This window comes from Nocardia glycosmidis (assembly GCF_052545115.1).
Genome location: NZ_JBQWRH010000023.1, coordinates 1 through 57671, shown reverse-complemented (window position 1 = coordinate 57671; position 57671 = coordinate 1). Strand labels below are relative to the sequence as shown.

General features: G+C 68.0%; 57 protein-coding genes (1 of these 57 running past the window's edge). 30 read left to right on the top strand and 27 right to left on the bottom strand.

What is annotated here, in order from left to right:
• From ACT86A_RS24320 to ACT86A_RS24310, 3 genes are all read right to left on the bottom strand, one after another.
• A protein-coding gene (locus ACT86A_RS24320) for a DHA2 family efflux MFS transporter permease subunit (protein WP_445094519.1) crosses the window boundary here: on the bottom strand, positions 1-103 show its beginning. Its footprint begins 1382 nt before the window's first position; only the first 103 of its 1485 coding nucleotides appear in the window; its start codon is at positions 101-103; the stop codon falls past the left edge of the window.
• Positions 104-114: 11 nt separating this feature from the next.
• Positions 115-813: a PadR family transcriptional regulator gene (locus tag ACT86A_RS24315; protein ID WP_445094518.1), complete on the bottom strand. Its 699-nt coding sequence runs from the start codon at positions 811-813 to the stop codon at positions 115-117.
• Between the two features lie 513 nt (positions 814-1326).
• Entirely contained in the window at positions 1327-2220 is an 894-nt protein-coding gene (locus ACT86A_RS24310; protein ID WP_445094517.1) for an ABC transporter substrate-binding protein, read from the bottom strand.
• Positions 2221-2416: 196 nt separating this feature from the next.
• Here ACT86A_RS24310 and ACT86A_RS24305 point away from each other — a divergent pair, with 196 nt between their 5' ends.
• From ACT86A_RS24305 to ACT86A_RS24290, 4 genes are read left to right on the top strand one after another with little or no spacing between them, the layout of a single operon-like run.
• A complete protein-coding gene (locus tag ACT86A_RS24305) occupies positions 2417-3349 on the top strand; it encodes an ABC transporter substrate-binding protein (protein ID WP_445094534.1) in 933 nt (310 codons plus the stop codon).
• Positions 3350-3381: 32 nt separating this feature from the next.
• Positions 3382-4530, top strand: a complete 1149-nt coding sequence (locus ACT86A_RS24300) for an ABC transporter ATP-binding protein (protein WP_445094516.1) — start codon at positions 3382-3384, stop codon at positions 4528-4530.
• A 13-nt stretch (positions 4531-4543) separates the two neighbouring features.
• The gene (locus ACT86A_RS24295) at positions 4544-5212 is read left to right on the top strand and encodes an ABC transporter permease (RefSeq protein ID WP_445094515.1); all 669 of its coding nucleotides are present in this window, start codon (positions 4544-4546) and stop codon (positions 5210-5212) included.
• Positions 5209-5925: an ABC transporter permease gene (locus ACT86A_RS24290; RefSeq protein ID WP_445094514.1), complete on the top strand. Its 717-nt coding sequence runs from the start codon at positions 5209-5211 to the stop codon at positions 5923-5925. Before ACT86A_RS24295 ends, ACT86A_RS24290 begins: the two co-directional genes overlap by 4 nt.
• Positions 5926-6197: 272 nt before the next feature.
• Here ACT86A_RS24290 and ACT86A_RS24285 read toward each other — a convergent pair whose 3' ends face one another.
• The 3 genes from ACT86A_RS24285 to ACT86A_RS24275 all read right to left on the bottom strand — a co-directional run bounded on the left by ACT86A_RS24285 (position 6198) and on the right by ACT86A_RS24275 (position 9006).
• Entirely contained in the window at positions 6198-7394 is a 1197-nt protein-coding gene (locus tag ACT86A_RS24285; protein WP_445094513.1) for an NAD(P)-dependent malic enzyme, read from the bottom strand.
• 494 nt (positions 7395-7888) lie between these two features.
• Positions 7889-8155, bottom strand: coding sequence for a hypothetical protein (locus tag ACT86A_RS24280; RefSeq protein ID WP_445094512.1), 267 nt, complete (start codon positions 8153-8155; stop codon positions 7889-7891).
• Positions 8152-9006, bottom strand: a complete 855-nt coding sequence (locus ACT86A_RS24275; RefSeq protein ID WP_445094511.1) for a PHP domain-containing protein — start codon at positions 9004-9006, stop codon at positions 8152-8154. The genes ACT86A_RS24280 and ACT86A_RS24275 overlap by 4 nt, the downstream gene beginning before the upstream one ends.
• 53 nt (positions 9007-9059) lie before the next feature.
• On the opposite strand from ACT86A_RS24275, the gene ACT86A_RS24270 reads away from it, so the two are divergent.
• Entirely contained in the window at positions 9060-10142 is a 1083-nt protein-coding gene (locus ACT86A_RS24270; protein WP_445094533.1) for a magnesium and cobalt transport protein CorA, read from the top strand.
• A 35-nt stretch (positions 10143-10177) separates the two neighbouring features.
• Here the strand turns inward: ACT86A_RS24270 and ACT86A_RS24265 are convergent, their stop codons facing one another.
• From ACT86A_RS24265 to ACT86A_RS24255, 3 genes are read right to left on the bottom strand one after another with little or no spacing between them, the layout of a single operon-like run.
• The gene (locus ACT86A_RS24265) at positions 10178-10759 is read right to left on the bottom strand and encodes a suppressor of fused domain protein (RefSeq protein WP_445094510.1); all 582 of its coding nucleotides are present in this window, start codon (positions 10757-10759) and stop codon (positions 10178-10180) included.
• A 4-nt stretch (positions 10760-10763) separates the two neighbouring features.
• Positions 10764-11255 carry a YflT domain-containing protein gene (locus tag ACT86A_RS24260; protein WP_445094509.1) on the bottom strand — a complete coding sequence of 164 codons (492 nt, stop codon included), beginning with the start codon at positions 11253-11255 and terminating at the stop codon, positions 10764-10766.
• Positions 11256-11267: 12 nt separating this feature from the next.
• A complete protein-coding gene (locus ACT86A_RS24255) occupies positions 11268-12224 on the bottom strand; it encodes an HpcH/HpaI aldolase/citrate lyase family protein (protein ID WP_445094508.1) in 957 nt (318 codons plus the stop codon).
• 58 nt (positions 12225-12282) lie between these two features.
• Between ACT86A_RS24255 and ACT86A_RS24250 the strand changes: the two genes are divergently transcribed.
• The 9 genes from ACT86A_RS24250 to ACT86A_RS24210 all read left to right on the top strand — a co-directional run bounded on the left by ACT86A_RS24250 (position 12283) and on the right by ACT86A_RS24210 (position 20326).
• Positions 12283-13566 carry a magnesium transporter MgtE N-terminal domain-containing protein gene (locus tag ACT86A_RS24250; protein WP_445094507.1) on the top strand — a complete coding sequence of 428 codons (1284 nt, stop codon included), beginning with the start codon at positions 12283-12285 and terminating at the stop codon, positions 13564-13566.
• Between the two features lie 283 nt (positions 13567-13849).
• Positions 13850-14500, top strand: a complete 651-nt coding sequence (locus tag ACT86A_RS24245) for a DUF1003 domain-containing protein (RefSeq protein WP_445094506.1) — start codon at positions 13850-13852, stop codon at positions 14498-14500.
• 84 nt (positions 14501-14584) lie between these two features.
• Positions 14585-16042 carry a lytic transglycosylase domain-containing protein gene (locus ACT86A_RS24240; protein WP_445094505.1) on the top strand — a complete coding sequence of 486 codons (1458 nt, stop codon included), beginning with the start codon at positions 14585-14587 and terminating at the stop codon, positions 16040-16042.
• A 132-nt stretch (positions 16043-16174) separates the two neighbouring features.
• A complete protein-coding gene (locus tag ACT86A_RS24235; protein ID WP_445094504.1) occupies positions 16175-17038 on the top strand; it encodes a lytic transglycosylase domain-containing protein in 864 nt (287 codons plus the stop codon).
• Positions 17039-17057: 19 nt separating this feature from the next.
• Positions 17058-18185, top strand: coding sequence for an Mrp/NBP35 family ATP-binding protein (locus ACT86A_RS24230; protein WP_445094503.1), 1128 nt, complete (start codon positions 17058-17060; stop codon positions 18183-18185).
• Between the two features lie 44 nt (positions 18186-18229).
• Positions 18230-18550, top strand: a complete 321-nt coding sequence (locus ACT86A_RS24225) for a DivIVA domain-containing protein (RefSeq protein WP_445094502.1) — start codon at positions 18230-18232, stop codon at positions 18548-18550.
• A complete protein-coding gene (locus ACT86A_RS24220; RefSeq protein ID WP_445094501.1) occupies positions 18547-19140 on the top strand; it encodes a DNA-3-methyladenine glycosylase I in 594 nt (197 codons plus the stop codon). Before ACT86A_RS24225 ends, ACT86A_RS24220 begins: the two co-directional genes overlap by 4 nt.
• 142 nt (positions 19141-19282) lie before the next feature.
• Positions 19283-19450, top strand: a complete 168-nt coding sequence (locus ACT86A_RS24215) for a DUF3117 domain-containing protein (RefSeq protein WP_011211259.1) — start codon at positions 19283-19285, stop codon at positions 19448-19450.
• Positions 19451-20326 carry a methyltransferase domain-containing protein gene (locus ACT86A_RS24210; RefSeq protein ID WP_445094500.1) on the top strand — a complete coding sequence of 292 codons (876 nt, stop codon included), beginning with the start codon at positions 19451-19453 and terminating at the stop codon, positions 20324-20326.
• Between the two features lie 18 nt (positions 20327-20344).
• Here ACT86A_RS24210 and glgA read toward each other — a convergent pair whose 3' ends face one another.
• Entirely contained in the window at positions 20345-21502 is a 1158-nt protein-coding gene (glgA, locus tag ACT86A_RS24205) for a glycogen synthase (RefSeq protein ID WP_445094532.1), read from the bottom strand.
• 137 nt (positions 21503-21639) lie between these two features.
• Between glgA and glgC the strand changes: the two genes are divergently transcribed.
• Entirely contained in the window at positions 21640-22854 is a 1215-nt protein-coding gene (glgC, locus tag ACT86A_RS24200; protein WP_445094499.1) for a glucose-1-phosphate adenylyltransferase, read from the top strand.
• A 702-nt stretch (positions 22855-23556) separates the two neighbouring features.
• On the opposite strand, the gene ACT86A_RS24195 is transcribed toward glgC, so the two are convergent.
• Positions 23557-24192 carry an O-methyltransferase gene (locus ACT86A_RS24195; RefSeq protein ID WP_445094498.1) on the bottom strand — a complete coding sequence of 212 codons (636 nt, stop codon included), beginning with the start codon at positions 24190-24192 and terminating at the stop codon, positions 23557-23559.
• Between the two features lie 286 nt (positions 24193-24478).
• Here ACT86A_RS24195 and sigE point away from each other — a divergent pair, with 286 nt between their 5' ends.
• The 8 genes from sigE (at position 24479) to ACT86A_RS24155 (ending at position 31159) form a co-directional block, all read left to right on the top strand.
• Positions 24479-25126: an RNA polymerase sigma factor SigE gene (gene sigE / locus ACT86A_RS24190; protein WP_445094497.1), complete on the top strand. Its 648-nt coding sequence runs from the start codon at positions 24479-24481 to the stop codon at positions 25124-25126.
• 61 nt (positions 25127-25187) lie between these two features.
• Entirely contained in the window at positions 25188-25586 is a 399-nt protein-coding gene (locus tag ACT86A_RS24185; RefSeq protein WP_445094496.1) for a hypothetical protein, read from the top strand.
• Positions 25587-25596: 10 nt separating this feature from the next.
• On the top strand, positions 25597-27132 hold the full coding sequence (locus ACT86A_RS24180) for a S1C family serine protease (protein ID WP_445094495.1): 1536 nt from the start codon (positions 25597-25599) through the stop codon (positions 27130-27132).
• Positions 27133-27165: 33 nt separating this feature from the next.
• A complete protein-coding gene (tatB, locus tag ACT86A_RS24175; RefSeq protein WP_445094494.1) occupies positions 27166-27582 on the top strand; it encodes a Sec-independent protein translocase protein TatB in 417 nt (138 codons plus the stop codon).
• Between the two features lie 51 nt (positions 27583-27633).
• Entirely contained in the window at positions 27634-28491 is an 858-nt protein-coding gene (locus ACT86A_RS24170) for a hypothetical protein (protein WP_445094493.1), read from the top strand.
• A gap of 600 nt (positions 28492-29091) precedes the next feature.
• On the top strand, positions 29092-29448 hold the full coding sequence (locus ACT86A_RS24165) for a hypothetical protein (protein ID WP_445094492.1): 357 nt from the start codon (positions 29092-29094) through the stop codon (positions 29446-29448).
• 81 nt (positions 29449-29529) lie between these two features.
• Complete coding sequence (locus ACT86A_RS24160) at positions 29530-30606, top strand: XdhC family protein (protein WP_445094491.1); 1077 nt, start codon at positions 29530-29532, stop codon at positions 30604-30606.
• A 220-nt stretch (positions 30607-30826) separates the two neighbouring features.
• Positions 30827-31159, top strand: coding sequence for a hypothetical protein (locus ACT86A_RS24155; protein WP_445094490.1), 333 nt, complete (start codon positions 30827-30829; stop codon positions 31157-31159).
• A gap of 9 nt (positions 31160-31168) precedes the next feature.
• Here the strand turns inward: ACT86A_RS24155 and ACT86A_RS24150 are convergent, their stop codons facing one another.
• The 4 genes from ACT86A_RS24150 to ACT86A_RS24135 form a co-directional block, all read right to left on the bottom strand.
• The gene (locus ACT86A_RS24150; RefSeq protein WP_445094489.1) at positions 31169-32107 is read right to left on the bottom strand and encodes a glucosyl-3-phosphoglycerate synthase; all 939 of its coding nucleotides are present in this window, start codon (positions 32105-32107) and stop codon (positions 31169-31171) included.
• On the bottom strand, positions 32104-32988 hold the full coding sequence (gene folP / locus ACT86A_RS24145) for a dihydropteroate synthase (protein WP_445094488.1): 885 nt from the start codon (positions 32986-32988) through the stop codon (positions 32104-32106). The genes ACT86A_RS24150 and folP overlap by 4 nt, the downstream gene beginning before the upstream one ends.
• 185 nt (positions 32989-33173) lie before the next feature.
• Positions 33174-33734, bottom strand: a complete 561-nt coding sequence (locus ACT86A_RS24140) for an LOG family protein (RefSeq protein WP_445094487.1) — start codon at positions 33732-33734, stop codon at positions 33174-33176.
• Entirely contained in the window at positions 33728-34537 is an 810-nt protein-coding gene (locus tag ACT86A_RS24135) for an LOG family protein (protein WP_445094486.1), read from the bottom strand. The genes ACT86A_RS24140 and ACT86A_RS24135 overlap by 7 nt, the downstream gene beginning before the upstream one ends.
• A gap of 339 nt (positions 34538-34876) precedes the next feature.
• Between ACT86A_RS24135 and ACT86A_RS24130 the strand changes: the two genes are divergently transcribed.
• A complete protein-coding gene (locus tag ACT86A_RS24130) occupies positions 34877-35674 on the top strand; it encodes an LppU/SCO3897 family protein (RefSeq protein ID WP_445094485.1) in 798 nt (265 codons plus the stop codon).
• A 376-nt stretch (positions 35675-36050) separates the two neighbouring features.
• Positions 36051-36374 (top strand): DUF3761 domain-containing protein, encoded by a 324-nt coding sequence (locus ACT86A_RS24125; RefSeq protein ID WP_445094484.1) that lies wholly within the window; start codon positions 36051-36053, stop codon positions 36372-36374.
• A gap of 36 nt (positions 36375-36410) precedes the next feature.
• On the opposite strand, the gene ACT86A_RS24120 is transcribed toward ACT86A_RS24125, so the two are convergent.
• Both ACT86A_RS24120 and dapE read right to left on the bottom strand, forming a co-directional pair.
• The gene (locus ACT86A_RS24120) at positions 36411-36830 is read right to left on the bottom strand and encodes a DUF1003 domain-containing protein (protein ID WP_445094483.1); all 420 of its coding nucleotides are present in this window, start codon (positions 36828-36830) and stop codon (positions 36411-36413) included.
• Between the two features lie 210 nt (positions 36831-37040).
• Positions 37041-38144, bottom strand: a complete 1104-nt coding sequence (gene dapE / locus ACT86A_RS24115; RefSeq protein ID WP_445094482.1) for a succinyl-diaminopimelate desuccinylase — start codon at positions 38142-38144, stop codon at positions 37041-37043.
• 346 nt (positions 38145-38490) lie between these two features.
• On the opposite strand from dapE, the gene dapD reads away from it, so the two are divergent.
• Positions 38491-39438, top strand: coding sequence for a 2,3,4,5-tetrahydropyridine-2,6-dicarboxylate N-succinyltransferase (dapD, locus tag ACT86A_RS24110; protein WP_445094481.1), 948 nt, complete (start codon positions 38491-38493; stop codon positions 39436-39438).
• Between the two features lie 170 nt (positions 39439-39608).
• Here the strand turns inward: dapD and ACT86A_RS24105 are convergent, their stop codons facing one another.
• A complete protein-coding gene (locus ACT86A_RS24105) occupies positions 39609-40757 on the bottom strand; it encodes a helix-turn-helix domain-containing protein (RefSeq protein WP_445094480.1) in 1149 nt (382 codons plus the stop codon).
• 675 nt (positions 40758-41432) lie between these two features.
• Positions 41433-42851, bottom strand: a complete 1419-nt coding sequence (locus ACT86A_RS24100) for an acyl-CoA synthetase (RefSeq protein WP_445094479.1) — start codon at positions 42849-42851, stop codon at positions 41433-41435.
• A 134-nt stretch (positions 42852-42985) separates the two neighbouring features.
• Between ACT86A_RS24100 and ACT86A_RS24095 the strand changes: the two genes are divergently transcribed.
• The gene (locus tag ACT86A_RS24095; protein ID WP_445094478.1) at positions 42986-43837 is read left to right on the top strand and encodes an oxygenase MpaB family protein; all 852 of its coding nucleotides are present in this window, start codon (positions 42986-42988) and stop codon (positions 43835-43837) included.
• 160 nt (positions 43838-43997) lie between these two features.
• On the opposite strand, the gene pruA is transcribed toward ACT86A_RS24095, so the two are convergent.
• From pruA to ACT86A_RS24075, 4 genes are all read right to left on the bottom strand, one after another.
• Positions 43998-45632, bottom strand: coding sequence for an L-glutamate gamma-semialdehyde dehydrogenase (gene pruA, locus ACT86A_RS24090; RefSeq protein ID WP_445094477.1), 1635 nt, complete (start codon positions 45630-45632; stop codon positions 43998-44000).
• A gap of 138 nt (positions 45633-45770) precedes the next feature.
• Positions 45771-46880: a succinyldiaminopimelate transaminase gene (dapC, locus tag ACT86A_RS24085; protein ID WP_445094476.1), complete on the bottom strand. Its 1110-nt coding sequence runs from the start codon at positions 46878-46880 to the stop codon at positions 45771-45773.
• 8 nt (positions 46881-46888) lie between these two features.
• Complete coding sequence (gene fdxA / locus ACT86A_RS24080) at positions 46889-47212, bottom strand: ferredoxin (protein WP_159927474.1); 324 nt, start codon at positions 47210-47212, stop codon at positions 46889-46891.
• A 441-nt stretch (positions 47213-47653) separates the two neighbouring features.
• Positions 47654-50254: a bifunctional FO biosynthesis protein CofGH gene (locus ACT86A_RS24075; RefSeq protein ID WP_445094475.1), complete on the bottom strand. Its 2601-nt coding sequence runs from the start codon at positions 50252-50254 to the stop codon at positions 47654-47656.
• A 435-nt stretch (positions 50255-50689) separates the two neighbouring features.
• On the opposite strand from ACT86A_RS24075, the gene ACT86A_RS24070 reads away from it, so the two are divergent.
• Positions 50690-51187, top strand: coding sequence for a PH domain-containing protein (locus tag ACT86A_RS24070; RefSeq protein WP_445094474.1), 498 nt, complete (start codon positions 50690-50692; stop codon positions 51185-51187).
• Positions 51188-51262: 75 nt separating this feature from the next.
• Complete coding sequence (locus ACT86A_RS24065) at positions 51263-52858, top strand: PH domain-containing protein (protein WP_445094473.1); 1596 nt, start codon at positions 51263-51265, stop codon at positions 52856-52858.
• A 277-nt stretch (positions 52859-53135) separates the two neighbouring features.
• Here ACT86A_RS24065 and ACT86A_RS24060 read toward each other — a convergent pair whose 3' ends face one another.
• From ACT86A_RS24060 to ACT86A_RS24045, 4 genes are all read right to left on the bottom strand, one after another.
• Positions 53136-53576, bottom strand: a complete 441-nt coding sequence (locus ACT86A_RS24060; RefSeq protein WP_445094472.1) for a hypothetical protein — start codon at positions 53574-53576, stop codon at positions 53136-53138.
• Positions 53573-53731 (bottom strand): hypothetical protein, encoded by a 159-nt coding sequence (locus ACT86A_RS24055; protein WP_445094471.1) that lies wholly within the window; start codon positions 53729-53731, stop codon positions 53573-53575. Before ACT86A_RS24055 ends, ACT86A_RS24060 begins: the two co-directional genes overlap by 4 nt.
• A gap of 368 nt (positions 53732-54099) precedes the next feature.
• Entirely contained in the window at positions 54100-54984 is an 885-nt protein-coding gene (gene mshB / locus ACT86A_RS24050; RefSeq protein WP_445094531.1) for an N-acetyl-1-D-myo-inositol-2-amino-2-deoxy-alpha-D-glucopyranoside deacetylase, read from the bottom strand.
• Complete coding sequence (locus ACT86A_RS24045; protein WP_445094530.1) at positions 54984-56795, bottom strand: ABC transporter family substrate-binding protein; 1812 nt, start codon at positions 56793-56795, stop codon at positions 54984-54986. The genes mshB and ACT86A_RS24045 overlap by 1 nt, the downstream gene beginning before the upstream one ends.
• Positions 56796-57463: 668 nt before the next feature.
• Here ACT86A_RS24045 and ACT86A_RS24040 point away from each other — a divergent pair.
• On the top strand, positions 57464-57671 hold a 208-nt coding region (locus ACT86A_RS24040), incomplete at its 3' end, for a hypothetical protein (RefSeq protein WP_445094470.1).

The following is a 57671-nucleotide window of genomic DNA, read 5'->3' as shown; positions in this document are numbered from 1 at the left end:
TCGCTGGATTGGCGACCGCGACGATCGTCATGTCGAGCAGGATCATGAAGACGCCGGCGACCAACGCGAGCAGCGCCGGCCACGGATTGCGTTCGGTGGGCATGTATTTCGTTCCTAACTCGAATCATTCGACAAGCTCGGGGCGTTCGCCACGGCGCCGCCCGGCACCGGCAGCCGCTCGGCGCTACCGAAGGCGGCGGATGCCCCGCTCGGCCGGGCGCGCGCGCCGGTAGTGGGATCGATGTCCTCCCATTCGAGCGCGCCGCTGTCCAATTCGGCGGCGAACTCCCGGACCCAGGCTGTTTCGGCGGCGAGTGTGGCCCGCACGAATGGCAGGGCAATCCAGTAGCGGCGGGGGATCTCGCGCTCCTCGGCCCACGCGATCAGCATGTCCGCCTCGGCGAGTTGTGTTTCCAGCTCACCGATTCGTTCGCGCAGCAGTGCGAGCACTTCCGGCTTGGACAGGTTGTGCAGCTCCCCCAGCGCCACGGGAAAGACCGGATATTCCGAAATCGGTCGCCGTACGATCTCGGCGATGCGATCGCGTAGTGCGCCGCTGCCGCGCGCGGTGATCCGGTAGGTGGTGCGCTCGGGCCGGTTACCCGCCCGGTCGACGCCCTCGGCACGGACCAATTCCTGCTCGGCCAGCCGGGACACGGTGTGGTACAGCGAGCCGGGCCGCACTTTGACCAGCCTGTCCTCCCGCCGGGCGATCAGCGTCTGATACATCTCGTACGGATGCATGGGCCGTTCCTCGAGCAGCGCGAGCACGGCGATCGCCAACGGCGTCAGCTGTGAATGCGCCCGTCCCATGCTTGGTTGCCTCCTGGATCAGTGATCTCCGCCGTTCGGCGATCTCGGCCCGTCGGCCGCCGGCGAACTGGATCCGAGCCGCACGACACCGGGTATGCTCGGCGTCGTATATTCCGTGTGGAATATACGACGCGGAGTAGAAGGATGCAACCGAACAGCAACCGGGCCGGCAAATCGGCGACACCGCTCCGGTCCGGACCCGCGAAACCACCCCGCTATCAGCCCGCACGACGAGAGGCCACCGAGATGAACTCTCGATGGCCTCTCGATCCAGCCCGTTGCGGAGCCGACCGCACCGGCCGGCTCCCACCAGCGCCGTTGCTGGTGCGGAACTGATATACACGTGGCTTTATACCGGCCCTGTGCGGACCGTGACACGAAGCCTAGGTCGAGCGTAACCGGGAGGGACAGTGTCGGATGCGACAACTATCGCACTATTTCCGACATCAATTGGTATGACCGCCCATCCGACCGACCAAATCATGGGTGCAATAGAGTCCTACAGCGAGAGTCCTACAGCGCGTGCGCGTCCAACCAATCACGGGCCACGTCGCCCGGCACGACGCCGTCATCCCGGACCCGCCGGATCATGGCGGCCAGATCGCCGGTGGTCAGTTCACCCGCGACGTAGTTCAACTTCTTGATCTGCCGCTGGTCGAGCACGCCTTTCCGAAACAGCGGCAGCACGTTCTCCGCGCGCACGGCATAGTCGTCGTCGGACAGCTCGGTCAGCCCATCCGTCGCGTCCGGCGCGAGCTCGGGCGGGCCGGTCAGCAGGCCCGCCTGGATCTGCCCGTCCAGCAATGCCTTTCGCAGCGCGGCCGGATCCGGGAAAGTCATCGTGGACGCGAAGTCGCACCCGGCGACCCGATCGAGCGCCGCCGGACGCGGCAGCAAACCCGGCGCCGGCGCAACGCCTGCGGTCAGGCCCGCGCAACGAGGTGCGAGATCGCCCACGGACCGGAGATCGCCGCGTGCGGCCGCCGCCGCGGTGAGCACCACCCGCGGCCGTAGATCTGCGCCGTCGGCGATGTCGGAGACCACCAGCCCCTCGGGCAGCGCGGCGCTCAACGTCTGCGCCACCTTCGCCGGCGGGCGGGCGGTCGCGTGTTCGTCGAGATGGGCCAGCAACGCGCCGGTGTGCTCGCCGACCACCTGGACCCGATCGGCGTCGAGCGCGGCGAGGTAGTCCGCCCGGCCGCCCAGACGCGTCACGACCGCGGTACGCGCACCGGTACGCGCCAGCGCGCCCGCATAAATTTCGGCGAGCACCACCGACTCCGCCGAATCGCCGGCCCCTACCGTGATCGACCTCCCGGACTCGTCGTTCCCGCAGGATACGACAAGCGCGACGGACGCAAGGACCAGAAATCGAGCCAGCACCCGCTGTGACGCGGCCAACACCATCCGGCGACACCAACTCTCCGACGAATTCGACACAGTCAACGAAAAAACCCGGAAGCGGGCAGTATGGACACCCAGAATGTACCGGCGGCCGCTCGGCACCGAGACCGCGCACCGCCGTCAGGTCGGAAGGACTCCCGTGAAAACCACCCGCGCCCTCGATGCTGTCGGGCATCAGCGCCCCACGCTGCGCCTGGCGCTGCGTGCCGCCCGCGTCCTCGCCGCCGCCGCGGCCCTCGCCGCCGCGATGGTCCTGTCCGCGTGTGGCAATTCCGATCCGCTGGCCACCAGCGGCAGCTGTGCGGGAGATGGCCTGATCGTGGGCTCGGCGAACTTCCCGGAGTCCGAAACCGTCGCCAATGTGTACGCGGAGGTGTTGCGCGTCAACGGGTTCGCGGTCGACACCAAGCTCAATATCGGCAGTCGCGAAGCCTACATCCCGGCGGTGCGGCAGTGCGCCATCTCGGTGATTCCCGAGTACACCGGCAATCTGCTGCAGTACCTGGACAAGAACGCCACCGCCACCAGCGCCGCCGACGTCGACAGCGCGCTCGGCGCGGCGCTCGGCTCCGGCCTGGTCATCGGAAAGCCCGCACCCGGCGAGGATTCCGACGCCGTGGTGGTCACCCGGGCCACCGCCGAACGCTGGAACCTGCGCACCATCGGCGACCTGGCCGCGCACTCGGCCGAGGTGAAGTTCGGCGCGCCCGCCGAATTCCAGGAGCGTCCGGGCGGTCTGCCCGGCCTGAGGAAGAACTACAACCTCGACATCGCCGCGAACAATTTCGTGCCGATCGCCGACGGCGGCGGGCCCGCCACGGTGCGTGCGCTGGTCGAGGGGCAGGTGACCGCGGCCAACATCTTCACCACCTCGCCCGCCATCGCGCAGCACAATCTGGTGGTGCTGGAAGACCCGAAGCACAATTTCCCCGCCCAGAATGTTGTTCCGCTGCTCAACGCGGCGAAGAAGTCGGACAAGGCGCTGGCCGCGCTGAACGCGGTGTCGGCCAAGCTCACCACCGCGGAGCTGATCAAGCTGAACGAGGCCGTCTCGGGCGCGAGCAAGACCGAGCCGAAAGCCGCGGCCGCGGCCTGGGTCGCCGCCCAGGGGTTGAACAAGCCGATCGGCTAGGGAGGGAAAATCGGCTAGGGAGGGAAACAGCATTGTCCGATATCGAGTTCACCGGTATCAGCAAGACCTATCCGGACGGCACCCACGCGGTCACCGATCTCGACCTGCGCATCGAATCCGGTTCGTTCACCGTTTTCGTCGGTCCTTCCGGCTGCGGTAAGACGACTTCGATGCGGATGATCAACCGCATGATCGTCCCCAGCTCCGGCACGATCACCATTGCCGGTCAGGATATTTCGACCGTCGATCCGGTGCGTCTGCGGCTCGGCATCGGGTACGTCATCCAGAGCGGTGGCCTGCTGCCGAACCGGACGGTCGTCGACAACGTGGCGACCGTCCCGGTGCTGCGTGGTGACTCGCGCCGCGCCGCCCGAGCCGCCGCGCTGGAGGTGCTGGACCGGGTCGGGCTGGATCGGTCGCTGGCCGGACGCTACCCGGCGCAACTATCGGGCGGGCAGCAGCAGCGCGTCGGTGTGGCCCGCGCGCTGGCCGCGGACCCGCCGATTCTGCTGATGGACGAGCCGTTCAGCGCTGTCGACCCGGTAGTGCGCGCCGATTTGCAGATCGAAATGCAAAGACTGCAGGCCGAATTGCACAAGACCATCGTGTTCGTCACCCACGACATCGACGAAGCGATCACCCTCGGCGATCGAGTCGCGGTGTTCGGCCGTGGCGGCGTGTTGCAGCAATACGACCCGCCGCGCCATCTGCTCGCTCAGCCCGCCACCGATTTCGTCGCCGATTTCGTCGGCCGCGACCGCGGGTATCGCGGGCTGTCCTTCCGCACCGCGAAGAACGTTGCGCTGCACGAGATCCGGACGGCGGTCGCGGGCGACGCGACCGCGCTGCGGCTGGACGCGGGCGAGTGGGTGCTGATCGTCGACGCGGCGGGTAAGCCACTCGGCTGGGTAGACGTGACCGGCGTCGAGGGCCTGCGCGCAGGGCACCCGCTGACCGACAGCATGTCGGCGGGCGGTTCGTTGTTCACCCCGTCCGGTGACCTGCGCCAGGCACTGGACGCCGCGATCTCCTCGCCGTCCGGAATAGGTGTCGCCGTGGACGATTCCGGCGCGGTGCGCGGCGGCGTGCTGGCCACCGAGGTACTCGAGCAGCTGGCCGGCCAGCGTGCGCACGAGGACGCCGAACGCAACCGGCACTTCTTCGAACAGCACGTGCCGTAAGGGCGACCGCGATATGACATACCTTGTCGAGAATTTCCCGGAGATCATGGGGTTCACCGCGACCCATCTCTACCTTGCGCTGATGCCGCTGCTCCTGGCGCTGGTGATCGCGGTTCCGGTCGGCGCGCTGGTGCGGCGGGTGGCGTGGCTGCGGCGGGTCACGGTGACCACGGCGAGCCTGGTCTATACGATTCCGTCACTGGCGTTGTTCGTGATCATTCCACCGCTGCTGGGGATTTCGGCCATCGATCCGCTGAACGTGATCATCGCGCTGACCCTGTACTCCACCGCGCTGCTGATCATCGCGGTTCCCGCAGCCCTGGATTCGGTGCCCGCCACCGTGCTCGACGCGGCCGACGCGGTCGGCTACGGTCCGCTGCGCCGCACGCTCACCGTGGACATGCCGCTGGCCGTCCCGGTCTTCGTGTCCAGTCTGCGGGTGGTGGTGGTGACGAATATCGCGATGGTGTCGGTCGGCGCGCTGATCGGCGTCGGCGGCCTCGGCAAGCTGTTCACCCAGGGCTATCAGCGTGACTATCCGGACGAGGTCGTCGCGGGCATCATCGTGACGCTGGCGCTCGCGGTGGTCGCCGACCGCGTGGTGTACGCCCTCGGCCGCTGGTCGACACCGTGGGTACGCGCGGATGCCGGGGGCGGGAAAGCGAAAGGCGGTGCCGCATGAACCTTTTCATCGACGCCTGGCACTACTTCACCGATGGCGCCAACTGGGGCGGACCATCGGGTATCGAAACCCGCATCCTCCAGCACCTGTGGTACAGCTTCCTGACCATCGCCGTCTCGGCGGCGATCGCGGTGCCGCTCGGCCTGGTCGTCGGCCACACCCGGCGCGGGGCGGCCACGGTGGTCGGCTTCGCCAACGCGATGCGTGCGCTGCCGACGCTCGGCCTGCTGACGTTCGTGGTGCTGCTGCTCGGACTCGGCCTGATTCCCCCCTTGCTGGCGCTGGTCACGGTCGGCATCCCGCCACTGCTGGCGGGCGCGTACGCCGGAATCGCCAACGTCCCGGCCGATGTCGTCGACGCCTCGCGCGCCATGGGCATGACCGAACGGCAGATCCTGTTCCGGGTGGAAGTGCCCAATGCGCTGCCCATCCTGCTCACCGGCCTGCGGGGCGCCACACTCCAAGTGGTGGCCACCGCGACCATCGCCGCCTACGTCAACCTGGGTGGACTGGGCCGCTACATTTTCGACGGCATCAGCCTCTACCGCTATGACCGAGTATTGGTGGGCGCACTGCTGGTCGCGGTCCTCGCGATGTTGCTGGACGGTCTGCTGGCGTTCATAGTATGGGTGAGCACACCGGGAACCGCCCGTTTGCGCGGCACGAAGCCCGTCACGCAGTCATCGGCGGCTCCAGCGCTGCTCCCGGACTGATCCGCCGTGGCAGCCGGGACGATTTCGAATGGGGCGGTTCGATAATCGACGACACGAAGCGCCACAACAATGTCCGGCACCGTCATGTCGGCGGCCGCGAGTTCATCCAGCAGATCGAACGCCTGTGTCGCGGTGCGGGCAGGCCGTTTCCGGTGGCAGCGCAACATCACCCGGGCGGCTGTCCATCCGGTTCTCTTGCCTCGGTACACGGTAGGCAAAAGGGCGCCCGTTCATGTCAACGGGCGCCCTTCGGCTGATCAGTGCACAGCGCGCTACGCGACGCCCTCGGCGCGAGCCGCGGCCGCGACCGCCTCGGCCACGGCCGGAGCGACCCGCGGGTCCAGCGGGCTGGGGACGATCTTATCCGGGCCCAACTCGTCGAGGACGACGCTGAGAATCGCATCGGCCGCGGCGATCTTCATGCCCTCGGTGATCCGGCGCGCACCCGCGTCCAACGCACCCTTGAAGACGCCCGGGAAGGCCAGCACATTGTTGATCTGGTTCGGGAAGTCGCTGCGGCCGGTGGCCACGATCGCCGCGTGCTTGCGGGCCACCGCGGGGTGGATCTCCGGGTCCGGGTTGGACATCGCGAACACGATCGACTCCGGCGCCATCGACGCGATCAGTTCCTCGGCGATCAAACCGGCGGACAGTCCGAGGAATACGTCGGCACCCGCCAGCGCCTCGGCCGCGCCGCCGACGAGGCCGCGCGGATTGGTGCGCGTGGCCAGTTCGGTCTTCACCTCGTTGAGGTCGCTGCGGTCACGGCTCACGACGCCCTTGGAATCGAGCACGGTCACGTCCCGGACACCCGCGGCGAGCAGGATGTTCGTGCACGCGACACCGGCGGCGCCCGCGCCGGACACCACCACCTTCAGTTCCTCGGTGCCGCGGCCCTGCACCTTGGCCGCACCGTTGAGGGCGGCGAGCACCACGATGGCGGTGCCGTGCTGGTCGTCGTGCATCACGGGGCAATCCAGCGCCTCGATGACCCGCTTTTCGAGCTCGAAGCAACGGGGTGCGGAGATGTCCTCCAGATTCACCGCGCCGAAGCTCGGGCGCAGGCGGATCAGCGTCTCGACGATCTCGTCGACGTCCTTGGTGTCCAGCACGATCGGGATCGAGTTCAGCCCGGCGAACTTCTTGAACAGCGCGGACTTGCCCTCCATCACCGGCAGCGCGGCACGCGGGCCGATGTCACCGAGGCCGAGCACGGCGGTGCCATCGCTGACCACCGCCACGAGCCGGTCGGTCCAGGTGTAGCGCTTGGCCAGCGTCACGTCCTCCGCGATCGCCCGGCTGACCTGCGCAACGCCCGGAGTGTAGGCGATCGAGAGGTCGCGCTGAGTCTCCAAGGGCGCGCTCAGTTCGACCGAGAGTTTGCCGTCGAGATGTCCAGCGAAAATTTCGTCGTTGGTGATTTCGGAAACGCTGGCGGTGGCATTCGGTGCGTCAGTCACAGGTGACACGATTTCACTCCTGCACGGGTCGGGCTAAACCGGGGGACGGTTACCACCCGGTAATGGGTACAAGACGTTCACTACGCTCATCGAGTGCGGTGACCAGGATCTTTCGATATGGCTGCGAGCAAGCGAACACAGGCTTGCCGAAATCTCGACGGCAGGGCGCGGAACTTGTCGCGAAGCAAGAACCGAACGGGTGCGTCCGGACAGCACATGCGGGTGATCCGCTGCCCGCGGCGGTACGTCGCGAGGCGGAGATCTCCGTAACTTCCCGACCCAGCGGTGGCGTAGGCAGGGAATCCGACACATTCTGCCAGTCCGGTCGGTGGATTGCCAAGCAAATTCCCTCCGTGCTGTGTCGCGTCCTGGTTGCACGATAGCGCGGGGGAATTACGGCGAGGTAAGCGAAAACTCGGACGTCACGGCTACGACGGTGTGAGTTGTCGCACCGTTGCGCGCCCGGCCGATGTGAGACCGGTTCCGCCACCGAAACAGATGGTTCAGCTCCACCATTGCGTCCACAGCAAGAGCCCGGCAGCGAGGAAAACCACCGCCGATCCGGCCAAGCAGGCAGCGCCCCGATGCCGGTCGGCATAGATCTGCGCCGCTAGCGCCACGGCAGCGGCCGCCAGATGCCAGGCGACGGACTCGCCGCCAGGCCCGGGAAACCCACGCCCGTCCGCGATCCCGGCGGTGCCGACCACGACGAGCGCGCCGACGCATATGCCGGCGGCGACGAGGCCGCTGAGCCCCCGCACCAGTCTCACGGGGCGATCACCGGAACTCCGGTGGCCTTGCTCACGAGCTTCTCGAATTGCACTGGATCGGTGCTGAATTCGCCGAGCCGGATGGTTTTGTTCGCGCCGTGGTAGTCGGACGAACCGGTCGTGAGCAGACCGAGCTCGGCGGCCAGGTCGGTCAGCAGGGCACGGTCGGCCGCGGCATGGTCGGGGTGCGCGATCTCCAGGCCGCCGAGTCCGTGCCCGGCAAGCTCGCGGATTTCGTCCAGCGCGAGCAACCGGCCCCGCTTACGCGCCCTCGTGTGCGCCAGGACGCTGACTCCACCCGCGCTCGCGACCATTTCGACCGCACGGCGCAGCGGGGTGTCGGCCTTCTCGGCGTAGTAGCGGCCGTGCGGGGCGAGCAGCTCGAGGAATGCCGCGTCCACGCTCGGCACCACACCCGCTTCGACCAGCGCCCGCGCCAAATGCGGGCGTCCTGCCGACGGCCCGGCCGAGGCGAGCACGGCGTCCGGATCGATGGGCAGTCCGTCGGACGCCATCCGCTCGGCCATCGCCCGCAGCCGCGCCACCCGCTCGGCGCGCAGGCGCTCGCGCTCGTCGGCGAAGCAGCGATCGGCCGGGTCGAACAGATACGCCAGCAGATGCACGGGAACCGGCCAGCCGTCCGCCCCCAAACCGACACAGGACATCTCCATGCCGCGGACCAACGTGACGCCCTTCGGCAGCGCGTCGACCGCCTCCGCCCATCCCGCCGTGGTGTCGTGATCGGTGATCGCGACCACGTCCAGGCCCGCCGCGGCGGCGTTGCGCACCAGCTCGGCTGGAGTGTCGGTACCGTCGGAGGCGGTCGAATGGGTATGCAGGTCGATGCGCACGCCCTCAGTCTTACCGTGCGCGGCCCCTTCGGCGCACCCGCGAGCGACGTAGCATCGTCACCGTGCCGTCGTTTTCCCCGCTCTCCCCGTTTCGCGGATCCGGTCGTACCCCGCAACAGCGGTTCATCCCGGTGCCTACCGAACGGGCCATCGTCGACTGCGCGGTGTATGTGGAGGGCAAGCGTCTACCCGGCCGGTTCACGCACAAGCAGGCCCTCGCGCGAGTGCGCGACGAGGCAACCGGATTCGTCTGGGTGGGCCTGCACGATCCGGACCCGGCGCAGATGGCCGACGTCGCGGCTACATTCGGGCTGCACCAGCTGGCCGTGGAGAACGCGTTGCACAAGCATCAGCGGCCCAAGCTGGAACGCTACGACGACATGCTGCTGCTGGTGCTGCGCACGGTCAGTTACGTCGAGCACGAACTGAACAGCGTCAGCGAGATCGTGGAGACCGGTGAGATCGTCGTGTTCACCGCCCGCGATTTCGTCGTAGCGGTGCGGCACGGCGAGCACTCCGGGCTCGCCGAAGTGCGACGGGCGTTGGAGCAGGACCCCGCCCAGCTGTCACTCGGACCGGGTGCCGTGCTGCACGCGATCACCAACCGGATGGTCGACTCCTACATCGAGGTTGCCCAGTCGGTCGAGAACGACATCGACGAGATGGAAGAGCAGACGTTCAGCCCGCGCAGCGTCATCACTGTCGAATCCATCTATCAGCTCAAGCGCGAGGTGGTGGAACTGCGGCGCGCGGTGAATCCGCTCGCCGCGCCGTTGGAACTGCTCGGCCGCAGTCCGGACCTGCCGATGCCCAAGGAGGTCCGGCGCTATCTGCGCGACGTCACCGAACGTCACGCCGGCGTCGCGGAGCGGATCAACGACTTCGACGAGGCGCTCAGCGAGCTGATCAACGCCGCACTGGCCAAAGTCACCGTGCAGCAGAACACCGACATGCGAAAGATCTCGGCGTGGGTCGCGATCGCGGCCGTGCCGACCATGATCGCGGGTATCTACGGGATGAACTTCGATTACATGCCCGAGTTGCACCAGGCCTGGGGTTATCCGGCGGTGTGGCTGGTCATTCTCGTTGTCTGCTCGGGCTTGCTGATCACGTTCCGTCGCAACAAGTGGTTGTAGCCGCGACGCGGCTCCCAGGCCAGCCGCGACGCGGCTCACAGACCGGCGGCGCCGCGTCCCGGATCGCGCACGTCGATCCCCGCCTCCCGCCACGCCTCTCGCAACGCCTGCGCGCCGCGGACCCGCACCCACGCCGCCTCGGTCGCCGTCACCGGCGTCACCGCGAAGTACCGCACCTGCTCGGCCGGCTCGGGCAGCACGACATCGGGAATCTCGCTGTCGCCGAGCAGCACCGCGGTGAACGGCGCGTCGCGCCACATCGGCTCACCCAGGTCCATCAGCGCATCCGCTTGCAGCACAACACCTTCCACGACGGGCGCGGCGGCGAGCACGCCGAGCGACTTGGCCAGCCCCGAACTCGCTCCCACCCCGGACCGCAGCGTGAGCACCAGCTCCGCGCGCGGCCCACGCAGCGGATCCACGTGCGGCGCGGCGGGATCGCCCATCGGGTGCCTCGACCCGCCCACTGTCGCGTAGTGCACCATCTCCCCGGCGACGATGCGCAGGATCTCGATCGGCTCCAAGCCGAGGAACGTCACCGACGCCGTGTCCACGTTGGCGGCAGCCACGCCGAAATGGCCCAGCACCGCGGTGCGGACCGTCTGCACCACTTCCATTCGGTCAGATCGCCAACCGCGCAAGCATGTCACGCGCCTGCTCGGCCGATTTCGGGTCGCACAGCACGTCGTAACGGCCGGCCACCAGCTGCATGGTGGACGCGAAATCGCGTTGGCCTCTGGTCGCCGCGTACGGGATCGAGGTCGAGATGACGCCGAAGATGATGCCGCCGACCAGGCCGACGAGCAGCGGCCCCAACGCGCCGCTGGTGGTGAACAGGCTCAGCAGCAGACCGAGGAACAGGCCGAGCCAGGCGCCCGAAACCACGCCGCCGCCGATGACCTTGCCCCAGGTCAGCCGATAGAGGACCCGCTCGACCTGCATCAGGTCGACGCCGACGATGGTCACGTCCTGCACCGGGAACTGGCTGTCGGCCAGATAGTCGACCGCCTTCTGCGCCTCGGCGTAGGTCGGGTAGGAGCCGACCGGCCAGCCCGACGGCGGCGTCGGAAGGCCCTGCCGCGCGCGGTTGGAGTTCCCCAAGGGATTCGTCATGTCTCTATTCTGCTATCGCGACCGATTCGGCGGTGGGGTGAAACGCGTGGTGCGCGTCATGCCGGCGGCTCGGCCCTTCTCCGCGATCACCTGGGCCATCTTGGCGCTCGCCTCATCGATCATCTCGTCGCCGAGCATGACCGCTCCGCGGGCGCCGCCGTCGGCCGAGGTGTGGAAGGAGTACGCGTCCAGGATCTCTTCGGCGCGGTCATAGTCGGACTGGCGCGGGCTGAAGATCTCGTTCGCCGCCTCGATCTGGCCGGGGTGCAGCACCCATTTGCCGTCGAACCCGAGCGCCGCGGTGCGCGCGGCCGCCCGCCGGAAGCCTTCGACATCCCGAATCTGCAGGTACGGGCCGTCGATCGCCTGAAGTCCGTGCGCGCGGGCGGCGAGCAGGATGGTCATCAGAATGTGGTGGTAGGCGTCGCCGGTGTCATAGCCCTGCGGCTGTTCACCGACCACCAGCGTGCGCATGTTGATACTGGCCATGAAGTCGGCCGGACCGAAGACCAGGGTCTGCACCCGTGGACTCGCGGTGGCGATCGCATCGATATTGCGCAGTCCCAGCGCGTTCTCGATCTGCGGCTCGATGCCGATCCGGCCCACGTCCAGGCCGCAGGCCTTCTCCAGCTGGGTCAGCAGCAGGTCGAGGGCGCGTACCTGACCGGCGTCGCTCACTTTGGGCAGCAGGATCGCGTCCAGCGCCGCGCCCGCGCCCTCGACCACGGATATGACGTCGGAGTAGGTCCATTCGGTGCTCCAGTCGTTCACCCGGACTACCCGCAGCTGCGAGCCCCAGCCGGAGTCGTTCAGCGCTGCCACGATATTCGCGCGCGCCTGCGCCTTCGCGACCGGCGCGACGGCGTCCTCCAGATCGAGGAAGACCTCGTCGACCGGCAACGTCTTGGCTTTTTCGATCATCTTCGTGCTGCTGCCGGGGCAGGCGAGCACCGAACGGCGCGGCTTCATGATCACTCCCATCGATGGTGGCGCAGGCGGCCCGCCGGCGAACCTCTAGCCTGGCAGCATGGCAGCAACCAGGGTGTACGTCGCCAGGCTGGCCGGCCTGGTGGTGCTGGGACCGGACGGCGAGTCTATCGGCCGGATCCGGGACGTCGTCGTGGCCATCCGCTACGACCGCCAGCAACCGCGCGTGCACGGACTCGTCGTCGAACTGCCCACCCGGCGGCGCATTTTCGTGCCGATCCTGCGGGTCACCGCGATCGAACCCGGCGTGGTCACGCTGAACACCGGGACGGTCAGCCTGCGGCGTTTCACACAGCGACCTGGGGAAATGCTCGCTCTGGCGCAGATCGTGGATTCGGTGGTGCGGGTGGAGGACCCGGACCTGCCGGATCTGGCCGGCGTCGACGTGCACGTGGTCGACCTCGGTATCGAGCAGGCGCGCAGCCGGGACTGGCTGGTCGCGCGGGTCGCGGTGCGCGGACACCGCAGGCTCGGGCGCCGGCGCACCGTGCACGTGATCGACTGGACCATGGTCTCCGGCCTGACCCCCTATGAGATCGGCAGGCCCGGACAGGACGTCACCCAGCTGCTGGAACAGTTCGAGGGGATGCGTGCGCCCGACGTCGCGCAGCTGCTGCGCGAGTTGCCGGAGAAGCGGCGCGTCGAAGTGGCCGTGGCACTGGACGACGAACGCCTCGCCGACGTGGTGCAGGAACTGCCCGACGACGAGCAGGTCGAGCTGCTCAGTCATCTGGAGGTGCGCAGGGCCGCCGACCTGCTGGAGGCGATGGATCCCGACGACGCCGCCGACCTGCTGGGCGAACTGCCCGAGGGCGAGGCCGAATCATTGCTTGCCCTGATGGACCCACAGGAGTCCGAGCCGGTCCGCAGGCTGCTCGAGCACTCCCCCTACAGCGCGGGCGGTTTGATGACGCCGAAGCCGGTCGTCCTGACGCCGTCCACGACGGTGGCCGAAGCGCTGGCGCGAGTGCGTAACCCCGATCTGACCCCGGCACTGGCCTCGATGGTGTTCGTGGTCCGTCCACCGACCGCGACCCCGACCGGTCGCTACCTCGGTTCGGTGCACATCCAGCAATTGCTGCGCGAGCCGCCCGCCCATCTCGTCGGCGGCATTGTCGACACCGACCTCTCGCCGCTGCGTCCCGAACTCCCGCTGGCCGCGGTGACCCGCTACTTCGCGACCTACAACCTGGTCTGCGGGCCAGTGGTGGACGCCGAGAATCACCTGCTCGGCGCGGTCACCGTCGACGACGTGCTCGACCACCTGCTGCCCGAGGACTGGCGTGACCGGGAAACCAACGACGAGCGCGCCGCCCAGGCATGAGCGGTCAGGCCCGGAGGCGGCAGCGCAGCATCACCACGCAGGGCCCCGCCCATGCCGACAAACAACACAGCATGAGCGGTCAGGCCCGGAGGCGGCAGCGCAGCATCACCACGCAGGGCCCCGCCCATGCCGACAAACAACACGGCATGAGCGGTCAGGCCCGGAGGCGGCAGCGCAGTGTGACCACGCAGGGCCCCGCCCATGCCGACAGACAAACACAGCATGAGCGGCGGGCATGCCAACGGAGATACCGCATGAGCGAGCATGTGGGAAAGGACACAGTATGACCGACAGCGACGCCGGCGCGCGGCTCGGCCACAGCAGGGCACGGCAGCGCCTGGAGACGCCGGTCGACGGTCGGTTCCGGTTGGAGTGGGACCCCGAAGCGATGGCCCGCAGCAGCGAGCAGGTGGCGCGGTTCCTGGGCACGGGGCGATATCTGGTGTTCCAGACGCTCGTGGTGGCGGTCTGGATTCTCATGAACGTCTTCGTGGTCACGCTGCGCTGGGACCCGTATCCGTTCATTCTGCTGAATCTGGCCTTCTCCACCCAGGCCGCGTACGCCGCGCCACTGATCCTGCTCGCGCAGAACCGGCAGGACAACCGGGACCGGGTCGCGTTGGAGGAGGACCGGATGCGGGCCGCTCAGACCAAGGCGGACACCGAGTTCCTGGCCCGGGAACTCGCGGCGTTGCGCCTGGCTGTCGGCGAGGTGGCCACCCGCGATTACCTGCGCCGTGAATTGGAAGAAATGAAAGGAATTCTGGATCGGATCGAGTCCTCGGAATCCCTGCAACGCGAGATTCACACGGGAGGAAGCGGAAAGGCCGGCCGCAAGAAAAGGTCCGGCCGAAAGTCTGCTCCGGCACCGGTTTCACCGCTGGTAACCGAGGATGAACCGGAAATACCCGACAACGACCTGCCCGATAGGTAGCCTGGACGACGTTGTCCCGAGCGACCCGGGCAGGGCTGTCCCGGACAACCGCTCCCGTGACGTCGACGGATTGGGTGTGGCCGGATGCGTGTATCTGCTCCTGTGACGGTCTCGGCTTTGGTGGTCGCCGGCGTAGTGGTGAGTGGTTCGGGGGTGGATTCGGGGCCGGTCGTGCGGACGCCGGGTGTGTTGGCGGCGGCGCCAGGGGCGGGTGCGGTCGGGGTGTCGTCGTCGGGAGTAGTGGGGTTGTTGCCGGTGTCGGCGGAGGGTCCGCGGCGGTTGCGGGCGGTGACGCCGGGGCCGGGTCGGCCGACGCCGGGGATTGGGGGGCAGGATTTTTCGTTGCCCGCGGCCGCGGGTGTGTTGGGTATTCCGGAGGTGGTGTTGGCGGCCTATCGGAATGCGGAGTTGGCGTTGGAGTCGTCGATGCCGGGGTGCGGGTTGTCGTGGAGTTTGCTGGCGGGGATCGGGCGGGTGGAATCGGGGCATGCGCGGGGTGGCCGTACAGATGCGGCGGGTACGACGGTGGCGCCGATCTTTGGTCCGGCATTGGATGGGACTCTGCCGGGTAACGAGGTGTTGCGGGGCGCGGACGGGAAGTTCGTGCGGGCGCTGGGCCCGATGCAGTTCTTGCCGGGGACGTGGGCGACGTATGCCGCGGACGGGAACGGCGACGGGGTGGCCGATCCGAATAACGTGTTCGATGCGGCGTTGGCGGCGGGAAAGTATTTGTGTTCGGGGGGTGCGGATCTGCGGGATCCGGCCCAGGAGTTGCGGGCGGTCTTGCGGTACAACCATTCACTAGCCTATGCGGGCAATGTGTTGAGCTGGTCGACGGCTTACCGCAATGGCGGTGCGCCGACGCAGGTACAGATCTCCCCGGATTTGATCCCACCGGGAATCTCGACGATGGTGCCGCCGTCATCGGAGATGGCCACGATCACCACGCCCGCGGTGCCGGATCCGGGGCGGGCGCCGAGCCCGGCCTCGCCGCCGCGTCCGGTTCCTCCGCCGCCGCCGGCGCAGGTGATGATCACCATTCCGGGGTTGCCGCCGATTCCGTGTGGCATCTTCTGCCCCGCCCCGCCGGCGCCGCCGGTGGATGCGTGTGTGCGGCAGCCGATTCCCGCGCCGATGCCACGGGTGGGTCGGCCGGCGCCGGCGCCGCTTCCGCTGGCACCGGCCGAACCCTACGGCCCGGCCCCCGGGCAGCTACCCGACCCGGCCGCCGCCCGCCCCGGCGACCCGGGCGAAGCCGCGACGGCCGGGCAACCCGCCCTCTCCGACCCGCCGGCCGCCGGATGCCCCGCACCCGGTACCGGACCGGCCGACACCGCTCCTGGGCGCGCCGCCGACCCCGGCGTATCCAGGCATGACACCGCACCGCACGCTCCCGCCAACGACGCGGCGCCCCACAACAACCCAGAACCCAGCACGACCACCGAACCCGAACCTGCCCAAGCCGCACCGATCCCGCAGCCCGGCATCACCCTCCCGTTCGGCATCGTGATCCCTTTCCCGGAAACACCCACGTCCCCGTAAAACCCACGCCCCAACAGTGATTCAAACCGGCTATCAGATCACGAAGCAGTAACAAAAAGATCTCGGATGCGGTAACCTTCCTTCCATCCATAACGAAAGGCTCACAGCGAGCCATGGGAGGGTCACCACACCGTGGGGCGTCACCGAAAACAATCGCCGGCGACAGTACGGCGAAGCTCAGTTATCGCATTGACCGGACTGGTTCCCGCGGGGCTCGTCACCGTCGCGTCCGCCTCCGAGGGGGGCGACGCCGCTCCCCTGGCGGTCGCGGTCCAGACACCGGAGAACGAGCAGGACGCGTACGGCGCCAGACCGCAATCCGCCGACCCGCTCGCGGCCACCGAATTCGTCGCGCACGCGATGGCGAAGGCCGCGCCCACCGCGGCACCGGTAGTGAAAACCGTTGCGTTGCCGAATGATCGGCAACGCGCCGAGTTGCCGGCGGGACCGATGGGCGTCCCCGGCATCTCCATGGCGGCTTACCAGAACGCGGAACGCATTCTGGCCGCGGAGAATCCGGTGTGCGGCATGCCGTGGTCCCTGTTGGCGGGCATCGGCCGGGTCGAGTCCACGCACGCGTTCGGCGGCAAGGCCGACGCCGACGGCAACCCCCTGAGCCCGGTCTACGGCCCGGTCCTCGACGGTTCGCTGTCGGGGAACCAGGTTGTCGGCGACTCCGACGACGGCGCGCTGGACGGCCTGGCAGGTTACGACCGCGCGATCGGTCCGATGCAGTTCCTGCCGCAAACCTGGAAGCACTACGCGGCCGATGGCAATGGTGACGGCATCGCCGACCCGCAGAACCTCTTCGACGCCGCCCTGACCACCGGCCGCTACCTGTGTGACGGCGGTTTGAACATGCGTGATCCGGCTCAGCGGACGAAGGCGATCCTCCGCTACAACCACTCCATGGCCTACGTCGCGAACGTCATGTCCTGGGCGACCTCCTACAGCACAGGGGCCGCACCCTGGGCCGGAGACACGCCGAAAATCTGACGCGCCTAAAATTCCGGCCATGGCAGTGGTTACGGAATCGGATGTACGGGGCGCCCTCGCGAAGGTCGACGATCCGGAGATCCGCAAGCCGATCACCGAGCTCGGCATGGTGAAGAGTGTCGTGATCGGCGCCGACAGCGCTGTCCACGTCGAGATCTACCTCACCACCGCGGGATGTCCGCTGCGCACCGAGATCACGCAGCGGGTCACCAAGGCCATCGCCGACGTACCCGGTGCGGGCGCGGTGACCGTGGACCTCGACGTGATGAACGACGAGCAGCGCACCGCTCTGCGCAGGCAGCTGCGCGGCGACTCGGCCGACCCGGTCATCCCGTTCGCCCAGCCCGGCTCACTGACCCGCGTCTACGCGGTCGCCTCCGGCAAGGGCGGGGTCGGAAAATCCAGCGTCACAGTGAACCTGGCCGCCGCCATGGCCGCACGTGGTTTGTCCGTCGGCGTGCTGGACGCGGACATCTACGGCCACTCCATCCCGCGCATGCTCGGCACCGACGCCAGGCCGACCCAGGTCGAGCGGATGATCATGCCGCCGGTCGCACACGACGTGAAGATGATCTCGATCGCGCAGTTCACCCAGGGCAACACTCCCGTGGTGTGGCGCGGCCCGATGCTGCACCGGGCCTTGCAGCAATTCCTCGCCGACGTGTTCTGGGGCGACCTGGACATCCTGCTGCTCGACCTGCCACCGGGCACCGGCGACGTCGCCATCTCGATCGCGCAGCTGATTCCCGGGGCGGAGATCCTGGTCGTCACCACCCCGCAGCCGGCCGCCGCGGAGGTGGCGGAGCGAGCGGGCGCGATCGCCCTGCAGACCCGGCAGCGCATCGCGGGCGTGGTGGAGAACATGTCCTGGCTGGATCTGCCGGACGGCACCCGGATGGATCTGTACGGCTCCGGCGGCGGCCAAGCGGTCGCGGACCGCCTGACCCGCGCGGTCGGCGCGACCGTGCCGCTGCTCGGCCAGGTCCCGATCGAGCAGGCATTGCGCGAAGCGGGTGACGAAGGCACCCCCATCGTCTTGCGCGACCCGGAGAACCCCGCCGCCAAGGCACTGGTCGAGGTCGCCGACAAACTCGCCGTCCGCCGCCGCGGCCTCGCCGGAATGTCCCTCGGCATCGGCTCTGTCTAATTTGCAGCGCCGGCGGCGCTGCCGAACAACTCTAGACTCACACCATGCTCACCATGCTGCTGTACGTGCTGATCGTCGGCTTGGTTGCCGCGGTGCTCTTTCTGCTCGCCAGTGCGGTGTTCGGGCGGTCCGAGGAACTCGGACCGCTGCCGGAGGGCACCACCGCCACGGTGTTGCCCGTCGAGGGGATCACCGGGGCCGACGTGCGCGCGCTGCGTTTCCAGCAGGTGCTACGGGGATACAAGACCGGTGAAGTGGACTGGGCGCTGGCCAGGTTGGCCGCCCGGATCGATGAATTGCAGTATCAGCTGGCCGAGGCGCAGGCCGCGCGGTGGCAGACCCCGATCGCGCCGGAGTCGAAATGACGGCGCCTGCCGATGACGGCCTGGTCCGCTGCCCGTGGCCGCTGGAAACCCAGCTGTACCGGGAGTATCACGACTACGAGTGGGGCCGGCCACTGCATGGTGATGACGCGCTGTTCGAGCGGCTGTGCCTGGAGGCGTTTCAGTCCGGGCTGTCCTGGCTGACCATCCTGCGCAAGCGTCCGGCCTTCCGTGCGGCGTTCGCCGAATTCTCGATCGAGCGCGTCGCGGAGTTCGGCGACGCCGATATCGCCCGGCTGATGGCCGACGCGGGCATTGTCCGCAACCGGCGCAAGATCGAAGCGGCCATCGCCAACGCCCGGGTCGCGCTGCACCTCGACACCAGCTTGGACCAGTTGCTCTGGTCATTCGCCCCGCCGCCGCGCCCCCGTCCACGCACCGGTGCGGACGTACCGGCGAGCACGCCCGAATCGGTCGCGCTGGCAAAGGAATTGAAGCGACGGGGGTTCCGTTTTGTCGGCCCGACCACGGCATACGCGCTGATGCAGGCGACCGGGATGGTCGACGATCACTTGGCCGATTGCTGGGTTGGCAGCGACCTGTCCGGCACCTGCCGACCGGTCACTTTTTGAACTCAGCTATCCGTCCACTTCCGCGATAGGGAAGAATAGGACGGGTGTAGCTCGCCAAACGCCGGCGAGCTCACTAGTTGGTGACAACTGGAGTTCCAAAGAAAGTGCGCAGCATACCGCGCAGATCTGGAGGGAGCAGAGGATGGCGGCCATGAAGCCCCGCACCGGGGATGGTCCCCTCGAGGCAACCAAGGAAGGGCGTGGAATCGTTATGCGGGTTCCACTCGAGGGTGGCGGGCGTCTGGTCGTCGAACTCACGCCGGACGAGGCAGCGGCGCTCGGAGACGAACTGAAGAGCGTCACCAGCTGAGTGGCCGAGGCTGAGCACTCGGCTCTCGCCATTGCCGCGGCTGTCCTGGCGTGCCCCGAATGTTTGCGGGCGCGCCAGGACACACCCGCGCTCGGAGTCGAACCGCGGGACCGGGCGCTGCGTTGTGGACGCGGGCACAGCTTCGACGTCGCCAGACAGGGCTATGTCAGCCTGATGACCGGTACGTCGACCAAGATGACCGGTGACAGCGCGGCCATGCTGGAAGCGCGGGCCGCCTTCCAGAACGGAGGACATTTCGCGCCGATCGCCGACGCCGTGACGCGCGCGGTCACCGCGCGACGGACGGATGGCGCGGTACTGGAGGTCGGCGCGGGCACGGGCTACTACCTCGCCCGAGTACTCGACGCCGCTCCCCTGGCCGTCGGTATCGCGCTGGACGTGGCCAAACCTGCTGTCCGGCGGTGTGCGCGCGCCCATCCGCGGGCCGCGGCGGTACTCGCCGACGCCTGGCGCGGGCTGCCGATCCGGAACGGCTCGCTCGACACCGTGCTGTCCGTCTTCGCACCGCGCAACCCCGGCGAGGTCGTCCGGGTGCTCGCCGAGGACGGCCGCTTCGTCATCGCCACACCCACCGAGCGGCATCTGGGTGAGTTGGTCGGCCCGCTGGATATGGTGCGCGTCGACCCGGACAAGGACCGTAGGCTGGACGCCGCGATGACCGGACATTTCGAACCCGTCGAACAAGTCATGGTCGAGTATCCGATGCGGCTGACCAGAGCCGATGTCGCGAACGTCGTGGGCATGGGGCCGTCCGCGCATCACGCGGCCGCCGACGACGCCCGCCTGGCGCGGTTGCCCGCGAGTATCGAGGTGACCGCCTCCGTGGTCGTCGGCACTTACCGCGCGGCGGTCTGAGCGCTACTGCGTCGGCCGTCAGCCCTTGCGAACCTTGTCGTAGACGTCGAGTGTCTGCGCCGCGATTCTCGACCAGTCGAACTCGGAAACCGCCCGAGTACGGCCCGCGGCACCGAACTCGGCCGCGAGCACGGGGTCACCGGCGAGTTCGTTCACCGCCGCGGCCAGCGCACGCTCATAGTCCGCGGCGGTACCGGCGTCATAGTGCACGAGCCGTCCATTGCTTCCGTCCGATACGACCTCGGGGATACCGCCGACATCGGACGCCACCACCGCCGTCGCGCAGGCCATCGCCTCCAAGTTCACGATGCCCAGCGGTTCGTACACCGACGGACACACGAACACCGACGCCGCGGCCAGGATCTGCCGGATCTGCTCGGTCGGCAGCATCTCGCGAACCCAGAACACCGTGCCGCGGCGGCGCCGCAACTCGTGCACCGCGGCGGTGGTCTCCTCGGCCAGCTCAGGCGTATCCGGTGCGCCCGCGCACAGCACGAGCTGGATCTCCGGATCGAAGTCGCGGGCGGCGGCCAGCAGGTGACCCACACCCTTCTGCCGGGTGATCCGCCCGACGAACGCCACGATCGGCCGGTCCGTGCGCACGCCCAGCTCCGCGAGCACCGATGGGGAGTCCTGCGACGGCGGGCCGGGATGCCACACCCCGCCGTCGATGCCGTTGTGCACCACATGCACGCGGGCCGGGTCGATCGACGGGTAGGCGTCCAGCACGTCGCGGCGCATGCCCTCGCTGACCGCGATGATCGCGTCGGCGTGTTCGACCGCGTTGCGCTCCGACCACGACGAGATCCGGTAGCCGCCGCCGAGCTGCTCGGCCTTCCACGGCCTGCGCGGTTCCAGCGAATGCGCGGTCAACACGTGTGGGATGCCGTAGAGGGTCGCGGCCAGATGCCCGGCCAGGCCGCTGTACCAGGTATGCGAGTGCACCACGTCCACCTCACCGACGGCGTCGGCCATCCGTAGCTGCGTGGACATCATCTGCAGCGCGGCGTTGGCGGCATAGAGCGACGGATCCGGTTGGTGCACCACGGCATCCGTGCGCGGGGCGCCCATGCAGTGCACGGTCACCTCACACAGGTGGCGCAAATGCGCGGTCAGCTGCGTGACGTGCACCCCGGCCCCGCCGTACACTTCGGGCGGGTACTCGCGGGTCAGCATCGCGACCCGAAGTCGGTCCCGCCCGCTGGAATCCGCCGGCGCGCGCCCGTCATCCGTGCCGAAACTCACGGATTCAAACTAGACGTTCAGCTCGGCCTGGGCCACTTACCGCCGCTGCACCCGGTAGTTTGGCAGATGTGAGGAGCCAGCCGCACGTCCTGGGAATCGTGCTCGCCGGTGGCGAGGGCAAGCGTCTGTTTCCGCTCACGGCCGACCGCGCCAAGCCCGCGGTCCCCTTCGGGGGCGCGTACCGTCTCATCGACTTCGTGCTCAGCAATCTGGTCAACGCGGGCTACCTGCGGCTGTGTGTACTCACCCAGTACAAGTCGCACTCGCTGGACCGGCACATCTCGCAGACCTGGCGGCTCTCCGGTTTCGCGGGCGAGTACATCACCCCGGTGCCGGCGCAGCAGCGGCTCGGGCCACGCTGGTACACCGGCAGCGCGGACGCGATCATGCAGTCGCTGAACCTGATCTACGACGAAGACCCCGACTACATCGTGGTGTTCGGCGCCGACCACGTCTACCGCATGGACCCGGAACAGATGGTGCGCCACCACATCGATTCCGGTGCGGGCGTGACCGTGGCGGGAATCCGGGTGCCGCGTAACGAAGCGAGCGCGTTCGGCTGTATCGACAGCGACGACGCCGGCCGGATCACTCAATTCCTGGAGAAGCCCGCACATCCGCCGGGCACTCCGGACGACCCGAACGTCACCTTCGCGTCCATGGGCAACTACGTCTTCACCACCAAGGTGCTGGTGGATTCGATCAGGGCGGACGCGGACAGCGCCGACTCCGACCACGACATGGGCGGCGACATCATCCCGTCCTTGGTGTCCGCCGGAAAGGCGGGCGTCTACGACTTCGCCGACAACGACGTGCCCGGCGCCACCGACCGCGACCGCGGCTACTGGCGTGACGTCGGAACCATCGACGCGTTCTACGACGCGCACATGGATCTGGTGTCGGTACATCCGGTGTTCAACCTCTACAACCGGCACTGGCCGATCCGGGGCGCGGCCGAGAACCTACCACCGGCCAAGTTCGCCCAGGGCGGGCTGGCACAGGAGTGCATCGTCGGTGCGGGCAGCATCCTGTCCGCGGCCACGGTGCGCAATTCGGTGCTCAGCGCCAATGTCATGGTCGACGACGGCGCCACCGTCGAAGGTTGTGTGCTCATGCCCGGCGTCCGGGTCGGACGCGGCGCGGTGGTGCGGCGCGCGATCCTGGACAAGAACGTGGTCGTCGGCGCGGGTGAGATCATCGGCGTGGACATGGCACGCGACCGCAGCCGGTTCGCCGTCAGCAATGGCGGCGTGGTCACAGTCGGCAAGGGCGTCTGGGTCTAGCGCGGTCCCGCCTCTCCGGGTTTTTAGGCCGTACGGGTTGGGTGGCGCGAGATTTGCGTTCAGGTCCTGCGTGGAGTGCAGGTTGGGTTTTGGGGGTACCCGGTGAGTTACCCATGTTCTCGCGAAATCAGTTGTTCCGTGGTGGCCGGGTTCTTGCCGGGTCAGTTGTTCCGTGGTGGCCGAGTTCTTGCGGGGTCAGTTGTTCCGTGGTGGCCGAATCAGGGTTGGCCCGGCTGTGGGGCGGGGGTAGGGGGGCTTATGCAGAATGGCGCGCAGGGGCCAGGGGTGCGTGTTACCGTCGTTTTCGCGGTGCCGCCGAAATCGGCGGTGCTGACCAAATAGACCACCAGTACGGCGAATAACAACACCGCGGCCAAGGCCACCATTGTCCGACCCCAGTGGATCGGACGGGGGCGACGCTCGTCCTCGTCCCACAGGAACATCATCACAGCGCCGCACCCTCTTCCGGATTACACAGACCACGACCCCACCAGTATCCAGTTCCCGTGCGCTCCGGTGAAGCATGCGCCGAACCCGACCGTGCAGAACAGATTCGGGGACTCCACCGGCCGGGACGCAAATCAACCACATGCGCCTGCGGCGACCAGACCGAGAACGTCCAGAGAATTCGACCGCAAGCACAAAAAGCCGATAACCTCGGGTGCAGCACGGCTTGCCACGTCCCACCAGAGGTGGGAAGTATCACCAACTGCGCGAGGCGCAGAGCAATCCGTCACCGACCGGAATCAGCACACAGGTGAGTTCGGGATTCTCCGCGATCGCGCGGGTAGCGGAGCGCACCGCCTGGGTAGCCGGATCCCGCTGCGACGGGTCCGGGACCCGGCCGCCCAGCAGCGCGTTGTGCAGCAGAATGGCCCCACCCGTACGCAGTAATCGCACCGCCTGGGCGACATATTCCGGATGCTCCGGCGGCGCGGCATCGATGAAGACCAGATCGTAGGCACCGTCGGCCAGGCGCGGCAGCACATCCAGCGCACGGCCGTTGATCAGGCGGGTTCGCGCGGGCGGGATGTCGGCGGCGCGGAACGCCTCCTTGGCCGCGCGCTGGTGCTCCGGCTCCGAATCGATCGTGGTCAGCGTGCCGTCCTCGCGCATGCCGTCGAGCAGCCACAGCCCGCTGATGCCCGCGCCGGTGCCGACCTCGACCACGGCCCGAGCGCCGAGCAACTGCGCGTGCATGCTCAGCAGCGCGCCCACCGAGGGCGGCACGGGCGCCACGCCGAGTTCGGTGGCCCGTTCGCGCGCGCCGACGAGGATCTCGTCTTCTACGACGGATTCCTCCACGTAAGCGAGATTCCGCTCCAGATTCGATGCCACGGGTATGAGGCTAACGCCGGGCAGGTGGTCTCGGCGTTCCGAACAACACGCGCCGCCATCAATTCCACCGGCCGTTTTTCTCAGGTGTCCCTCAGGATCTCCATAACCCGCCCATATCAGGACCAGAAAGAGTATGGGCAACGCAAGACCACCGACCGTGTTTTAACACGGGACGCGGGAACAACGACATACCGCATGTCGGTTGTATCCGTACGCGACGGTTCGTTCACCCGGACCCGAGCAGGTCCCAGCTGTGCGGTCCCTAGTAGGAGGTAGCCCCATCCACATGGTCGATGCGGCGCGTCAGTCCGCCACCTTGCCCGAGCAGATCCTGCCTGTCGAAGCCGACGACCTCGAGCTGAGCGGGACTGCCGCTTTCGATGCGACCGGCGACCGGTCCGCCATGCCGTCGTGGGACGAGCTGGTTCGCGAACACGCCGACCGGGTCTACCGACTGGCCTATCGGCTCTCCGGCGACGCACAGGACGCGGAGGACCTCACACAGGAGACCTTCATCCGGGTGTTTCGTTCGCTGTCGAGCTACCAACCGGGCACGTTCGAGGGCTGGTTGCACCGGATCACCACCAACCTGTTCCTGGACATGGTCCGCCGCCGCAACCGGATCAGGATGGAAGCGCTGCCCGAGGACTACGACCGGGTGCCTGCGCAGGGCCCGGGTCCGGAACAGGCATTCCACGACGCCCGCCTCGATCCCGACCTGCAATCCGCCTTGGATTCGCTCGCGCCGGAATTCCGCGCGGCCGTGGTCCTGTGTGATATCGAGGGACTGTCCTACGAGGAGATCGGCGCTACGCTCGGCGTGAAGCTGGGCACTGTGCGCAGCCGGATCCACCGTGGGCGGCAGGCGCTGCGCGACTACCTTGCGCATAATGGAAGTGAGCAGCGGTTCGCCGCTGACACGAACATAGGGTGATTCGTCGCAAGCCGGCATCGCCCACAAATCGGTCGATGTCGGTTGGAAGGGTGAGCACCGAATGAGTGGCGACTCCAGTACGTCCGGTCGTCGTGCGCCTCGCTTTCGCCCCACCGAGCATCTGGCGAGTGAGGCGATCGCGGCTTACGTGGACGGCGAACTGCGGATGAATGCCTACCTGCGCGCCGCTCAGCACCTTTCGTTGTGCCCGGAGTGCGCGGCGGAAGTCGATGCACAGCAGCAGGCGCGTATCGCGTTGCGGCACGCGGGCAACGTGGCAATTCCCACCGGACTGCACGACAGCTTGACCAGGATTCCGCTCGCGGAATTGCCGGGTGCCGCTTCCAGCTCGCAGACCGCGACACCAGGGGTGCGCCAGACACCCCGCAACGATGCGGTTTTCGGTTTTCTGACCGATTCGTTCACCGCGGCTCGATGGGCAACCTGGTGGCGCAAGTAAAGTTTTCCGAGTGACCACCGAATCGACGAATTCCGGATCGGCCGACACCTCGGATTCGGCGGCCGACCGCGGGAATCTCCGTCCATCGGACGCGCCCGTGCTCGGTCCGCGCCCGGTCTACCGGCCCCATGTCGACACGCACACCGCGCGCGCCTTCCGCCGGCCGTCCGGCCTGTCCGGCTCGTTCGCCGAACCGCTCGCGACCCGCACCGCTGACGCGGCGCGCGGCGGCCCCGAATTGCAGAATCGTCCGCCCGACGCGGTGCTGGCCGAGGCGTTCGGCCGCCCCCAGGGTTCCACCGAACTATTGCAGCGCGATCCCGATGCCGCCGGTGGCCCCGCGCCGATCGCCGGTCCCGCCGACCCGTGGCGTGATCCCGAGGCCGCCGCCCGCCTCGGTGCTCCCGCCGTGTCGACGCCCAAGGTGCAGCCGCTGCCCCGGGCCGAGAAGCTCAGCGCGCGCGAGGTGCTGTTCGGCGCTCGGGTCGCGCCCAAGGCACTGGCGCTGCTCGCGCTGGTCGCGCTGGTCATCGGCCTGCTCGGCGGACTGGTCGGCAGATTGACCGCGGAAACGGCTTCGACGCTCACCTCGCGCAAGGTCGCCCTGGAGCAGACCGGCGGCGGCGATCGCCCGCACGGCCTGATCGCCCAGGTCGCGAACGCGGTGCTGCCCTCGGTCGTGTCCATCCGGGTGACCGTCGGCGACAACGGCGCCACCGGTTCCGGCGTGGTCATCGATGGCGGCGGCTACATCGTCACGAACAACCATGTCATCTCGATGGCCGCGCAGGACAAGAGCAATCGGGCCGCGATCCAGGTGCAGTTCTCCGACGGCACCCGGATCCCCGCCCAGATCGTCGGCCGCGACCCGAAGACCGATCTCGCGGTGTTGAAGGTCGATGTGAAAAATCTCACAGTTGCCCAGCTCGGCAAGTCCGGCAATGTACAGGTCGGCGACGACGTCCTGGCCATCGGCTCGCCGCTCGGGCTGAGCAAGACGGTCACCTCCGGCATCGTCAGCGCCCTGCACCGTCCGGTGAAACTGGAGGGCGAGGGCAGCGACACGAAGGCGGTCATCGACGCGGTGCAGACCGACGCGTCGATCAACCCGGGCAACTCCGGTGGCGCGTTGGTGGACATGGACGGCCGGGTCATCGGCATCAATACCGCCATCCGCAGCGAAACCGGCGGCTCGGTCGGCCTCGGCTTCGCCATACCGGTGGACATGATGACCGAGGTCGCGCAGACGTTGATCCGCGACGGCGTCGTGCACCACCCGATCATCGGCCTCAGCGCGCGGACCAAGCAGGTTGCCAACGAGGTCATGAGCGGCGCGGCGGTGGCGGATGTCACGCCCGGTGGTCCGGCCGCGCGGGCCGGGATCGTGGAGGGTGACATCATCGTCAAGGTCGGCGACCGCGAGGTCACCGGGCCGGACGAACTGGTGGTCGCGGTGCAGTCACACAAGACCGGCGAGACGGTGAACGTGCAGTTGATCCGCGATGGCAGGCAGGTTGACGTGCCTGTGCGGCTGGAATCCGACTGACCTGCCGACCGGACCGCCGGGTAGCCTGATTACGTGTTCAGCAACATCGGCTGGAGCGAGATGGTCATCCTGCTCGTTGCCGCCCTCGTCATTCTCGGACCGGAGCGTTTGCCCGGTGCCGTGCGCTGGACCACGCGCAGCCTCCGGCAGGTGCGTGACTACGCCAGTGGCGCGACCTCGCAGCTGCGCCAGGAACTCGGGCCGGAATTCGAGGATCTGCGCAAGCCACTGGCCGACTTGAACGAATTGCGCGGGATGACTCCGCGCGCGATGGTGACCAAACATCTTCTCAATGGCGACGATTCGCTGTTCCAGGATTTCACTGGCGCGCTGCCCGATCCGAAGGATTTGTACAGCACGAACAGCGGAATGCCGGACTATCCGATGCCCAAGTTGGATAAGCCGTTGGAGCGCAACGAACGTCCTCCGATCGACTCCGACGCCACCTGATCGTCAAGAAGTCTAGACACCATGCGGTGTTCGGCTGTCTAGACTTCGCACATGTCGGCCGATGACGTGGCGCGCGTGTTCGCAATCGAGGATAAGGTCGAGCGACTGAAGGCGGCCACCGATGGGGTGGCGGCGGCGCAGCAGACCATCAACGAACTGACCAGGATTCGGCGTGCCGTGATCCGCGAACTGCATGCCGAAGGCTGGACGTTCGCCAGAATCGGTGCGGCGGCGGGCCTTTCCCGTGCCCGCATCCATCAGGTGAGTACCCAGGGGCCGGCGCCGGAAGGACTGTTCTTCGGGCACGGTTCGCTCACCGTGCTCGCCCCGGAGGTGCGCGCCGGGCGGGTGATCGGCGCACCGGATCCCGCCGCGCCGCGGCGGTTGGCCGAACTACTTCGCCAACTCGGCTTCACGGTCGCGGTCGAGCCATTCCTTCCCGGCCGCCCGGTCGACTTGCACCGCGACGGACTGATCGTGCTCGGTGGCCCGGAACTATCCCCCAGCCTGCGCCAATTGGTCGCTGCCGACCCGCGACTGCGCCGCGCCGTGGTGAGAGTGGGCGACACGCGCCGAGGCATAGAAGATCGCGCTGCCCGGCGGGTGTACCGGCCGGATGGCCCGGAACCACACGACATCGCCTATCTGGCCAGGCTGCCACGGCCCGACCGCCGCGGCACCGTGCTGATGATCGACGGCCTGCACCCACCCGGCTCGCTCGGCGCCATCCGTCTGCTCGCCACCCGGCTGGCCACGCTGCACGAGCGAGCGGACAACCACCTGTTCTCGGTGTTGATCGCCTGCCGTTTCGACCGCGCGACCGGCGAACCGCTGGAGGCCGAACTGCTCACACCGGTCTATCGCCACGATCCCGAAACCCGCTCGTCCGCACCGGGTCCGCGCCGCTGAACCGCCTTTCCGGACCCACTGCCCGGCTGTAGGCGATCGACACCGCTCAGCAAGGACGTCAGCGGGATTCGGCATGCAGGCCGAAACCCGAAGGGCCCGTGACGCTTGGCAGGGCTCACACGAGGCCCGTTCTCGCAGACCGCGATTCAGCGCTCGTGGTGGTGGGCACGCCCCAGCGCAGAGTCGGCCGCATCGGAAAATTCAGTGAGCGCGCACCGCGCAGACCCAAGCGAGCACACGCACCGCAATCGATCGCAGGCCCGGAGACCGCACACCGGAAGCACGCTGCCGTTGCTCCGTCACGTCGAGGGAAAGAGCTGTTCAGTCGCGTCCAGCGCGTTGATCCAAGCAGCCGCGGGCGGGTGTGGCACGGGTCACCCGACCCCGCCGATATCGGGTTCCAGCGCACCACCTAAAATAGCTGAGAAATAACCGACTGATAGGCGAGCTCGAGTCCGTAATCGAGGTTCGATACCGGCGAGTTCCGCGTCCATCCGCACCGCGGCCCGAACCGCTCGACCCCGCGGCGCCTGCCGAAGCCCGACGCGCCCTATCGCCAGCTCCACACGGGCACGCGAGGCGTCCGGCAAGGAGGAAATAGTGAATCCGCTTCTGCTCATCGGCGGCGCCGTCCTGGTGACGGGGCTGCTGGTCCTGGTCGCCACCATGCTGCTGCGGCCGACGCCGTCGCGCTCCCACCTCTCCGTGGCCGAACTCCAAGCCCGGCTCGAGCAGGAGCAGGCTGCCGCATCACCCGCGCCGGAGAGTTCCGCGAACGAAGCGGCGTCCAACCACACAACGGTATCCAAGGACACGGCAGAACCCGAGGACGTGACGGCTTCCGAGCACGCGACGGGCGAGCCGCTGTCCGCGACGGCGGACGACTTGGACGAGGCGCAGGCGAGGCGAAGAGCTGCCGCAGCGGCAATGCTGCGCCGATTGCCGCCACGTAACTAGGCTGGCGGTACGGCGGAACTCGCCGTCCGTCTCGGGCCCGACACGCTCTGGCCGGACCCGTTCGCCGAGAGGACCGGTCCAGTGCGCGCGTTATTGGGGCATCTGATCACCCTGCTGCCAGGCGGACCCGTCGCGTTGGCACGCGTGGTGGACACCACCGCGGCCGCCCCCCGTGAGCTGGGCGCGGCGATGGTCGTCACCGAGTCCGGCGATGTCCTCGGCTCACTGTCCGGTGGGTGTGTCGAGGCGGCAGTGGTCGCGTCGGCCGACGAGGTGCTGGCGAGCGGGCACGCGGTGACCGACCGGTTCGGCTATGCCGACGCCGACAGCGGCGCGGTCGGTTTGACCTGCGGCGGCGAGATCGAGATATTCGTCGAGCGAATTACCGTCGAGCGGCTACCGCTGCTCTCGACGCTGCGGCAGCGGGTCGACGACGGCGCCCCGGTGGCCGTGGCGACGACGCTGGACGTCACGCCGGAATGGAAACTTCTGCCGGCCGGGGATACCGAACCGTGGCACGGCGTGGATCGCGACGCGCGGGCGTTGCTCAGCGCCGGTCGCAGCGGCATCGTTGGCGCCGATGAGTGCACGCCGCACGGCTCGCTGCGGCCCCGGACATTCGTACAGGTCTTCGCCTCGCCGGCGCGCATGGTTCTGGCGGGCGCGAACGATTTCGTGCGTGCGCTCAGCCGCACCGGTCGCCAGCTCGGCTATCGCGTTACCGTCGTGGACGCCCGCGAAACCTTCGCCACCACCGCCCGGTTCCCTTCCGCCCACGAGGTGGTGGTGGACTGGCCGCACCGGTATCTGCGCCGCGAACAGCAGGCCGGGCGGATCGACCATCGCACCGTGGTCTGCGTGCTCACCCACGACACCAAGTTCGACGTTCCGGCCCTGGTCGCGGCACTGGCATTCCCGCGCATCGGCTTCGTCGGCGCCCTCGGTTCGCGACGCACCCATGCCGAGCGCATCGCTCGGCTGCGCGCCGCCGGAGTTACCGACGACCAGCTCGCCCGACTGAAGAGCCCGATGGGATTGGACCTGAACGCGGGGACCCCGGACGAGACGGCCATCTCTGTCGCCGCTCAGATTCTCGCCGAACGCGCCGGCGCGTCCGCCCTGCCGCTGGACCGGATCGACGGTCCCATTCACCGCTGAACTGCTCGAAGTCTCATCCGCACGAGGCGGATTGAATTCCGAATTGCCGGGAATACCGCCGCCAGACCCAGTGGTCGAGTGGCACGGCTCCCACTTGCACGGCCCGCGCCCATTCGCCCATTCAATTTGCTGAAAGTTAACTACAAGTAGGTGACGGTGCGTTGCGCTTTCGGCCCCGCCACGCTCTGCCCGGTCCGCTCCACCGAGAGGAGATAGCGCCGTGTCCGCCACTCAGATCGCCGTCCTCTGCTCGCTCGCGGGTGCCGCGAGTCTGATCGCCACCATCGGGCTGCTGCATGGGCCGGCGCCCCGGCGGCGCCGGGTCGGCATCGCCGAGCAGGGGATCGCGGAGCAGGTCATACCCCGGTTGCCGAGTTGTCCGATCGGTCGTCCCCAGCAACTACCCCTCGGGCCGTTGACCGTGGCGGAGGCACATGAACTCATGCAGCGCCATCGGGTCTGCGCACCATCGGAATGCGTCTACAAGAACGTGGCGTTCCGCACGCTGATCGAAGCCGGGTACATGCGCGATCCACGAGCCAACAGGTCCTGACCCGACCGTTCAGGCCGCCGCCCGGGCCGGCCGCACGGTGTTCATCGGCGGGCGGTCGATCAGCGACACCTCGGTGCTGTGCGCGGTGAATTCATCGCCGATCAGCGGGAATTGGGTCAGCGCCGCGCCGGAGTCCCGAACGCCGCTGCGGCCGAGCACAGTGCCGAGGATCTGACGGCTCATCACCCCGAGATCAGCCAGCGGCCGGTTCCGATGAGTGCGCACGCCCAGGTTGACCTGGCTGATCGCGGATATCCCGAGCCGGTCGTAGGTGTCCAGCAGCAGCCCGATCTCCACGCCGTAGCCCGGCGCGAACGGCACCGAGGTGAGCAGCTCCCTGGTTCCCGCGTACTCACCACCCAACGGCTGCAACACCTGCGACAATTCCGGCCGCAGCGCCGCGAGCAGCGGGCGCGCGACCAGTTCGGTGACCCGTCCGCCGCCGTGCGCGTCCACCGCGCCACCCTGGCGCAGCGGCCTGCGGTAGTAGGCCTTGGCCAGATGCACATCGTCCATGCTGAGCAGCGGGCCGAGCAAATTCGGCACGAAGGCCGGGTCCGGTTCGATCAGGTCGGAGTCGACGAAAGCGATCAGGTCGCCGCTGGTCACCGCCAGCGAACGCCACAGCACCTCGCCCTTGCCGGGGACCGGCTCCAGCTCCGGCACCGCCTGCTCGCGGCTGATCACCTCGGCGCCCGCCGCGCGGGCCCGCTGCGCGGTCGCGTCGGTCGAACCGGAATCGAGCACGATCAGCTCATCGACCAGCGTGCCGAGCAGCGGCCGGATGCTGGCCACCACCTCGGCCACGGTCCGCTCTTCGTTCAGCGCGGGCAGCACCACCGACACGGTGCGCCCCGCTTTGGCGGCGACGAGCTCGTCCACCGTCCAGTTCGGGGTGTCCCAGGTGTTGGTGGTCGCCCAGGCAGGCTCGACGGATTGGAATGTCATACCAGACCTCGCAAGGTTCGTGCGGGGGGGCGGATGCCCTGGATCGCGGCGATCATGTCCACGACCCGCCGGGTGGCCGCGACTTCGTGGACACGAAAGACTCTGGCACCGGCCGCCGCCGACCATGCTGTCGCCGCCAACGTGCCTTCCAGCCGCTCGGAAAGACCGACACCAAGAGTCTCCCCGATGAAATCCTTATTGCTCAGCGCCATCAAGACCGGCCATCCGGTTTTTACAAGAACGTCGACTCCCCGCAACAGTTCGAGCCCGTGATAAGTGTTCTTGCCGAAATCGTGGGTCGGATCGATCAGAATCGAGTCCTCGCGCACACCCGCCGCGAGAGCGTTCTCGGCCGCGCGCACCACCTTCTCGGTGACCTCGTTCACCACGTCGGTATAGCGGACCCGATGCGGCCTGGTGCGCGGCACCGCGCCACCGGTGTGGCTGCACACCACCCCCGCCCCGTGGGCCGCCGCCACCGGGACCAGCTCCGGGTCGGCCCCCGCCCAGGTGTCGTTGATCAGATCCGCGCCCTCCCGCACGGCGGCCGACGCCACTTCGGCGCGCCAGGTATCGACGCTGATCAGTAGCTCGGGGTATCGCGCACGGATCGCCGCGACGAACGGCACCACCCGGCGGGTCTCCTCGGCCGCATCGACCGGGTCGCCTGGGCCGGCCTTCACACCGCCGATGTCGACCAGGTCGGCGCCCTCGTGCACCGCGCGGGCGACGGCGTCCATGGCCGCCGTATCGGAGAAGGTGGCGCCGCGATCGTAGAAGGAGTCGGGCGTGCGATTGATGATCGCCATCACCAGCGCCCGATCCGTCGCCACCGGCCGCCCGCATAGTGTGGGACGCGGTGCCGCGATCGAGCTGAACATGCCAACGACTCTAGCCAGCTGTTGCGCTAGTACGGGCACGCACGCCGCACGGTGCCGGGATTTGTGTACAGACGCCACTCGCGGCCCGACCGAGAACATCGACCCCGCTTCACCCCGTCCGGCTCGCGCGTTGCGCGCTCGCCGGCGGCCCGGGCGATTGCGGGAGGGTCGGTGCCAAATCCTGGTCAGCGGATATGCGGCGCCTCCAGCGCCGCGAAGGCGGACGGTAGATCGGTCACCACGGTAATCCTGGACAAGGCTGTTCGAGGGACGAACTTTCGGTCGTATAACTCGTCCAGCCAGGAGAACAAACCGCCGAAGAATTCGTTGGGATCCAACACGATGACGGGCTTGTCGTGCTGTCCCAGATAGCCACCGGTCCAGGTCTCGAAGAACTCCTCCAAGGTGCCGATGCCGCCGGGCAGGGTAAGGAAGGCGTCGGCGCGGTCTTCCATCACCTGCTTGCGCTGGCGCATCGTGTCGGTGACCACGAGTTCGTCGGCGTCGACGTCCGCGACTTCACGGTGCACCAGGTGTTTCGGGATGACGCCGATGGTCTTCGCGCCACCGGCGCGGGCCGCGGTGGCCACCGCGCCCATCATCGATACGTGACCGCCACCGGACACCAATTGCCAGCCGCGCCGGGCGATCTCGGTGCCCACCCGGGCGGCCAGCGAAAGGTAGTCCGGGTCCGTGGTGCTCGCCGAGCAGTAGACGCAGACGGCGAAGGTGCGCTCGTTCACCATTGATCCTCCGTACCGATCGCGTCCTCGGCGCCACCCGCTTGCGCGTTGGCCTGAATGATGCCGACCACCTCCTCGACACTGTCGGTCACGTGCAGCAGGCCCAGGTCGCCCGGCGAGATCTTGCCGGCGGCACCGAGCGAATTCCGCAGCCAATCGACCAGTCCGGCCCAATATCCACTGCCGAACAGGATGATCGGGAAGCGGGTGATCTTGCGGGTCTGCACCAGGGTCAGCGCCTCGAACAGTTCGTCGAGCGTGCCGAAACCGCCGGGTAGGCAGATGAACGCCTGAGAGTACTTCACGAACATCGTCTTGCGGACGAAGAAGTAGCGGAAGTTGATGCCCAGGTCGACCCACTCGTTGAGGCTCTGCTCGAACGGCAATTCGATGCCGAGCCCGACGGAGTAGCCACCCGCCTCGCAGGCGCCGCGGTTGGCCGCTTCCATCGCACCGGGCCCACCGCCGGTGATCACCGCGAAACCGGCCTTGGCAAGGGCCGCGCCGATCGCCCGGCCCGCCTGATACTCGGGATGATCGACCGGGGTGCGGGCGGAACCGAAGACGGTGACCGCGCGCGGCACTTCGGCGAGCGCGCCGAATCCTTCGACGAACTCGGCTTGGATGCGCAGCACCCGCCACGGATCGGTGTGTACCCAGTCCGTGTCGCCGCGCTGGTCCAGCAGATTCCGGTCGGCGGTGCCGATACCGTCCTTGCGGTCGCGGCGGAACATGATCGGCCCCCGGAACTTCGCTGTCGACTTCGGCTTGGTGGTGACCTCACGGCCCGCGGCGTCAGTGGACATGCGTTCCACGCTACCGCCTGGTAGCGATCACACACCGGCCGGATGGGAGAAGTCGTCCGACGTTCAGCCGGCGGCAGCGACGGTGAGACGTATCCGCAATCTGCGGTTTCAGGGCCGAGCCCGCAGTGACGATCTCGGCCGACGCGCGCAGGGGGTGGCCAGATCCCGCTCGGCCGGATATCGGGTGTCCCCGGTGCGGCGAGCATCGTCGACCGGGCGCCGGCGCGATCCGGCGCAGGTCGGTGTCGAACCGGCCCGCGGTGTACCTGTTCGGATTCGGCTTGCCAGGTTTCCGCGTGCTTGAATACTCGGTTCGCTCGATCGAAGTCAGGAGTCCTCGTGACCGACCAGCCCGCCGCCGACACCGAAATATTCGGCAACGGGATCCCTTGCACGGTGTGCGGATCCACACCGGCGGTGCACGCCACGTTCCGGGCACATCGTGGGCTGATTCTGTTCATGCAGTTCCGCAAGCACGAAGGAATGTTCTGCCGGGACTGCGGGATGGCCCTGTTCCGGAAGTTGCAGGGCGACAGCTTGTGGCAGGGCTGGTGGAGCTGGTTGTCGCTGATCATCAATCCGATCGTGCTGTTGTGCAACCTCGGTGAGCGTGCGCAGGTGCGGCGGCTGCCCGCACCGATACCGGGACCGCACTCCGTTCCGCTGGATCCCGGAAAACCGCTGACCGAACGGCCGCAACTGCTCGGGCTGCTGCTTCCCGTGATCGGGGCCGCAGTCGTGGTCGCCGGGGCGGCCACCGCACCAGCGCCCAGCGATCGGTCCCACGCGTATCCCCCTTCCCGATACCCGGCCGTCCCGACGTTTCCCGCGGCGCTCGGCGCCCCGTTCCCCGCTCCCGCCGCCACACCCAGGTTGTCCTTCGCGGAGGCAGGCCAGTGCATGTGGAACAAGCACGGGCCGATCGACGTGGACGACAACGCGCCGGAACCGGAAGTGGTGCCGTGCGACGATCCGCGGGCCCAGGCCGAGATACTCGGCAAGGCCATGATCGATATCGGCCGACCGTTCTGCGACCGGCAGTATCCCGAAGCCGACATTGTCTACACCGCGTCCAGCGGTGGCGGCAATCCGTACTACAGAAGCGGAATGACTCTCTGCCTACGGCAACTGCGCTGAGACAGGTGCCCGGTATCGGCTGACGACCCGATCCATGGTCGGGATCCCGGTGGCCCGCTCTGGGGTTGCGGTAGAACTGGCGCGGGCCATCGCTTTTGGGGTTTGCGCTGGGTGGCAGAGGCGTCGGTCGATGGTTTTGCGTGAGACGCCGAAGGTTTCGGCGACCTCAGCTACGAATACCTCAGGCCTGGTGTCGAGGTTGCGTCGCCCAGCCGGGAATAGATCCGATACCGGTCCGTTTGTACCCGTCCGTTTGTTACGCAAGGCCCCTGATCGACTAGGGAATATGGACAACTGGGATGGGCTACGGATAGTTTGCAGCTCGTGTGCTGGAGCTTGCTCCGGCGGAGAGTTCAACGGTGGTAGGGAGTTACAAGTGAACAGCGACGTCGGCCGTCATAGTGGTGCTGCGGGAACGGGCAGGCCGGCAACTCGTCGAGTCGCACTCGCGTCCTGGTTGTTCGCCGCCGGCGTGGGTCTGGCTTCGGTCCTGGCCCCGCAAGCCACCGCCGACCCGGCCCTGATCGCTTGCGGCGCAAGCGAGTACGAAAGCGCCGACCATGTCTGTGGTCCGCGCCCGCAGCAGGCCCCTGCCACACCCGACGGCGCAACCGCCCAGTGCCGGGACGGCTCCTACAGCTTCAGCCGACACCGCAGCGGCACCTGCTCGCACCACGGCGGAGTCGACCACTGGCTGTAGGACTCGCCGACGAGACTTCCTCGGTACCGCGGTCACTTACCGGGCTTCATCGGCGGTTTCTCTCTCGACAGTCCCCCGCAGTCTCCGCATTTCCTGCAAAATCTCCATCTGCGCCTGGTTGATCTTCAAGATCTCCTCACCAGTGCGATACGTGCTCAACGCCAGCTCCGACGCGATCCGGTCACCGCGGTTCGCCGCGATCTGCAAAGCGCCGCCCTGCTGCGCCGCCAACCACGACAAGAGCAGGTTCAGCAGGATGAACGGATACGGGTCGAAGTGCACGATTCCCGACCAATTCAGAACCGCCCACACGACGATCAACAGGTTCAGCACACCCAGGAACGGCCAACTGCCGAACACCCGCTTCAACACATCCGCTGCTTGCTCACCGAAGCTCAGCTCCGAGCCGGAACGGACGTGGGGATGCTCATGCCAGCGAGGCTCGTGCAGGACCACTGGCGGTACCTCCAAACTCAGAAGAAAACAAACCGGCGAATTCTATGCCCACCCGGTTTGCGACGACTGCACAGCGCTGCTGCGACTTCCGAGTTCACCCCACGGCCCCGCCGAGCTCGTGGCGTGGGTGCCGGTTGCCCGACCGCCGGTGCACGTTCGCTATCGACACCAGCTCAGGCGCACCGACAATCTGGTAGGCGCGTCAGCCGCTCAGACCGCGGGGCCGATCAGGTAGTTGCGCAGCATCGCGGTGACGGCGGTGATCTGATCGACCGGGACGTGCTCGTCTCGTTTGTGCGCGAGGTTGGGGTCGCCGGGGCCGAAGTTGACGGCCGGGATGCCGCGGGCGGCGAACCGGGAGACGTCGGTCCAGCCGTACTTGGCGCGCACACCACCGCCACCGTGGCGGTGTACCGAGGCGATGAGGTCCTTGGCGGCCGGGGCGGTCAGTCCGGGCAGCGCGCCGGGTGCGGAGTCGGTCACCTCGACGGAGAGTTCGAGTCCGTCGAAAACCTCGCGCACGTGCTCGATCGCTTGGTCCACGGTGCGGTCGGGCGCGAAGCGGAAGTTGACGTCCACCTCGGCGGCATCCGGCACCACATTTCCCGCCACGCCACCCGCGACGCGCACCGCGGACAGCCCCTCGCGATAGACACAGCCGTCGATGTCGACCTCCCGTGCGCGGTACTCGGCCAGCCGTTGCAAAATCGGCGCCAATCGGTGGATCGCGTTGTCGCCCAGCCACGCTCGCGCCGAATGCGCGCGCACGCCCGCGGTGCGCAGCCGAACCCGCAGCGTGCCTTGACAGCCCGCTTCGATCCAACCCGCGGACGGTTCGCCGAGCACCGCCAGATCGCCGGCGAGCCAGCCCGGCAGATCGCGCTCGATGTGCCCGAGCCCGTTGAACTCCGCCGCGATCTCCTCGCCGTCGTAGAAGATCAGGGTCAGATCGTGTACCGGATCGGCGACCGTCGCAGCCAGATGCAGGAACACCGCGTCACCCGATTTCATATCCACCGTGCCGCAGCCGTAGAGCACCCGCTCGCCCGCCGGGTTCACGGCGAATCGGCCCGGCACGTTGTCGGCGATCGGCACGGTGTCCAGGTGCCCGGCCAGGATCACCCGGGTCGGCAGCCCGCGATTCGTGCGCGCGAGCACCACGTTCCCGTGCCGCAGCACCTCGAATCCCACCGTCTGCTCGCGCAGCGCCCGCTCCACCACGTCGGCGATGGCCGCCTCGCCCAGCGAAACGCTCGGTATACCGACGAGAGCGGCGGTCAGCGTGATCGGGTCGGCATGCAGGTCGATGGTCACGTCCTTCACCCTACGGCTGCCGCCCAGCGAGACCCCGCACACCACGTCCCGAGCCGTCGGCGTCGGATCGAGTCCGATCAGCATATGATTCGAGCGGCCATTGTCCGGAGCAGCCATTGTCCCGAGCGCCCATTGCCCGATGACTCCCCAATGGCCCGACCGCCTCATCGTGGCGCGATGACGCCCGTTGCACTCAGCGAAGACGGTGCTCAGGCGGCAGAAACTGTGTGGCACGCGATGGCAGGTCGTGTGGCGGCGCCTTTCCGGCCTGGTCCATCTCCTCCTCCGGGCGTCCGGCTCGGAGCGGCCGCACGCTCGTTCGGCACGGTCGGTAACCTCTAATGCCGTGAGCATCCAGGGAGCAGCAGCAGTCGGTATCGCCAACGTGACCGCGGACGGGACCGTGCTGGACACGTGGTACCCGAACCCGCAGCTGGGCGAGTTCTCCGAGACGGGCACCAAGCGGCTCGACGACGCGCCCGCCGAGTACGCGGCGCTGCTCGGCTTCGACGAGGCACGCGGGGTCGACGTGATCGCGGTGCACACCACGATCGCCGACCTGTCCGCCGCCCCGGTCGACGCCCACGATGTCTACCTGCGCCTGCACCTGCTCTCCCATCGCCTCGTCAAACCGCATGCGGTGAGCCTGGACGGCCAGTTCGGCCTGCTGACCAACGTGGTGTGGACCAATCACGGGCCCGCCGCGGTGGAGGGCTTCGAGACCACCCGCGCCAAGCTGCGTGCCCGCGGCCCGGTCACGGTGTACAGCGTCGACAAGTTCCCCCGCATGGTCGACTACGTGCTGCCCTCCGGCGTCCGTATCGGCGACGCCGACCGGGTCCGCCTCGGCGCGCACCTGGCCTCCGGCACCACCGTCATGCACGAGGGCTTCGTGAACTTCAACGCGGGCACCCTCGGCGCGTCCATGGTCGAGGGCCGTATCTCCGCGGGCGTCGTGGTCGGCGACGGCTCCGACATCGGCGGCGGCGCGTCCACCATGGGCACGCTGTCCGGCGGCGGCACCACCGTGATCTCGATCGGCGAGCGCTCACTGCTCGGCGCGAACTCCGGCCTCGGCATCCCCCTCGGCAGCGACTGCGTCGTGGAAGCGGGCCTCTACCTGACCGCGGGTACCAAGGTCACGACACCGGACGGCACCCAGGTCAAGGCCGCCGAACTGTCCGGCCGCGACAACCTGCTGTTCCGCCGCAATTCCACCACCGGCGCGGTCGAGGTGGTCCCGCGCAAGGGCACGGGCATCGAGCTCAACGCCGACCTGCACGCGAACGACTGAGCCCTGCGGCGGACGCCGAACCGGGGACCGTTCGCCAGGTCGGAGGTGGTCTTCGGAAAGGGTGCGGCCCCACGGCCGCACCTTGGGCTTGCCCGCCGGTACCGCGCCGCCGGTGCGACAACCGCGATCACCAGGTCGAGGTACCGGCTGCGCACCAGCGGAAGGAACGATCATTGATCGCGTTCCGCACTCACCATGCGCGAAGTGGGATCTATCTCGGCCATCAGCATCCGCAGCGTGAGCGAGTGTTTCTCCGGCGCAAGCGCGTCCAGTGCCGCGCGCGCAAGTTTCACTCCCTGGGATCGGTCCCCGGCCCGAACCAGCATCAAGCCGCGGTGCATGTCCAAGTGCGTCGCGAACCGAGGTAACGAGTCGGGCAGCTCAGCCCGGGCCGACTCCTGGGCGCGCACCGCCAGCCGTTCGTCGCCCAGGCGAGCGGCCAGCAGCGAGAGGAACACGTTCACCCGCCACCACGGCACCGCGTAGTCGGAGGTCTGCTCCTCGGAGCCGGCGCGGTCGAACGCGCGGCGGCCGTCGTCGATCAACTGACGCGCGGTGCCGGTGTCGCCTTGCAGCGCAGCGGCGTGCGCTTTCCCCCAAATCGCGTTGAGGCCGCCGAGACTGGGCCGCTCGGAGAGGGCCCGGGCTTGGTCGGCGAATTCGTGCGCCACCGGCAACGCCGCGCCTTCGTATCCGAGGGCGATAGCGGCCCGGCCGCGCACCCAGAGCCGAATGTCGAGGTCACCGGAACGATCCGCCGCTTCGGCCGCCATCCGGTACCACGCGATCGCCTTGTTGCCGTTCGAGCCCGGATAGGTCTTCGCGAACAGGGTCATCAGCCGCGCGGCGACGGCCCACAGCCGTGGGGAGTCGAGTTGCTGTTGCAGCACGACCAGATCAGCGGCGAGCCGCTGCTGTATCTGCGCCGCACCCTGGCTCATGTAGTCGGTGCCATACTCGAAAAGCTTGGCTTCCCACTGCTCGATGGCCGGCGCGATCGAATGCAGTCGTGCCGAAAATCCCTGCGAGAGAAGATCTGATGCCACGACGGGCGCAATCGAGGTGGCAGCGAGATGCGATAAGAATTCGCGTCGATTCACGTCGGCCTCCAACAAACTCAGCGGGCAATCCAGCACCGTCGCCAGATGGCGCAGCCAGAACGGCGATGGCTCGGTTCGGCCCGATTCCCAGTGCCGCGAGATGTATTCCCGCGTCATGTTGTAACCCGACACCTCGGAAAGCTCAGCCGCCAATCTGCCCTGACTCCAGCCTCTGGTGCCGCGCAACTGTCTGATCAGATCGCCCGTGGACGCCGACATAGATCAAGCGTGCCACCTGATCGGCCGGAGACACCCACCGAACAGCCGAATGCCACCCCCATGCCACTAGCAGCTACGGCTGCGCTCGTAACACTGACTCGTGCCAGTTATGCCACCAGGACATGCCACCAGACATGCCACTGCCGCCCCCGCCGGATATACGGAACGCTCTGTAGATAGGCCCCGGTGCGGGGATGTTCCCCACCCTCCGACAATTTCCTCCGCGCCGGGTGCCGATTCCAAGGCATTCGAAACCTAGGCATTCGAGCACGGCAGGGGGAAGTGGTGGGATTCAATTGGTGGCGGGAAGCAGAGCCGGATGAAACATCGCCACAGGCGATCATCGACCGCGTACAGGCCGAGTGGCGAGCCGAGCTCCGGCCACACGGTCGGCCGCACGGGGCGCCGGACCACCCATTCGGCGTGCCCGAAGCGCACGCCACGATGCAACGCCATAGGGGATGTCGCGTACAGGACTGCCCGCGCAAATCAGCGGCGCGGCAGACGCTGATCGAGGCGGGTCGTATGAAGCCGGATACGTCACGAGAGTTCTGATCCGGGCCGAGTCGTTCGCACAGGCAGAAACAACTATGCGGTACATCATTTCTCGGTGCGGAGGCGACGGCAGAACCGTGGCCTGCCCGAGATCGAGCCCGACGATCGAGTCGATTTCGCTCAGCGCAGCAATTTCTTCTGCACCTTCCCCATGGCGTTGCGCGGCAGCGCGTCCACAAAGCGGATCTCACGCGGGCGTTTGTGCACCGAAAGTTGTTCGGCCACATGGTCGATCAGTTCGCGCTCGGTGGCCGTGTCACCCAGGACGACGAAGGCGGTGATGCGCTGGCCGAGGTCGTCGTCGGGTAAGCCCACCACCGCGACCTCGGTGACAGCGGGATGGCCGAGCAGCACTGTCTCGACCTCACCCGCTCCCACGCGGTAGCCGCCGGACTTGATCAGGTCCACCGATTCCCGGCCGACGATGCGATGGAAACCCGCCGGGTCGATGGACGCCACATCACCGGTGCGGAACCAGCCGTCCGCGGTCCAGCTCTCCGCGGTCGCCTCCGGGCGGTTCAGATAGCCGTCGAAGAGCATGGGGCCGAGCACCTGGAGACCTCCGATGCTCTCGCCGTCGTGCGGGACCGGGGCACCGGATTCGTCCCTGAGCCGGGTCCGAACTCCGCGTACCGGTGTGCCGACCCAGCCCGGCCTGCGTTCGCCATCCGCCCGGGTGGACAGTGTGATCATTGTTTCGCTCATGCCGTAACGCTCGATGGGCGCGTGGCCGGTAAGTTCACGCAACCGCTCGAACACCGGTACCGGCAGCGGTGCGCTACCGGAGACCAGAAGACGGGCGTCGGCCAATTGCTTCGCCGCGTCGGGATCGTCGACCACGCGCGACCACACGGTGGGCACCCCGAAGTACAGCGAACCCTTGGCCGCCGCGTACGCCTGCGGTGTCGGCTTGCCGGTGTGGATCAACGGACTGCCCACGCGCAGCGGGCCGAGTACGCCGAGGATCAACCCGTGGACATGGAACAGCGGAAGCCCATGCACCAGAACGTCGTTCGCCGTCCACGCCCATGCCTCGGCGAGCGCGTCGAGACCGGCCGCGATGGCGCCGCGATTGAGCACGACACCCTTGGGCAGGCCCGTGGTTCCCGAGGTGTACAACACGAAAGCCGTTGTGGCGGGATCGGGTTCGGGATAGGTGTGCCAGGACCTGGCGTGCCGGCGCACGGGAACCACCGGCAGATCAGCGCCCTCCGGCGCACTCCCCAGCCACGCTTGCGCGCCCGAGTCGGCGAGGATGTGCGCCCGCTCCGCGGTGCCGGCGTCCGGCGACACCGGCACCACCGTGACGCCCGCGATCAGGCAGCCGACCACCGCGAGGACGGTCTCCACCGTCGGCTCGGCCAGCACCGCCACCCGCTCCGCGCGCGCGACACGTTCGGCCACCGAGGTGGCGGCGCCGAGCAGGTCACTGCGCGAGAGCGTGGTCCCGCCGATGGTGACGGCGTCGGGGATATCCGCGCCGCCTGCGACGGCGAGCGGGTTCAGAGAACTGAGCAGCAGCGGCGGGGCGAACGGCATTCGACCACGCTACTTCCTCAGCTTTCCGGCAGCGCGACGACATCCGGCCACGGCAGCAGCCCAGCTCGTTGACACCCCTGCTGACGCGGTGAGAAAGTTGCTGCATATCCTTCTCGAGAACTGCGGGATCAACGATGACCAGGCCACTTCGTGCGACGCACCGGCCCGACTCGCCGGACTCCTTCGACATCGCGCAGTACATCGATGGCATCGCGGGATTCCTCGGCGGCACCGCGAACGTCATCATGCAGCTGAGCGCGCCACCTGTCGGCTACGGAGTGGTGGAGAGCACGGTCGACAGCGGGAAGGTCATGCTGCATCCGGTCAAACGGTTGCGCACCACCCTCACCTATTTGGCGGTGGCGATGCTCGGCACCGATGCGGAGCGCGCCGCGTACCGAGAGGCGGTCGACACCGCACATCGCTCGGTCCGTTCGACCGCGTCGAGTCCGGTGCGCTACAACGCCTTCGACCCCGCGCTACAGCTGTGGGTCGCCGCCTGCCTGCACTGGGGCGCGAAAGACCTGTACGAGCGGATGCACGGTCGGATGGACGAGCCGACCGCCGATGCGTTCTACCGGCACGGCGCCCGGCTGGGCACCACACTCCAAATGCCCGAAACGATGTGGCCCGCCGATCGGCGCGCCTTCGACGAGTATTGGACCGCGACCCTGGCTCAGACCAGCATCGACGCCACCATTCGCGGCTACTTCCAGGACCTCATCGAGCTGCGCATGCTGCCGCGACCCGCACAGCTGGCGTTCGGCCGCCTGCATCGTTTCTTCGTCACGGGACTGCTGCCCCAGCACTTGCGCGACGAAATGGGCCTGACCTGGACCGAACACGACGAACGCATTCTCGGCCGCATCCTGCGCGCCCTCGGTGCCGCGGAGTCCAGGTTGCCACGGCCGATCCGCGTGTTCCCACTCAACGCCTACCTGCTGGATCTGCGCATACGGCGGCGGCTCGGCCTGCGGCTGGTCTGAAACCACGGGTCCACCAGAAGACCCGTCGGCAGCTTTCAGCCGAGTTGCTCGGCTAACCCGACGATAATGCCTTCGGGGCCATGGACATAACAGAGCCGATAGCTCTGCTCGAACTGCTCCACCACTGGTCCATTGGGTGCGACACCGCCGGCCGGGCAGATCACGTATCCATATGCGGGTAACGGTATTCGACCGGCGGGACGAACGTCTCCTTGATCGTGCGCGGCGCGACCCAGCGCAGCAGATTCAGCGGCGAGCCTGCCTTGTCGTCGGTGCCGGAAGCGCGCGCGCCACCGAAGGGCTGCTGACCCACCACCGCACCGGTCGGCTTGTCGTTGACGTAGAAGTTGCCCGCCGCGAATCGCAATGCGGCGTCGGCCTGTTCGATCGCGTTTCGGTCCTGCGCGAACACCGCGCCGGTCAGCGCGTACGGCGCCGCGGACTCGACTTCGGCGAGAATCGCGCTGTAGGCACCGGGTTCGGCATCGTCGTAGACGTATACCGACAATATCGGGCCGAAGTACTCGGTGGCGAACGATTCGTCGTGTGGGTTGTCGGCCAGGAACACGGTCGGCCGGACGAACCAGCCTTCGCTGTCGTCGTAGGTGCCGCCGACCGGAATGGTGAGACCGGCATCCCTGGCGCGCCGGATAGCCGCGACATTCTTGTCGAACGACCGGCGATCGATCAGCGCCCCACCGAAATTCGACAGATCCGCGACATCGCCATAGCTCAGCTCTTCGGTGACCTGCAGGAAGTCGTCGCCCATCGCGCGCCACACCGATCGCGCGATATAGGCGCGCGAGGCAGCCGAGCACTTCTGGCCCTGATACTCGTAGGCGCCGCGAACGAGGGCCGTGCGCAATGCCGCCGGATCGGCGGAGGAGTGCGCGACGATGAAATCCTTGCCGCCGGTCTCCCCCACCAAACGCGGATAGCCGTGGTAGCGGCCGATATTCGCGCCGACTTGCTGCCAGAGATACTGGAACGTCTTGGCGGAACCGGTGAAATGAATACCGGCCAACCGCGGATCGGTCAGCGCCACCTCCGACAGCTGGACCCCGTCACCGGTGACCATGTTGATCACGCCGGGCGGCAGGCCCGCCGCCTCCAGCAACCGCATCGTGTAGAACGCCGACAAGGTCTGGGTGGGCGACGGCTTCCACACCACCGTGTTGCCCATCAGCGCAGGGGCGGTGGGCAGGTTACCGGCGATCGCGGTGAAGTTGAACGGGCTGATGGCGTAGACGAACCCCTCGAGCGGCCGATAGTCCATCCGGTTCCATATCCCGGCGCTGGACTGCGGCTGCTGCGCCAGGATGCCGCGCGCGAAGGAGACGTTGAACCGCCAGAAGTCGACCAGTTCGCACGGCGCGTCGATCTCGGCCTGCTGCGCCGTTTTCGACTGCCCGAGCATGGTGGCGGCGGCGACGGTCTCCCGCCAGGGACCGGCCAGCAGATCAGCCGCGCGCAACAGCACCGCGGCGCGTTCCTCGAACGGCAGCGCACGCCAGCCGGGCGCGGCCGCCATAGCGGCGTCGATGGCTCCGTGTGCTTCCGAGTGTGTGATGTCGGTGTAGGTTCCCAGCACCTGTCGGTGCCGGTGCGGCGCGACGATGTCGTGCCGTTCGCCGATACCCGGCCGATGCTTGCCGCCGATCACCAACGGTACGTCCACGTGCTCCGCGGACAACTCGGCTAGTTTGCCGAGCAATAGCTCACGTTCCGGGCTTCCCGGAGCGTAGCTGTGCACCGGCTCGTTGCTGGGCGTGGGGACAACCGTGACAGCGTCCATACTTCAGGCTAACTCTCCGAGCCGGTCGGGAGCGGCCGCCGACACACCGTTTTACGACCGGTTCTCCGTTTCCGCGACTCACGGCACGCCGCGGCGTGAGTTCCCTAGGCAGCGCCCCGTGCGACTGCGACGCGGTCGTCAGCTCGCGGCGAGTCGTTCGGCCGCCGCGGCGACGCGCTCGTCGGTCGCGGTCAACGCGATCCGCACGTGCTCGGCGGCGGCAGGGCCGTAGAAGTCCCCGGGGGCGGCGAGGATCCCACGGTCGGCCAGCCAGTCCAGCGTGGCCCGGCCCGGCTCTGCGCGCGTCGACCACAGATACAGGCCCGCCTCCGAGTGATCGATCCGGAAACCGGCCTCCACCAGCGCCTTTCGCAGCACTTCGCGGCGTGCCCGGTACCGCTCGCGCTGCTGCGCCTCGTGCGTGTCATCGCTCAGCGCGGCCGTCATCGCGGCCTGGATCGGGAGAGGCACCATCATGCCCGCATGCTTGCGTACCTCGAGCAGCTCGGCCACCAGGGCCGGGTCGCCCGCGACGAATCCGGCGCGGTAACTGGCCAGGTTGGAGGTCTTGGACAGCGAGTGCAATGCGAGCAGATTGGTGTGATCACCGTCGCACACTTCGGGGTCCAGCACGGAGACCGCGTGGTCTTCCCAGGTCAGTCCCAGGTAGCACTCGTCGGAGGCCACGATCGCGCCGCGTTCGCGCGCGAAAGCCACCACCTTGCGCAAGTGGTCGACCCCGAGCACCCGGCCGGTCGGGTTCGACGGCGAATTCACATAGATCAGCGCGGGTTTCTGCGGACCGAGCCTGGTCAGCCCATCGGCGCGCAGCACCTGCGCGCCCGCCAGCAGCGCACCGACCTCGTAGGTGGGGTAGGCGACCTCCGGGACGACCACCAAGTCGCCCGGGCCGAGGCCGAGCAGCCTGGGCAGCCCGGCGATCAGTTCCTTGGTGCCGATCGCGGGCAGTACGGCCGCCGGATCGAGACCGGTGATCCCGTAGCGCCGCTTCAGCGCGTCGACCGCGGCGGCACGGAGCTCGGGGGTGCCGTACGTGGTCGGGTATCCGGGCACCTGCGCGACCGAGTTCAACGCCGCGCGGATCAACGGATCAACCGGGTCCACCGGCGTGCCGACGGACAGATCCACGATCCCGCCAGGGTGAGCGGCCGCCTTCGCCTTCACCGAAGCGATGGTGTCCCAGGGAAAATCGGGTAGCTGTCGGCTGACCCGGCCACGCGATGACACGTCAGGTCTCACTCACTCGCCATCGGGGGCAGTTCCTTGATGAACGGCGGGTCGTAGTCCACCTTGCCGACCTTCGTCGCGCCGCCGGGCGAGCCCAGCTCGTCGAAGAAGTCGACGTTGGCGTTCACGTATCCGCCCCACTGGTCCGGGGTGTCGTCTTCGTAGAAGATCGCCTCCACCGGGCACACCGGCTCACATGCACCACAGTCCACGCACTCGTCCGGATGGATGTACAGCATGCGACCACCCTCGTAGATGCAATCCACGGGGCATTCCTCGATGCATGCCTTGTCCTTCACGTCAACGCACGGTTCAGCGATGATGTACGGCACTGCCGCTCTCCTAGTCTGTCCTCGCCTGCGGGATAGTCCGCCCGGCGAAACCCTATCCCGGTACCCCACGTTACTACTGGTCAGCCTGCCCTAACTCAGGGCGTTGCGCACACCGTATCCGGACGTGCGATCGACTCCGCCACCTCGCTCGCTCCGTCGTGATCATGTTGCGCGAGGTAGCGCCGGGAGAAGCCATCGGCCGGGCGGTCATCACGCCGGTCGAACGGACCGAACCTATCGCCATCGCCGGCATGTTGTCGTATCGGGGTGGCCTCCGTCGCCAAACAGGGCCACCCCGATTTCCAGCGCCACACGCGATTTCGCGAGCACGTGGGCAACTCGCCGGGAGCGCTCGGAACCCGGCCGGCACAAGCGCAGGACCCGTACGAAACCCCGCCCGGCCAACTCGGCCACCGTCCAGCGCTACCCGACCGTCAAGCTCTACCCGACCGTCAAGGGCAGCGCCGACATCTTGTGCTGGGGCACACCGTAGAACGTGGTCCGTTCCCGGGCCGGTCGCCCGATGCCTGCGGCGATCTCGGTCAACTCCGCGACGGTCTTCGCCGAACCGTGCTGCGACCCGGCCATCCGGGAGATGGTCTCCTCCATCAGTGTGCCGCCCAGGTCGTTGGCGCCGCTGTTGAGCATCACCCGGGTTCCGGTGATCCCGAGCTTGACCCAGCTGGTCTGGATGTTCGGGATCCGGCCGTGCAGCATGATCCTGGCCAGCGCGTGCGCGGCGCGATTGTCCCGGTTCGTCGGCCCCGGACGCGCCGCACCGGCAAGGTAGAGCGGCGCGCTCTGGTGGACGAACGGCAGCAACACGAATTCGGTGAAACCGCCGGTCTCGTCCTGGATTCCGCGCAGCACCCGCAGGTGGCCCACCCAGTGCTTCGGATGGTCCACGTGGCCGTACATCATGGTCGAGCTGGACCGGATGCCCACCTGGTGCGCCGTGGTGATCACCTCGATCCACGCCGAGCTGGGCAATTTGCCCTTGGTGAGCACCCAGCGCACCTCGTCGTCCAGGATCTCCGCGGCCGTGCCGGGAATGGTTTCCAGACCGGCTTCCTTCAGCGCGACCAGCCATTCCCGAATGCTCTCGCCACTGCGCGAGGCGCCGTTCACGATCTCCATCGGGCTGAACGCGTGCACATGCATCGACGGAACCCGCTGCTTGACCGCGCGCACCAGGTCCGCGTACCCGGTGACCGGCAGGTCGGGATCGATGCCGCCCTGCATGCACACCTCGGTGGCGCCGTCGACATACGCCTCCCACGCCCGGTCGGCAACCTCCTCCGTGCTCAGCGTGAACGCGTCGGCATCGCCCTTGCGCTGGGCGAAAGCGCAGAACCGGCAGCCGGTGTAGCAGATATTGGTGAAGTTGATGTTCCGGTTCACCACATATGTGACATCGTCGCCGACGGCGTCACGGCGCAATTGATCAGCCAGCGCGGCGACCGCGTCGAGTTCGGCGCCGTCGGCGGTGGCCAGCGCGAGATATTCGGCGTCGCTGAGTCCGGCCGGGTCGCGTTCAGCCGCGCGCAGGGCGGCCAGCACGTCCGAGTCCAGCCGCTGCGGCGCCGTCACGGCGAGATCGCGCGCCTGCTCGCGGATCGTGTCCCAGTCGCCGAACGCGCCGACCACCTCTCGGCCGAGTCCGGCGTCGCTGCGGTGCTCGGTGTTGCGGCCCTCGGTGTCGATGGCGGTGTTGAGATCGACGCGTCCGCTCGACTCCCAGGACTCCTCCGGCTCCTGCCAGGGCAGCCCCACCGGTATCGCGTCCGGATTCGCCAAACCGGTCGCCGGGTCGGTGAGCGCGGCGACATGCGCGCCGATGCGTGGGTCGACCCAGGGATTGCCCGCCCGCACATACTTCGGGTGCGCGGAGGTGCGCTCGACGAGCTGATAGCCCGCCGCCTCGGTGATCTCGCGCAGCGTGTCCAGGTTCGGCCACGGCCGCTCCGGGTTCACGTGGTCGGGCGTCACCGGCGACACCCCACCCCAGTCGTCGATACCGGCGTCGATCAGCGCACGGCACTCGGCGTGCGATACCAGGTTCGGCGGCGCCTGCACCGGCACGTCGGGCCCGAGCAGGACCCGGGTGACGGCGATGGTGGCGAGGAATTCCGCCAGGCCCGCGTCCGGCACATCCCGCATCGCGGTGTCGTCCTTGGCGCGGAAGTTCTGCACGATGACTTCCTGGATATGACCGAAAGCCTTGTGCTGCTTACGAATCGCCATGATGGACTCGGCCCGCTCGGCCATCGTCTCGCCGATGCCGACCAGGATGCCGGTGGTGTACGGCACCGAGAGACGACCCGCGTCGGTGATGGCGCGCAACCGCACCGCGGGATCCTTGTCCGGGCTGCCGTAGTGGCAGTTGCCCTTCTCGGTGAACAACCGGGTCGCCGTGGTCTCCAGCATCATGCCCATGGACTGCGCCACCGGCTTGAGCCGCGCGATCTCCGCCCAGGACATCACCCCCGGGTTCAGGTGCGGCAGCAGGCCGGTCTCCTCCAGCACCATGATCGACACGGCACGCAGGTAGTCCAGCGTCGAGTCGTAACCGCGCTCGTCCAGCCATTGCGCGGCCTCCGGCCAGCGGTCCTCGGGCCGGTCACCGAGCGTGAACAGCGCCTCTTTGCAGCCCAGAGCGGCACCTCGGCGGGCGATGTCGAGGACCTCGTCGGGTTCGAGGAATATCCCCTTCCCCTCGGCGCGCAACTTGCCCGGCACGGTGACGAACGTGCAGTAGTGACATTTGTCCCGGCACAGGCGCGTCAGCGGGATGAAGACGTTGCGGGAATAGCTGATCGTCTTCGGGCGGCCCGCCGAGGCCAGCCCGGCGTCGCGCACCCGCGCCGCACTGCGACACAGATCGGCGAGGTCGTCGCCGGTCGCGTGTAACAGCACCGCGGCCTCGTCCACGTTCAACGTGACGCCGTCGCGTGCCCTGCGCAGCGCCCGGCGCATGGCCGATGGGCTGGGCGGCGCGGATGGGACGCTCGGGTTCGGTAGGTCGGTCACGTCGTCGATCATGCGCTACACATCCGGAACTGTCTCCCTCCAGTGCTCAACGGTGCGGCGAAGCTTCAGCCGCGCGGGCGGCACTCGTGTCATACGACGCCCGCGGTGGACGAGCCGCCGCTGAGCGTTGACAACTGTGCGGCGCCCGAGGCTATTCCGAGCCGGCCTCGGTGCGGAACGCCCGGTCGACCGTTTCCACACGGTGCGGCGCCGGTTCGGTCGTACCGGGTGGGACAATCGCGCCGTCGCCGGTGCTCGCTGTGGGTATCGGCCGCCGAGCGGCTCGCGAAGACTCCGCACCTCGGCCACACCGGAGTTTGCATCATCACTCGAATCTATTGTCGCGCAAATGATTTCGTACGAACTTTTGAATATTTCGCTGCGATTGCGGCGCTCGGTGGATGCTTGCCTGAGACAGTGGTCGCGCGATCGTGCAACGATGACTACATGTCGCAGTCGCGCACGATCATGGCCGACCCGGCCTGGCGCCCGAGTCGGAAGGCGAAGCTCCTGTGGACCGTGCAGGCGGCGCTGGCCTGGCTGATTCCCTTCGCGGCACAGCTGGTGTGGGCGATGGTGGACTCGGCGCACCGCGGCTGGCAGCTCGGCATCTTTTCGGTGACGCTGGCGCTCGCCGCGCTGTACATCGGCGTCGCCCCGTGGTGGCGGTATGCCGTGCACCGCTGGGAGGTGACCGACGATGCGGTGTACACCAAGGTCGGCTGGATCACCCAGGAGAGCCGAGTGGCGCCGATCTCGCGGGTCCAGACCGTCGACACCGAGCGCGGCCCCCTGGAACGCCTGCTCGGCTTGGCGACAGTCATCGTGACGACCGCCTCCTCGGCGGGTGCGGTACAGATCAGCGGCCTCGATCGTCCGGTCGCCGAGGAGACCGTGACGCGGTTGACCCGGATCGCCGCGCAGCACCGCGGCGACGCGACATGAGTGAGCGCGCGATCGAACAGCACGCACAGCCGAGCACTCGCTCATGACGATGCCGAGCGCCGCCACGGGGTCGGCATGAGCGCAGCGGGCACCGTGCAGGTGGGGCCGCCACCGTGGCAGCGGCTGGACAAACGGATGCTGCTGATCCATCCGATCACCGAGCTGGTGAAGTTCATCCCGGTGCTGATCGGTTCGGTGATCCTCGGTACGAGCAGCGGCAACCCGGTGTGGAGCATCGTTCCGCTGGTGCTGATCGTGGGATTCGCGCTCACCCGGTGGTTCACCACGACCTACCGGGTCGGACCCACCCACGTCGAGTTGCGGACCGGGTTGCTGGAGCGCAAGAAGCTGTCGGTGCCGCGCTCACGCATCCGGTCGGTCGACATCGAAGCGGATCTGCTGCACCGGGCGCTCGGGCTCGCCGTGCTGGCGATCGGGACCGGGCAGCGAGCCGATGCCGGTGAACAGTTCAAACTCGACGCCTTGGACGCGCGAGTCGTGCCACCGTTACGTGCCGCGCTGCTCGCGCACACGGCGGACCAGGCGGACGAGATCGAGGAACGAAAGCGGCCGCTGGAGAACGCCTCCGGTGGTTTCGCCACGACCACGGCGGCGGCGCGCGAGATCGGCCATTGGCGTCCGGCGTGGGTGCGCTACGCCCCGCTGTCGCTGACCGGGTTCGCGATCATCGTCCCCATCGTCGGCGTCGCGTTCCAATACGGAATCGGCGAGATCGTGTTCCGGTCGGACACGGTGCGCGACGTGGAACATGGTGGCGCGCTGGTCCTGGCGCTCGCCGGGGTCGCGCTGCTGTGCACCATCGTGCTCGTGGTCAGCGCCGCCGCATGCACGCATTACCTGACCACCTATTTCGGGCTGCGCGTCATCGACGACGGCAAGACCTTGCAGTCGCGCCACGGCCTGTTCACCACCCGCCAGATCACCCTCGACCTGGCCCGCCTGCGCGGCGCCACAGTGAAGGAACCTCTGCTGCTGCGGCTCGCGGGCGGCGCCGAGCTCGAGGCGATCATGACTGGCGCGAATCCGCGGCAGAAGATCCTTCCGCAGGCGCCGCGCGGCGCGGTCGAACACACCCTGAGTCATCTGCTCGCCCCGGGCGAGGTGCGCGACAACGCTGTTCCCACCGCCACGGACGCAATCCCCAGCGGCGCAGGGGCATCGGACGCCGGTACGGCGCCGGGCAGCGCGCCGTTGGTCGCGCACGGCCCGGCGGCCCGGCGTCGCAGGTACACGCGCACACTCGCCCCGGTCGCTGTCCTCGCCATCGTCATGGCTTATCTCGCTGGTGCCGGTGCGGGCTATTCACCGTGGTGGTGGTGCATACCCGGCCTTGCCCTGCTGGTGGCGGTGGCACTGGCGGAAGACCGCTACCGCGGCCTCGGCCACGCGGTACTTCCCCGCACGGCCGCCAGCCCGACCTGGCTGATCACCCGCTCCGGATCCCTCGACCGGGACCGGGACTGCCTGGAGGCGCCCGGCGTGATCGGCTGGACAGTGCGCCAAACCTTCTTCCAGCGCCGGGCCGCGGTCGCCACGGTGGTCGCGGCGACCGCGGCCGGTAAGAAGCGCTACGCGGTGGTCGACATCCCCATCGGCGAGGCGTGGGAGCTCATCGAGTCCGTCACCCCGGGGCGGCTGGGCGTGCGCTGAATCGCGAGCCGCCGGTGTCGCTGACAGATTGCCCCACCACGGCGGGCTGGTGAGCAGCCGGTCTCGGAGTCACCGTCCTGCTCGCAGGTCGAAGGCGCCGGGCATGGAGAGCAGCGGCTCGCCCGATCGTGTCGGTGGCCGAGGGGCTTTCCGTGCGGCCGAGCTCCGTGGCCATTTCGGCACTGGTAGCGGCGTCCGCTGCGCCATCTACGCGGTCCGGTCCTGCGCGCCGCACCGACGCCGTGATCGCCCCCCTGGCAGTCCGGCTCGACTGAACTCAGCGCGGACCGAACGCGCGGATGTTCATGCGGATGTAGATGTACGCCAGCGGCGGAAGCAGTCCGCAGAACAGCAACAGCGCGGCGCGCCAATCGCTGACGAGCAGGACGTCGCCGCCCGGGCCGACGCTCGCGCAGACCAGGAATCCGAACGCCCACGCGGCCAGCGGAAAAGCCAGGGCCGCGGCGCGCTGGGTAACCGACTGCATACCCACGACGAGCAGCACGTTCACCACACCGGCCAGGACGGCAGCGATCGGCAACGCGGTGGCCCCGAGATAGAACGGCAGGTACAGCACCTCGAGCGACAAGGTGAGCACAGCGTCCAGAACCAGGGTGACGACAATCATCGCGGCCAGCACGCGGCTGATCGCGAGCCGTGCGGCACCGGGTGCGGCGGCAGCCTGGTCGCCTGCCTGGTCGTCGACTTTCGTCGTCACGGCACCGGCGGGTAACCGAGAAGGGTCAACAGGTGGCTCTGCGTGTCGGCAAACGCGTACAGCACCGTCATATACAGGTCATGCTGCTGCTGCCAGTACGGCTTCATGCTGTCGACGAACGCCACGATCGCGTTCTGCAGCTCCCAGTTGTACATACTGGCGAGTTTATTCCGGCGGTCCCCCCACTCATGATCAGATCCCTGTCCACTCGGATGTTCGCGACCGGTGAGCTCCGGCATGACCTTTGCGCTGCGCCGCGATGGCAAGCACCCGCTCTGTGCGCGGCGAACAGTTGACGACCAGCGCGGGAATGCTCAGGAAATGTTTCAGCAGGTTGGTCGGACGCAATGAGCGAGCGGGAGCAGACCAGCACACGAAGCCCCGAACATCCGGAAACGCGGGACACTCGATGCGCCCTGGGACGGCACAGCACCGATGGTCGTCCGGGAGCCGACGATGCCCAACAGACGACGCGCCCGGGAAGCGACGATGCCCAGCGAGACCCGCGACGTGCGGGATTGCGTCAGTCCAAACCCGCGAACAAGTCGTGTTCCCGCCCGTCCGGCCCGAGCGGGCCGCGCGGACCCCGCACGAGGATGAAATGCTCTTCCGGCAGCACCGGTTGGGCGACATTGTTCGAGAGGGCGAACTCCCGCCCGGATGGCGCGACAGTGACCTGCGTGGCGTGTGCCCGCAGCGCGGCGCGCTTGGCCGGCAGCACGTCGGAGACGTCGATCGTGGTGGTCACCGCCTGGCTGGGCACCGCCGCGAGCTCCCCGTCAGCAGGCAGCCGCCAGCCCGACGGCAGCGCGCCGGGCAAGCCCTCGATCGTGCGCCGGGCCAGGGCGGCGGTGTGCAGACGCAGCATGTCGGCGTCGGTGACCGTCCAATAGAACTTCGGAGTGCTCCAGCCCTGTTCGGCGGCGGCGTGCACGGCGGATGTGGTGATCTCGTGCGCCCGGATGTGGTCGGGGTGGCCGTATCCCCCGTTGGGGTCGTAGCCGACCACAACTTGCGGGCGCAGCCGCAGCACCACCTCGGTGAGGGCCTGCACCGCCTCGTCCCCCGAGCGTACGAACACCCGCGGCTTGTTCGCGGCGGGAGTGCCCGCCATGCCGGAGTCGCGCCAGCGCCCCGCGCCGCCGAGGAACTGCGGCGGGCCCGCGTCCAGTGCGGCCAGCGCATGGGTCAGTTCGAGGATGCGATAGCCGCCGAGCTGGTCGGCGTGGTCCGCGGTCAGCAGCGCCCATTCGTCGCCGATCACCTCGCCTTCCTCGCCGAGCGTGCAGGTGACCACAGTGACCGGCACACCGCGACGGCGGTAGTGCGCGATCGTCCCTCCGGTCGTGATGGACTCGTCGTCCGGATGGGCGTGCACCAGCAGCAGCCCGCCCGTTGCCGCCGGGATCACGGGATCCTGCGCCACAGCGACGCGTCACCGAAGATGCCGACCTGGATGGCGCCGCTGAGCGAGGCGCCGTCCACCCTGGGACCGGATGCGGCGACGGCATTGTCCTGCACGATCGGCAGCACCGTCGCCATGGCCCACAGTTTGGGCTCGGCTTCGGCGAGCACCCGGCCCACGTCGGCGCCGCGCAGCGCTTCGTCGATCGCGGGCTGCAGGCCCGGATCACACACGCCGGACAGGTTGCTCGGCGCGCGCTGCGCTGCCTCGGCGATGGCCTGCGCCGGGCCCGTGACCCCCGCCACCGCGGGCGGCGGGCATCCGTAGCGAGACGCCAGCACCGTCGCCGGGTCCGAACCGGCGACCTCCCAGCCGACGATCGCGTCGACCGTGCCCTCGATCAGTTCTTTGCCGTACAGCTCGTCGGCGGCGACGCTACGCACCGTCGCGTCGATGCCCGCGCTGCGCAACTGGTCGGCGGCGGTATTCGCCACCGCGAGTGAGGTGGCATCCTTGTCGACCGCACCGATGCGCACGGTCAGCGGCTTGCCGTCTTTGCCCACGGCGCGCGGCTGCGGCGCGGGTGAGGTCGGCGAGCCGGCCGGTGGCGGCTCCGGCGCCCGGCCGTATCCCGCGGCGGCCAGCAGCGCGAACGCCTCATCCGCGGGCGGCCGCGGTGGCGCGGTCGGGGCATAACCGGGATCGGACGGCGCGAGCACCTGCCCACGAGCCGGCTCCACCCAGTTACCGGTCTGCGCGCCGACCGTCGCCAGCAGGTTCGGGTCGAGCAGCGCGAGCACGCCCGAGCGAACCCGCGAGTCACTCAGTTCACCCTTGCGCCCGTTGAGCACCAGCTGCAGGACGCGCGATTGCGGCATGATCGCGGTCCGCACGGACGGAATGGCACCAAGTTGCGCTTGGGTCGCCACGCCGCCGTGCACCAGAGCCATTTGCACGTCACCGGTGCGCAGCGAACCCGCCAGCTGCGCGGTCGTGCCGCCGCGACGCAGCAGGATCTGGCCGGGCATCGCCGGTGTTCCCCAGAACCGGTCGTTGCGTTCCAACAGCATCTCGTCGCGGCCCGGGTCCGCCGAGCGGATCCCGAACGGGCCGCCGGCCACCCGAACGCCGTTGAGCTGGCCATTCATCCCGCGGGCGAATCCGCCGGGCGCGTCCTTCAGCAGATGCGACGGCAACAGATCGGTGAACAACTCGCGCCAGCCGGGATACGGCGCCGACATCACGACGGTGACCGTCTTGCCGCCCGCCGACGAGCTCACATCCGAGATCAACCGGTATCCGGCCGGATCGACGACGCCGGGTTCGGAGATCATCTCCTGCCACAGGTAGCGGAAGTCCTCTGCCGCGATAGGCGCGCCGTCCGACCAGGACGCTTCGTTGCGCAACTTGTAGGTGATCGTGAACGGCTCCTGCGCGGTCACTTCGGCGGAGATCAGCAACGACGAGTCCGGCGCCCACGCCGTCGCGCCCGGTGTGGCCGGGCGCGGTACCGGCCGGAACGGGCTGGGCAGCACCAGCGAGGCGATGGCCGACGTGGCGGCGGACTGGTCGGAGCGCAAGTGCGGATTGAACGCTGTGCCGATGGTGTCCAGGGCTACGACGACGGTGGTCTCCGCGGGCTTGACCGGCGTCGTCTTCGGGCTGTCGGTACTTTCGATGGGCGGCGGCGGGTTCGCCGCGCAGCTGCTGATCAGCGTCAGCACTGTCAAGGCCGGCAACAACGTGCGCCACGCTGCGCGTTTTCCTGCGCCCACTTTCACGCTCGGGAACTCTACCGTAGAGTCCAGTCCGATCGCATATTCGCAGTGCGCGGGGAGTGATCGTCGCTACCGATCGGATATCGGCGGAGAAAAAGAACCAGCACACTGATGATTCGGCTGCGCGATGCGATGCCGACTCGATCGGAATTCGGCAAATATTCGACGCGCTCGCCAGAGCCGAAATAATCGACCGATCACCGCACTGTATGTGGTGAGCGCGCTGGTTCGCGCGGCGACGGTGCGAAAAGCCTGCCATGAACAGCCCGGCACTCGAAAGCGAACGATCGTGCGATCGCGCCGAAGTACAGGAAACTTCCACCCCCATGCGATTCCAGTCCAGACGCCGCCGCGGCCCGGCCTGTACACCGAGGCTTCCCGACCTGAGACGCACAGCAGCGCCGACTGGTCGCAGCCAACGGGCGTGCGGCGAAGTTCGGCATGCGCGGCGGACACAGAACACAATTCACGAACCGCGCCTGCACCTACAGATCCCGATACAAAAGATTTTCGCCACCAACTCCGGCTGCACCATGAGATCGCGCCGAAATCAATACATCGTACGATTTGCCATTTACGCGCAGCGGCGCACGAACCGCAATAGAAATAATCCATCGTCGATAATTACGCCGACAAAACACGCGCCGATCCCCGGCCTAGCACCTGCCACCCGGCGCAGCGCTCGAAACGAAGCAATGCGCCTCGTGTGGACAGTGAATTCCTCGACAAGTCGCGATGAATTGCCGTTCGCCCGGATCCGGCACGGTGCGCAACGTCGTGGTGATCGACCACGCTACCCGCCAGGACCGCTGCGTCAGCCGACCCGTGACAACGGCGGCGCCGCCGCGACCGGACTCGAGCACGAGACCCGGCCGAGCGATCCGGCGCCCCCCCCGCGCCCGATCGCCCCCC

What these genes read in the sequence shown, in the direction of transcription:
- ACT86A_RS24315 (WP_445094518.1), bottom strand. Translation starts at nt 813, where the DNA reads ATGGGACGGGCGCATTCACAGCTGACGCCGTTGGCGATCGCCGTGCTC.
- ACT86A_RS24310 (WP_445094517.1), bottom strand. Translation starts at nt 2,220, where the DNA reads ATGGTGTTGGCCGCGTCACAGCGGGTGCTGGCTCGATTTCTGGTCCTT.
- ACT86A_RS24295 (WP_445094515.1), top strand. Translation starts at nt 4,544, where the DNA reads ATGACATACCTTGTCGAGAATTTCCCGGAGATCATGGGGTTCACCGCG.
- ACT86A_RS24290 (WP_445094514.1), top strand. Translation starts at nt 5,209, where the DNA reads ATGAACCTTTTCATCGACGCCTGGCACTACTTCACCGATGGCGCCAAC.
- ACT86A_RS24265 (WP_445094510.1), bottom strand. Translation starts at nt 10,759, where the DNA reads ATGGAAGTGGTGCAGACGGTCCGCACCGCGGTGCTGGGCCATTTCGGC.
- ACT86A_RS24260 (WP_445094509.1), bottom strand. Translation starts at nt 11,255, where the DNA reads ATGACGAATCCCTTGGGGAACTCCAACCGCGCGCGGCAGGGCCTTCCG.
- ACT86A_RS24255 (WP_445094508.1), bottom strand. Translation starts at nt 12,224, where the DNA reads ATGAAGCCGCGCCGTTCGGTGCTCGCCTGCCCCGGCAGCAGCACGAAG.
- ACT86A_RS24250 (WP_445094507.1), top strand. Translation starts at nt 12,283, where the DNA reads ATGGCAGCAACCAGGGTGTACGTCGCCAGGCTGGCCGGCCTGGTGGTG.
- ACT86A_RS24245 (WP_445094506.1), top strand. Translation starts at nt 13,850, where the DNA reads ATGACCGACAGCGACGCCGGCGCGCGGCTCGGCCACAGCAGGGCACGG.
- ACT86A_RS24240 (WP_445094505.1), top strand. Translation starts at nt 14,585, where the DNA reads ATGCGTGTATCTGCTCCTGTGACGGTCTCGGCTTTGGTGGTCGCCGGC.
- ACT86A_RS24230 (WP_445094503.1), top strand. Translation starts at nt 17,058, where the DNA reads ATGGCAGTGGTTACGGAATCGGATGTACGGGGCGCCCTCGCGAAGGTC.
- ACT86A_RS24225 (WP_445094502.1), top strand. Translation starts at nt 18,230, where the DNA reads ATGCTCACCATGCTGCTGTACGTGCTGATCGTCGGCTTGGTTGCCGCG.
- ACT86A_RS24220 (WP_445094501.1), top strand. Translation starts at nt 18,547, where the DNA reads ATGACGGCGCCTGCCGATGACGGCCTGGTCCGCTGCCCGTGGCCGCTG.
- ACT86A_RS24215 (WP_011211259.1), top strand. Translation starts at nt 19,283, where the DNA reads ATGGCGGCCATGAAGCCCCGCACCGGGGATGGTCCCCTCGAGGCAACC.
- glgA (WP_445094532.1), bottom strand. Translation starts at nt 21,502, where the DNA reads ATGCTGACCCGCGAGTACCCGCCCGAAGTGTACGGCGGGGCCGGGGTG.
- sigE (WP_445094497.1), top strand. Translation starts at nt 24,479, where the DNA reads ATGGTCGATGCGGCGCGTCAGTCCGCCACCTTGCCCGAGCAGATCCTG.
- ACT86A_RS24185 (WP_445094496.1), top strand. Translation starts at nt 25,188, where the DNA reads ATGAGTGGCGACTCCAGTACGTCCGGTCGTCGTGCGCCTCGCTTTCGC.
- ACT86A_RS24170 (WP_445094493.1), top strand. Translation starts at nt 27,634, where the DNA reads ATGTCGGCCGATGACGTGGCGCGCGTGTTCGCAATCGAGGATAAGGTC.
- ACT86A_RS24150 (WP_445094489.1), bottom strand. Translation starts at nt 32,107, where the DNA reads ATGACATTCCAATCCGTCGAGCCTGCCTGGGCGACCACCAACACCTGG.
- folP (WP_445094488.1), bottom strand. Translation starts at nt 32,988, where the DNA reads ATGTTCAGCTCGATCGCGGCACCGCGTCCCACACTATGCGGGCGGCCG.
- ACT86A_RS24140 (WP_445094487.1), bottom strand. Translation starts at nt 33,734, where the DNA reads ATGGTGAACGAGCGCACCTTCGCCGTCTGCGTCTACTGCTCGGCGAGC.
- ACT86A_RS24135 (WP_445094486.1), bottom strand. Translation starts at nt 34,537, where the DNA reads ATGTCCACTGACGCCGCGGGCCGTGAGGTCACCACCAAGCCGAAGTCG.
- ACT86A_RS24105 (WP_445094480.1), bottom strand. Translation starts at nt 40,757, where the DNA reads ATGTCGGCGTCCACGGGCGATCTGATCAGACAGTTGCGCGGCACCAGA.
- ACT86A_RS24100 (WP_445094479.1), bottom strand. Translation starts at nt 42,851, where the DNA reads ATGCCGTTCGCCCCGCCGCTGCTGCTCAGTTCTCTGAACCCGCTCGCC.
- ACT86A_RS24095 (WP_445094478.1), top strand. Translation starts at nt 42,986, where the DNA reads ATGACCAGGCCACTTCGTGCGACGCACCGGCCCGACTCGCCGGACTCC.
- pruA (WP_445094477.1), bottom strand. Translation starts at nt 45,632, where the DNA reads ATGGACGCTGTCACGGTTGTCCCCACGCCCAGCAACGAGCCGGTGCAC.
- ACT86A_RS24075 (WP_445094475.1), bottom strand. Translation starts at nt 50,254, where the DNA reads ATGATCGACGACGTGACCGACCTACCGAACCCGAGCGTCCCATCCGCG.
- ACT86A_RS24070 (WP_445094474.1), top strand. Translation starts at nt 50,690, where the DNA reads ATGTCGCAGTCGCGCACGATCATGGCCGACCCGGCCTGGCGCCCGAGT.
- ACT86A_RS24065 (WP_445094473.1), top strand. Translation starts at nt 51,263, where the DNA reads ATGAGCGCAGCGGGCACCGTGCAGGTGGGGCCGCCACCGTGGCAGCGG.
- ACT86A_RS24055 (WP_445094471.1), bottom strand. Translation starts at nt 53,731, where the DNA reads ATGTACAACTGGGAGCTGCAGAACGCGATCGTGGCGTTCGTCGACAGC.